A 41,633-nucleotide genomic window follows, 5' to 3' on the forward strand; every position below is an offset into this window, starting at 1 on the left:
CAGCCCCGACACGAAGAGCATCGGCAGCAGCGCCACCACCACGGTCAGCGTCGCCACGATGGTCGGGTTGCCGACCTCGGCCACGGCCGAGACGGCGGCACCGAAGCGGCTCTGCCCCTCGCGCTTCATGGCCCAGTGGCGGGCGATGTTCTCGATCACGACAATGGCGTCGTCCACGAGGATGCCGATGGAGAAGATCAGCGCGAAAAGCGAGACGCGGTTCAGCGTGTAGCCCATGATGTAGGCGGCGAAAAGCGTCAGCAGGATCGTCAGCGGGATCACGATGGCCACGACCACCGCCTCCCGCCAGCCGATGGCGAAGAGCACCAGCGCCACGATCGACACGGTCGCCAGCGCGAGGTGGAACAGCAGCTCGTTCGCCTTCTCGTCGGCGGTCTCTCCGTAGTCGCGCGTGATCTCCACGGCGACGCTGTCGGGGATCAGCCCCTCCCGGCCCTGCATTTCCTCGACCCGGTGCAGGATCTCCTCGGCCACCAGCACGGCGTTGGCCCCCGCGCGCTTGGCCAGCGCCAGCGTCACCGCCGGGGCGCGGTGCACCTCGCCGTCCGCGCCCCGGTGCAAGGTGGCGACATGATGCTCGTCGAGGTCGGACACGAAGCCCACCTCGGCCACGTCGCGGACGTAGACCGTGCGCCCGTCGCGGGCGGTCAGCTCGAGGTTGGCAATCTCTTCGGGCGTCGACAACGTCTCGCCGATGACCAGCCCGACCTGCTCGCCGCCGTCGCGCAGGTTGCCCGCCGGCGCCGCGCTGTTGGCGCCCTGCACCTTGCCCGCAAGCTGTTGCAGCGTGATCCCGTAAAGCGCCAGCCGCTCGGGGTCCGGCGCCACGCGCAGCGCCTCGCCGGTGGCGCCGATCAGGTAGGTCAGCCCCACGTTCTCGATCCGGGCCAGCCGAACCTCGACCTCGCGCGCGATGCGGGTGAGGTCGGCGGCGGTGATGCTCGCCTGCCCCGCGACCGGGCTGAAGGTCAGCCCGACGATGGCCACGTCGTTGATGCCGCGCCCCACGACCAGCGGCTCGGGGATGCCCACGGGGATGCGGTCGATGTTGGCGAGGATCCTGTCGCGCACGCGCAGGATCGCGGTGTCGGCATCGGTGCCGACCTCGAAGCGCGCGGTCACCATCACGCGGTCGTCGCGGGTGTCGGAATAGACGTGCTCGACCTGATCGATGCCCTTCACGATGGTCTCGAGCGGTTCGGTCACCAGCTTCACCGCGTCCTCGGCGCGCAGCCCGTCGGCCTGCACGTGAATGTCCACCAGCGGCACCGAGATCTGCGGCTCCTCCTCGCGCGGGAGGCTGACCAGCGCGATCAGGCCCAGCGCCAGCGAGGCCAGCAGCAGCAGCGGCGTGAGCGGCGAGGCGATGAAGGCGCGCGTCAGGTGTCCGGCGAGGCCCAGCGCGCCGGTGGGGCCGTGGTGTCCGTCACTCATCGCCGGTCACCACCACGTCGCCGGGCCGCAGCCCGGTCAGGATCTCGCGCCATTCCGTGCCGTCGCGGGTCACGCCCGCCCCGGGCACCACGGTGCGCCGCAACGGGCCGTCCGGCGTCTCGACCGTCACGAAGTCGAGCCCGCCCGCGCGCGAAAGCGCCGCCTCGGGCACCAGCACGGCCTCGCGCGTGCCCACCGGCAGGCGCACCGGCACGCGGCGCCCGACAAAGGCGTCGTCCAGCCCCTCGACCTCGACATCGGCCTGCACCCGGCCGCCCGCGATCTGCGGGTAGAGCTTGGCCAGCCGGCCGCGCCGCGTTTTGCCCTCGCCGCCGATCTCGATCTCGTCGCCCTCGGCAAGATCGCCGGCGTGGCGCTCGGGCACCGCCAGCCGCAGGAAGACCCCGCCGCCGCCGACCGTCGCCGCCGCCTCGCCCGGGACCACGACCGAACCCACCGAGAGCGGCACCGTCAGCACGATCCCCGCCTCGGGGGCCAGCACCTCGCCCTCGGCGATCTGCTGCTCGACCGACAGCCGGTCGGCCTCGACGCCGGAAATCTCCCCCCGGATCACGTCGACCTCGGTCTGCAACGTCTCGAGCCGCTGACTGGTGATGACCCCGCGCTCGATCAGCTGCTCGCCGCGCGCCAGCTCGGACTGCGCCGTCTCCAGCCGCGCCCGCAGGGCGCCCAGCCGCGCGTCCAGCGCGTCGATGCGGAAGCCCAGCTTCTGGTCCTCGATCATGGCGATGCGCGCCCCGGACTCGACCCGGTCGCCCTCGGTCACCTCCAGCGCGGCCACGGTGCCGCCGATGCGGGCGCGCGCGGGCACCGTGTCGCGGGTCTCGACCTGGCCGTAGACCGATTTCCACTCGGTCACCGGCTGCGGCGCGATCTCGATCCGCTCGGCCATGGCGGGCTGCGCCAGGCCCGCCAGCAGCAGGAGAAGCAATCGGGGGGGCTGTCGCATGTCGGTCTCCGGGCCAAGATACATCGGTGATTCCGAATATACTTATGCACCGGAGCCCCGGGAAACCTTGATCTGCCGCAAGCTTCGGCGACGGGCCGGTTGGCACGCCCCGGCCCCGCCCGGAGGCGCGCCGTCAGTCCGCGCCCGTCACCGTCAGCCCCAGCAGGCGCCAGACCTGCATGCCGCCCCGATAGTAGGAAATCCGCTCGGCGGGATAGCCCGCCTCGATCATGTTGCGGATCGCCGTCGGAGACTGCCCGCACCAGATGCCGTTGCAGAACAGCGCCACGGGCTTTGCCCCGCTGCAATCCCACCCCTCGAAGTCGGGCTCGCAGCCGAGCTGGCCCAGCTGGTCGACCACGTAGGTATAGGGAATATTGATCGCGCCGGGGATCGAGCCGCCCTCGAACCAGTCCGGGGTGCGGCTGTCGATCACCACCGACTCCGGGTCCTGCAGCATCTCGATCAGCTCCAGCTCGCCGATGGTGGTGACGCCGGGCGCCGGCGTGTTGGGCTGGATGCAGAAAGCCGGACAGGGCCGCGAGGTGCGCGCCCAGTCGCCGGACAGCTCGTGCGAGGTGTCCTGGTTGCGTTCGATCGTCACCGGGCCGCTCTCGGTCTCGACGGTGACGCTGGGCATCGACTTGGTGATGCCGACCTCGGTCTCGGCCAGCGCGGGCATGGCCGCGGCGGCCAGGCCCAGGGCGAGTGTCAGGGTGCGGGGTGTCATGGTCTCTCCTCCTGAACCGATGGTTCCATGCGGGCAGCCTAACCGGGCGCCTGCGCCCCGTCATCCCGCGCCGTCGCGGTGCGGCACCGCGTCCCCCCTGGCACGCGGCGGTGCGGCGGCCGGCCGGAGCTGCGACGCCGCATCGTTTTGATATCCGTACGGAAGCAGGGCATGATCTGTACATGACGGGCGCGAACCCGGCCCAGACGGCCGGACCGCGCGACCCGCCGGAGCGTGGCATGACGACAGACGACCAGACACCTGCGGAAGCCCCGCCTGCGCCGATGCCGCCAGCGGGCCTTGCGCTGCGTCCCCGCGGGGACAGCGCCGTGCTGGAGCTTTCCGGCGCGCTGACGGTGCACGAGGTGACGCAGCTGCAGGCCCGCCTCGAGCGGCTCGAGCATCCCCCCGAAGCCATCGACCTGTCGGGGCTCGAGCGCATCGACACCGCCGGCGCCTGGGCGCTGCTGGCGCTCGAACGCGCCCGCGCGGCCGAGGGCACGACCCTGCGCCTTGAGGGGGCCAGCGCCGAGACCACGCTGCTGCTCGACCACGTCCGCCGCGCCCTGCCCGAGCCCGAGGAACCGCCCCGCCGCGAGCGCGGACTGACGGCCATGCTCGAGCGCACCGGGCGCTCTGTCGCCGCGGGCGCGGCCTTCCTGCTCGACCTGCTGGGCTATTTCGGCCTCTTCCTCGCCCGCCTCGGCCGCACGCTGCGCCACCCGCGCGAGTTCCGCATGACCGCGCTGGTCGCCCATGCCGAGGAGGTCGGCTATCGCGCCGTGCCCATTGTCGGGCTGATGGCCTTCCTGATCGGCGTCGTGCTGGCCTTCCAGGGCTCGGCGCAGCTGCGGCAGTTCGGCGCCGAGGTTTTCGTCGTCGATCTCATCGCGATCTCGGTGCTGCGCGAGCTTGGCATCCTGCTGACCGCCATCATCGTCGCGGGCCGCACCGCCTCGGCCTTCACCGCCGCCATCGGCTCCATGAAGATGCGCGAGGAGATCGACGCCATGCGCACGCTGGGCCTCGACCCCGCGACGGTGCTCTTCGTGCCGCGCATCCTCGCCCTCCTGATCATGTTGCCGATCCTCGGTCTCATCGCCAACGTGATGGGGCTGTTCGGGGGCGCGCTGATGTCGTGGATCGAGCTCGGAATCTCGCCGTCGATGTTCCGCACGCGGCTGCTCGAGGGCACGGATGTCTCGCATGTCGTCGTGGGGCTCGTGAAGGCGCCGGTCTTTGCACTCATCATCGGCGTCGTTGGCTGCCACGCGGGGATGCAGGTGCAGGGCAACGCGGAATCGCTGGGGCGGATGACCTCGCAGGCGGTGGTGACCGCGATCTTCGCGGTGATCGTGGCCGACGCGCTCTTCTCGATCTTCTTCGCGCAGGTGGGCCTGTGAGCGGGCCCGCCGACACCCCCGAGGTCGTGATCCGCGTGCGCGGCCTGCAGAACCGCTTCGGGCGGAACATCGTGCACGAGGGGCTCGACCTCGACGTCTACCGGGGCGAGATCCTCGGCATCGTCGGCGGCTCGGGCACCGGCAAGTCGGTGCTGCTGCGCAGCATCACCGGGCTGCAACGCCCCGACGCCGGCCGGATCGAGGTGCTGGGCGTCGACATCCTGTCGGGCGACGAACGTGCCCGCGCCACACTCGACGAGCGCTGGGGCGTCATGTTCCAGGACGGGGCGCTCTTCTCCTCGCTCACGGTGCGCGAGAACGTCGAGGTCCCCCTGCGCGCCATCGAGGGGCTGGACCCGCGGATCCGCAGCCAGCTGGCCGATCTCAAGATCTCGATGGTCGGCCTGCCCTACCTCGCCGGCGACAGCTACCCCGCCGAGCTTTCGGGCGGCATGCGCAAGCGCGCGGGGCTGGCACGGGCGCTTGCGCTCGACCCCGAGATCGTCTTCCTCGACGAGCCGACGGCGGGCCTCGACCCCATCGGCGCGGCGGCCTTCGACACGCTGATCCGCGGGCTCAGCCGCTCGATGGGGCTGACCGTCTTCCTCGTGACGCATGACCTCGACACGCTGCACGCGATCTGCGACCGCGTCGCGGTGCTTGCCGAACGCCGCGTGCTGGTCGAGGGCGGCCTGCGCGACATGCTTGCCGTCGACCACCCCTGGGTGCACGAGTATTTCCACGGTCCGCGCGCCCGCGCGGTCTTCGATGTCGCCTCCCCGGGCGGCACCGGGACGAAGGAGTAACGATACGGAAACCCGCGCGAACTATGTCCTCATCGGCGCCTTCGCCATCGCGGGGGTGCTCGGCATCCTCGGGTTCTTCCTGTGGTTCGCGCGGATCGAGCTCGACCGCCAGTTCGCCTACTACGACATCGACTTCCGCTCGGTCTCGGGCCTGAGCGATGCCTCCGACGTCCGCTTCGCGGGCCTGCCCGTGGGCCAGGTCGTCGACGTGGGCCTGTCGCCGGCGAACAACGGGCGCGTGCGCGTGCGCGTCGAGGTCGCCGCCGACACCCCGGTGCGCGCCGACAGCATCGCCACCATCGAGGCGCAGGGCGTCACGGGCGTGTCCTTCGTGGGCATCAGCGCGGGCTCGGCCGATGCGCCCCTGCTCTCCGAGACCTCCGACGACCCGGTGCCGCGCATCGAGGCCGGCCAGTCGGTGCTGCAGTCCATCTCGCAGGACGCGCCCGAGATCCTGTCGGAAATGCTGGAGGTCGTGCGCGAGATGCGCCGCCTCGTCAGCCCCGAGAACCGCCAGCGCGTCGAGGCAATCCTCGGCAACGTCGAAAGCGCCTCGGGCGAGTTCACCCGCGCGCTCGACGATTTCTCTGCAGTCAGCAACACGGTCTCGGATTTCGCCGGCGAGATCGGGCGCTTCAACGAAACGCTCGACCGCCTGACCGGCGACGTCTCGGGCGTGCTCGAGACCGCCGACACGGCGCTTGCCTCGGTCGACCGGCTGGCGGGCGATGCGGGGCAGCTGGTGGAACAGGGCTCGCAGACGCTGAGCCGCCTCGAGGCGCCCATCGCCTCGGCCGACCGCTACATCACCGAGGATCTCGGCCCCGCGACCCGGCAGCTGCGCGAGTCGGTGGCCGAGATCGAGGCGCAGCTGAGCGCGCTCGGGGCCCGCGCCGACGCGCTCATGCAGACCTACGCCCGCACCGGAGAGGCCGCGACCGCCCGCCTGACCGAGGCGCGCGAGACGCTGGAGGCGACCGATGCGCTGATCGCCCGCTTCGACGCGACGCTCGCCAGCGTCGACGGCGCGGCGCAGCGCATCGACGCGCTGGTCGCCGGCGACGGGCAGGCGCTGGTCTCGGAGTTGCGCACCGCGACGACCGAGGCCACCGAGGTGATCCGCAGCATCGGCAAGACCGCGCGCGACGACCTGCCGGAGATCGTCGCCGACATCCGCGCCGCCAGCGCCACGGCCTCGGAGACCTTCGAGACGCTGGGCCGCGACCTCGGTGCCGCCTCGGGGCGCGTTGACGCGCTGGTGAGCTCGGCCGACACCACGCTGGACACGGTGCGCGACAGCTTCGAGCGCGCCAACGAGACGCTGGGCGCGATCAACGCGGCGCTCGAGACCGGAGACCGCGCGATGGGGGCCGCCGAGCGCGCCTTCGACGGCGCCGACCGCTTCATGAACGAGGATCTCGACGGCATCACCGAGCGTCTGCAGTCCACGCTGGACGTGCTCGAGGCGGCGGTCGGCGACGTGGCCGAGGACATCCCCGCGGTGACGGAGGAGCTGCGCGCCGCCAGCCGCTCGGCCGAGGCGGCCTTTGCCCAGATCCGCGGCGTCGTGGGCGACAGCGCCCCCGCCGTGCGCGACTTTGCCACGACCGCGCTGCCGCAGTATGGCAGGCTCGCGGTCGAGACCCGCGCGCTGATCGACACCCTCGACGCGCTGTTCCAGCAGATCCGCCGCGACCCGGGCCGCTTTTTGTTGGAGCCCCGCGCCCCGGAATACAGACGATGAGAGCCACGCCATGACACTCAAAGCGCTTTGCCTGACCGCCCTCACGGCCGCGAGCCTTTCGGGCTGCGCCGCGATCACCTCGCTGAGCGAGGCCTCGCGCCCGCTCGAGATCTACGAGCTGCGCACGCCCGAAATCGCCCAGGCCCCGGCGCGCCGCGGCGCGGTGGAGCTGGTGGTCGAGGAGCCCATCGCCAGCGGCAGCCTCGCGACCGAGCGGATCATGATCCGCCCCGGCCCGCTGCAGGCGCAGTACCTGCCGGGCGTGCGCTGGTCCGACACCGCGCCGGTGATGCTGCAGACGCTGCTGGTGCGCACGCTGACGCAGACCGGCGCCTTCGCCTCGGTCGGGCGGCGGCCGCTGGGCAGCCACGGCGACTACGCGCTGCTGGGCGAGCTGACCGATTTCCAGGCCGAGGCGCCCGCCGATGCCGAGACGGCAACCGTACGGTTGCGGGTTGTCTTCCGTCTGGTTCGCGAGGACGACGCCTCGGTCGCCGCGACGCGCAGCTTCGAGGTCACCGAGCCCGCCGCCAGCCCGGAGCCCGAGGATGTCGTCGCCGCCTTCGACCGCGCCACGCAGCACCTGCTGTCCGAGATCACCGACTGGGTCGTCACCCGTCGCGGTCTGGGCTGAGGCCCCCGGGGCAAAGCGGCTGGACGCCGACCGCCGCGCCGGTTATCCCCCCTGCCAAAGGCCATCCGTGTCCCGCGAGGGCGCGCGCGTGAACTGGTGAGACAATGCCCGACCTGCTGATCGAACTCTTCTCCGAGGAAATCCCCGCACGCATGCAAGGGCGCGCGGCCGAGGATCTGAAGGCGCGCATCACGGACGGTCTCGTGGAGGCCGGCCTCACCTATTCCGGCGCCGCCGCCTTCGCGACGCCCCGCCGCCTGGCGCTGACCGTCGAGGGCCTGCCTGCGCAGAGCCCGGCCACCCGCGAGGAACGCCGCGGCCCGCGTGTCGACGCGCCCGAGAAAGCGATCGAGGGCTTCCTGCGCGGCGCCGGCGTGGCGCGCGAGGACCTCGAGGAGCGGGATGACAAGAAGGGCCGCGTCTTCTACGCCGTGATCGAGAAGCCCGGCCGCCCGGCGCCCGAGATCGTGGCCGAGGTGCTGGAGCGCACGGTGCGCAACTTCCCCTGGCCCAAGTCGATGCGCTGGGGTGCGGGCAGCCTGCGCTGGGTGCGCCCGCTGCACCGCATCCTTTGCATCCTCTCCGACGAGGGCGGCGCAGAGGTCGTGCCGCTCGAGATCGACGGCATCCGCGCGGGCGACGTGACCGAGGGCCACCGCTTCATGGCGCCCGAGCCGTTTTCCGTCACCTCCTTCGAGGATTACGAGGCAAAGCTGAAGCGCGCCAAGGTGATCCTGAACGCGCAGGAACGCGCCGAACACATCTGGCACGACGCCACCAACGGCGCCTTCGCCATCGGCATGGAAGTCGTCGAGGACCGCGGCCTGCTGGCCGAGGTGGGGGGCTCGTCGAGTATCCCGTCGTGCTCATGGGCGAGATCGGCGCCGAGTTCATGGAGCTTCCGCCCGAGGTTCTGCAGACCTCGATGAAGGAGCACCAGAAGTTCTTTTCGGTCAAGAATCCGGCCACCGGGCGCATCGAGAGCTTCGTGACGGTCGCAAATGTGCAAACCGCGGACGATGGCGAGACCATCCTCGCGGGCAACCGCAAGGTGCTGTCGGCCCGCCTGTCGGATGCCAAGTTCTTCTGGGAGAACGACCTGCGCATCGCCAAGACCAAGGGGCTCGAGGCCTGGACCGACCGTCTGGAAAACGTGACCTTCCACAACCGTCTCGGCTCGCAGAAGGACCGGATCGAACGCATCGCGTCGCTTGCGCGCGAGATCGCGCTGGCCGTGGGCGCGGATGCCGGCCTCGCCGAGCAGGCCGCGCGGGTCGCCAAGGCCGATCTTTCGTCCGAGATGGTCTACGAATTCCCCGAGCTGCAGGGGCTTATGGGCCGTTATTACGCCGAGGCCGCAGGCCTTCCGGCCGAGGTCGCGGCGGCCTGCGAAGAGCACTACGCGCCGCTGGGTCCCTCGGACGCGGTGCCCGAGGCGCCGGTCTCGGTCGCCGTGGCGCTGGCCGACAAGCTCGACACGCTGACCGGCTTCTGGGCCATCGACGAGAAGCCCACCGGCTCCAAGGACCCCTTCGCGCTGCGCCGCGCCGCGCTTGGCGTGATCCGGCTGGTGCTGGCCAACGGGCTGCGGCTCTCGCTCGACCGCTATGTCGACGCCCAGATCGTGCGGCACAAGCGCCACCTCAACCACGAGGCCTCGGCCGAGGAACTGGCCGCGCTCGACTCGCTGGTGGACGAGATCGCCGATCACGGCGTCTTCGGCGCCGCCTTCCGCTCGGTGCTGTCGCGTCTCGAGGGGGACGAGGCCGCACCTGCACAGAAGGGGTCGCTCTTCCGTACGGTCGGCAACCTCGTGCCGGACCTCTCGACCGACCTGCTGGCCTTCTTCCACGACCGGCTCAAGGTGCACCTGCGCGACGAGGGCATCCGCCACGACGTGATCGAGGCCTGCCTCGCCATGCCGGGGGCCGACGACATCCGCCTGCTCGTGGCCCGGGCCGAGGCGCTGGCGGCGGTGCTCAAGACCGACGACGGCGAGAACCTCGTGCAGGGCTTCAAGCGCGCCAACAACATCCTGACCCAGGCCGAGGAGAAGGACGGCGTCGAATACAGCTTCGGCGGCGACCCCAAGTTCGCCGAAGCGCGCGAGGAAACGGCGCTGTTCGAGGCGCTGGCGACGGCCGACAAGAAAATCGGCCCGGCCATGAAGGACGAGGACTACGCCACCGCGATGGCGGCCATGGCCGGTCTGCGGGCCCCCATCGACGCCTTTTTCGAGGCGGTGCAGGTCAATTCCGACAACGAGGTCGTGCGCCGCAACCGCCTGAACCTGCTCAATTCCATCCGCACCACCTGCCTGCAGGTGGCCGACCTCACGCGGCTGGAGGGTTGACGCTCGGGCCGGTCCCAGGGGGCCCGGCCGGCGTTGCACATTGGCATTAACCGCGCCTTTGCGGCGAAGGGCGATATTGCCAGACACCGCCAAGGCGTTATGCTGCAGCGCGGAAGAACAGGGGGCGTCATGCCCGACACGCACAGACAGGAGTCCCTTGGGCGCGACCCGGACGTCACGCTGATCACGCCGTCGGCGCCCATTGCCACGCCCACCCACGGCGGCCGCGCCAAGTGCCTGCAGCGGCTCGTGCGGCTCGACCTGCCGGTGCCGCGCACCGTCGCGCTGGGGTTCGAGACGGTGCACGCCATCGCCACCGGCGGAATGCCGGACATCGAGTGGATCCTCGGCGTGTTCAAACCCGACGCGCTGATCTGCGTGCGCCCCTCCTCGGAAGATCCCGACTGGGGCGGACCGGGCTCGGTGCTGAACATCGGCATGAACGAGACGACGCATGCCGCCCTGTCCGAGCGGATCGGGGCCGAGGCGGCCTCGGCGCTCTACATGCGCTTCGTGCAGGCCTACGCGATCCACATCGCGCGGCTCGACCCGGATGTCTTCGAGGATATCGACACCACCGGCTCGGACGGCCTGGCCGAGGCGCTGCGGCTCTACGAGGAAGAGGCCGAGGAGCCCTTTCCGCAGAACCCCGCGCGCCAGCTCTCCGAGGTGCTGAGTTCCATGGCCCGCGCCTGGGAGGGCACGACCGCCCGCCTGCTGCGGCAGGCCAAGGGCGCGCCGGTCGACGCGGGGCTGGGCCTCGTGGTGCAGGAGATGGCGCTGGGGCTGGGCCAGGGCGAATGCGGCTCGGGCGTGCTGCAACTGGTGAACTCGGAAACCGGCGAGCGGCAGATCACCGGGCGCTACCTCAGCCAGAGCCAGGGCCGCGAGGCGCTGCAGCGCGGGCAGGCCTCGCTGTATCTCGAGAGCGATCCGCGCGGGCCATCGCTGCAGGAACTCGCACCCGAGGCCTTCGAGGCGCTCAAGGCGCATGCCGCCTTCATGCGCGAGCGGCTGCGCGCCGAGATGCAGATCGAGTTCACGATCGAGAACGGGCAGGTGCACATCCTCGACGGGGTGCGCGTCAAGCGCACGCCGCGCGCGGCGCTGCGCATCGCCGTGCGGCTGGCCGAGGACGGGATCATCACCCGGCAGGAGGCCGTCATGCGGGTCGAGCCGCGCGGCCTGTCGGAACTGCTGCACCGGCAGGTCGACCCCGAGGCCGAGCGCGACATGATCGGCCGGGGCGTTGCCGCCTCGCCGGGTGCCGCGACGGGGCGGATCGTGTTTTCCTCCTCCGAGGCGCAGGCCAGCGCCGCCCGGGGCGAGCCCTGCATCCTCGTGCGCCGCGAGACCTCGCCCGAGGACGTCCGCGGGATGCACGCTGCCGTGGGCGTGCTGACCGAGCGCGGCGGCATGACCAGCCACGCGGCGGTGATCGGCCGCGGCCTGGGGCTGCCCTGCGTCGTGGGCGCGGCGCGCATGCAGTTCCGGCAGAAGGACCGCGTTCTCGTGGCCGAGGATGGCCGCCGCTTCGCCGAGGGCGACACGATCACCGTCGACGGCACCGCCGGGCAGGTGCTCGCCGGTGCGCCGCGCATGGTGGAGGCCGCGCTGGACGACGCCTTCCAGACCTTCATGTCCTGGGCCGATGCCGAGCGCGACATCGGCGTGCGCGCCAATGCCGACACGCCGGCCGATGCCGCCACCGCGCGCAACTTCGCGGCGCAGGGCATCGGGCTCTGCCGGACCGAGCACATGTTCTTCGAGGCCGACCGCATCACGCCGATGCGCGAGATGATCTTCGCCGACAGCGCCGAGGACCGGCAGACCGCCCTCGCCCGCCTGCTGCCCATGCAGCGCGCCGATTTCACCGAACTGTTCCGCATCATGGAGGGGATGCCGGTCTGCATCCGCCTCTTCGACCCGCCGCTGCACGAGTTCCTGCCCAGCGACCGCGCCGGGCTGCGCGACCTGGCCGAGGCCCTGGACCTGCCGGTCTCGGATGTGACGCGCCGGGTGGAAAGCATGGGCGAATACAACCCCATGCTGGGCATGCGCGGCGTGCGGCTGGGCATCGCGGTGCCCGAAATCTACGACATGCAGGCGCGCGCCATCTTCGAGGCGACTCTAGTCGCCAGCCGCGAGGGCGCGCCGGTGGTGCCGGAAATCATGCTGCCGCTGGTCTCGGCCTGCCGCGAGGTCGAGCTGGTGCGCACCCGCATCGACGCCGTGGCCGCCGCCGTGCGCAACGAGAGCGGGCGCGACTTCGACTACTCGCTCGGGGTCATGGTCGAGACGCCCCGCGCCTGCCTGCGCGCGGACGAGATCGCGCAGCACGCGCATTTCCTGTCCTTCGGCACCAACGACCTGACGCAGATGACCTACGGCCTGTCGCGCGATGACGCGGGGCGCTTCATGTCGGACTACGTGCAGCAGGGCGTCTTCGCGGAGGACCCGTTCCACCGGCTCGACTCCGAGGGCGTGGGCGAGTTGGTGGCCATCGGCGTGGAACGCGGGCGGCAGGGAAACGGCGGCATCATGCTGTCGATCTGCGGCGAACACGGCGGCGACCCCGATTCGATTGCCTTCTGCCGCGATGCCGGAATGGACTATGTCAGCTGCTCGCCCTTCCGGGTTCCGGTGGCCCGACTGGCCGCCGCGCAGCTCGCCATTCGGGACAAAATCGGGTAGACGTCACGTAAACCACCGCAATATATGCTGTTTCTCGGATGCGAATGCGCGCCTATCCGCCGGTATGGCGCGCCTATGCTGGACCACTAGGCACAATTTTACTAAACGGCCCGGGATTTCGGCAGTTCCTGCTCGCTGCCTCATCAACCCGTGAGAGACCAATGATCCGTACCATCGTGTTTGCCGTGGCCACTCTGGCCGCGACCGTTCCTGCTCATGCCGACATGTCCCAGACTGCCATCGGGCGTCTCGTGAAGCTCGAACAGCGTGCCCTGCGCGACGCCGGTGCCGCCCACATCAACCGGATGATCACCCCCGCGTCTGCCGGCGGGGTGCAGGGCCTCAGCTACGACACCGCCTGGCTCTCGAGCCAGCCCAAGGCGACCGGCGGCACGCAATGGCAGTGCCTGGCCGAGGCGCTTTATTTCGAGGCGCGCGGCGAGTCGCTCGAGGGCCAGTTCGCGGTGGCCGAGGTGATCCTCAACCGCGTGGACTCGAGCCGGTACCCCGACAGCGTCTGCGGCGTCGTGAAACAGGGCACCGGGCGCAAGAACGCCTGCCAGTTCAGCTACAGCTGCGACGGCCACCCCGAGAACATCTCGGAGCCCGCCGCCTGGAACCGCGTGGCCAAGGTCGCCAAGGCCATGCTCTCGGGCGCCCCGCGCGCCCTGACCGAGGGCGCGACCCACTACCACACGACGGCCGTGAGCCCCGGCTGGTCGCGCAAGCTGACCCGCACCGCGCGGATCGGCGCGCACTATTTCTACCGCGCAGGCTTCGGCAAGTAAGCCGTCGCCCCCGGGCCGCGATCCGTCGCGCCACCGCCTCGCATCCCGGACGCGATGGCGCTATAGGAGGCGAGACCCGGCCAAGCGTGGCATCCGGGAGACCCCTGGGTCTTCCGCAAATCCCCTGAAACGGGATTTGGCCCGGCCGACAGATCAGGACTCTGCCCATGGCCGATGAAATCCGCCTTGCCTTCGCCCACCCCTCGGAACGCGCCATCGCGACCGAGGGCGAGGCGCCGCGCGACCGCATCTCGCTGCGCGGCCACGTCGTCGAGGTCGAGATCGGTGCCTTTCAGGCCGAGCGCGGACACACGCAGCGCGTGCGCTTCGACGTGGTGGTCGAGGTGGTGCCGGCGGGCGGGCCGCTGGACGACGACGTCGACCGCATCCTGAGCTACGACCGGGTGACCGAGGCAATCTCGACCGAACTGGCCGCCGAGCGCGTGAACCTGCTCGAGACGCTGGCCGAGCGTATCGCCGAGCGCATCCTGCTCGAACCGCAGGCCATGCGCGCCTTCGTGCGCATCGAGAAGCTCGACCGAGGCCCCGGCGCGCTGGGGGTCGAGATCGTGCGCACCCGCCGCGATTTCGGCAACCACCTGCAGGAGGTGGCGCAGGTCCGGCCCCATCCGCGCGTGATCTACCTGTCGAACGAGGCCATCGCCAGCGACGCGCTGACCGGCTGGCTCGACGCGGCCGAGGCGGAAGGCGCGCCGCTCATCCTCTGCGTCGGCCTGCCCGAGGGTCCGCGCCCGCAGGCCGATCACCCGCTCGCGCAGCGCCGCATCGACCTGCTCGCCATCGAGCAGAACGGCTGGGTGCTGGCCGCGCGCGATCCCCGCGCCAAGGTCGTCGCGACCCGGACCGAGCTCGACTGGGCCATGAAGAACGGACAGGTCTGCATCTGGGCGCCCTCGAAGATCGTGCTGGACGCGACGCAGGGGCCGCAGGGCCGGCTGCGCGACTCCGTGGCGCTGGCGGGCTGGTTCGCGGGCCTCATGGAGGCCTGCGAGCTGGTGGTGATCGGCGAAACCCCGCCCGCCGACGCGAGCGTGCCGCTGCGGTCTGTAACAGTCGGCAACACCTAGAGCGCCGCCCGGCTTGCCAAGACGCGGGCCTTGCGGCACAGACGGCCCATGCGCGACTACTACCGCCCGCTTCCGCGGCACGAATACCCCGACCCTTCCGGAGCCCTGCCGCTGGCCGGCGGACCGCTTTGGTTCACGGAATGCGCCCTGCACCGCCGCGACGGCAGCGTCTCCCGCGTGCCCGCGCGCGACGTGCCGCCCGGCTTGCTTGCCCGCCTGACGGCACCGCGCGCGCCCCTGGCCGGGGTCGCGATGGATCGCGCGCGACTCATGGGCATCCTGAACGTGACGCCCGACAGCTTCTCGGACGGCGGGCTGGACGGCTCGGTGACCGAGGCGGCCGCCCGCGCCCGCGCGCTGGCCGAGGCCGGGGCCGAGATCCTCGACGTCGGCGGAGAGAGCACGCGACCGGGATCTCTGGAAGTGCCCGCCGAGGACGAGATCGCCCGCACCGCGCCGGTGATCGAGGCGCTGGACGGCACCACGCCGGTCTCCATCGACACGCGCAAGGCCAGCGTCGCCCGCGCCGCCGTCACGGCAGGGGCGGCGCTCGTCAACGATGTTTCGGGCCTGACCTTTGATCCCGCGCTGGCGGATTACGTCATCGAGGCGGGCCTGCCGGTCTGCATCATGCACGCGCAGGGCGACCCGCAGACCATGCAGGACGCGCCGCGCTACGACGACGTGCTGCTCGACGTCTACGACTGGCTCGAGGAGCGGGTCGAGGCGCTGGTGGCGCGCGGCCACCCGCGCGAGCTGATCGTGGTCGACCCGGGCATCGGTTTCGGCAAGACGCAGGATCACAACCTCGCGCTGCTGCGCGGGCTGTCGATCTTCCACGGGCTGGGCTGCCCGGTGCTGCTGGGCGCTTCGCGCAAGGGGTTCATCGGGCGCATCGGGAACGAGCCCGAGGCCAGCCGCCGCGCGCCGGGCTCCATCGCCGTGGCGCTGGCCGGGGCCGCGCAGGGCGTGCAGATTCTTCGGGTGCACGACGTTGCCGAAACGCGGCGGGCGCTGGCACTCTGGGAAGCGGTCACGCGAGGGCCGGCAGGGGACAAGGACGAGGACCAGGGATGACACGCAAGCTCTTCGGCACCGACGGGGTGCGCGGCATGGCCAACAGCTTTCCGATGACCGCCGAGATGGCGCTGATGATCGGCGCCGCCGCGGGGCGGCATTTCCGGCGCGAGCACAGCGGCGTGCACCGTGTGGTGATCGGCAAGGACACGCGGCTCTCGGGCTACATGTTCGAGAACGCGCTGACCGCGGGGCTGACCTCGACCGGGATGAACGTGCTGCTGCTGGGCCCGGTCCCGACGCCGGCAGTGGGACTGCTGACGCCCTCGATGCGGGCCGACCTCGGGATCATGATCTCGGCCAGCCACAACCCGGCCGACGACAACGGCATCAAGTTCTTCGGCCCCGACGGCTTCAAGCTGTCGGACGAGGTCGAGACCGAGATCGAGGCGCTGGTCGAGAGCGGCGTCACCCCGGCCGAGGCCGGCAGCATCGGCCGCGCGCGGCGGATCGACGACGGGCGTTTCCGCTACCAGGAACGGGTGAAGTCGACCTTTCCGCAAGGGATGCGGCTCGACGGAATGAAGATCGTGGTGGACTGCGCCAACGGCGCCGCCTACCGCACCGCGCCCGAGGTCCTGTGGGAGCTGGGCGCCGAGGTCATCCCCGTGGGCACCGATCCGGACGGGGTGAACATCAACGCCAACTGCGGCTCGACCAAGCCGCAGGCCGCCGCCGAGACGGTGGTGGCGCATGGTGCCGACGTGGGCATCTGCCTTGACGGCGACGCCGACCGGATCGTGCTGATCGACGAGACGGGCACGGTGGCCGACGGCGACCAGATCATGGCCCTGATGGCCGCCCGCTGGGCCGAGGAAGGCCGGCTGCGGGATGGGACGCTGGTGGCGACCGTGATGTCGAACCTCGGGCTCGAGCGGTTCCTGGACGCGCGCGGGCTGACGCTGCAGCGCACCAAGGTCGGCGACCGCTACGTCGTCGAGGCGATGCGCCGCGGCGGCTGGAACCTGGGCGGCGAACAGTCCGGCCACATCGTGATGACCGACTACGCGACCACGGGCGACGGGCTCATGGCGGGCCTGCAGTTCCTGGCCGAGATGGTGCGGACGGGGCAGCCCGCAAGCCGGCTCGCGCGGAACTTCACGCCCGTGCCGCAGCTGCTGAAGAACGTGCGCTTTGCCTCGGGCCAGGCGCCACTGGAGATGAAAGCGGTGCGCAGCGCGATCACCGACGCCGAGGCGACGCTGAGCGGCAAGGGCCGGCTGCTGATCCGAAAGTCCGGCACCGAGCCGCTGATCCGCGTGATGGCGGAATGCGAGGACGAGACTCTGCTGACCGAGGTCGTCGAGGGCATCGTGGCCGAGGTGAAGGCGGCGACCTGACGCCTGAGGCGGCCCGGCCGGGGAGGACGAGATGCGCCGTTTCCTGATCCTTCAGCTGCGCCCCGAGACCGAGGCCAGCGACGACGAATTCGCCGCCTTCCTGCGCAAGGGCGGGCTGGCGCCCGAGGACGTGCACCGCATCCGGCTTGATCGCGAGGCGCTGCCCGAGGGCCTGAACCCGCGCGACTATGCCGGCGTCATCGTCGGCGGCGGGCCGGGCTGCGTCTCGGACCCGCCGACGAAGAAATCGGCGGTGGAGGCGCGGATCGAGGCCGCCTGCCTGTCTCTCATGCCGGCGATCACGAAGGACGACGTGCCCTTCCTGGGCTGCTGCTACGGCATCGGGATCCTGGCGCATCACCTTGGCGCCGAGGTGAGCAAGGCGCGCTATGGCGAGCCTGTCGGCCACGTGCCCTGTGTCCGCACCGAGGCGGGGCGCGATGATCCGTTGCTGGCCGACCTGCCCGAGAGTTTCGACGCCTTCGTCGGCCACAAGGAAGCGGTGCAGGACCTGCCCGAGGGCGCGGCACCTGCTGCGCTCGGGCCCCTGCCCCTTCCAGATGATCCGGCACGGGCAGAACGTCTATGCGACGCAGTTCCACCCAGAGGCCGACGCAGCAGGCTTCGAGACGCGGATTCGCATCTACCGCCACCGTGGTTACTTCGAGCCTTCGGAAGCCGATGCCCTGATCGCCATGTGCCGCGCGGCCGAGGTCACGCAGCCCGAGCGCATCCTGCGGAATTTCGTCCGGCGCTACGGCTGAGGCGGCAAGATTTTCGTCCGAAAATTTTTGGGCCCAAGATGTCAGAGTGGCCAGATCAGCGGGATCAGCAGCGCCGATAGCACGCCGACGCTCAGGTTCAGCGGCACGCCGACCTTGAGGAAATCCGAGAACCGGTAGCCCCCGGGGCCGTAGACCAGCGTGTTGGTCTGGTAGCCGATGGGCGTTGCGAAGGAGCAGGAGGCGGCGACCATCACCGCCACCACGAGCGGGCGCGGATCGACGCCCACCGCGTCGGCGAGGCCGATGGCGACCGGCGTAACCACCACGGCGACGGCGTTGTTGCTGACCGTCTCGGTCAGCACCGAGGTCAGCAGGAACACCGACCAGATCAAGACCGGTGCTGGCATCACCTGCATCACCGGCGCCACTGCCGATACGATGAGGTCCACCGCGCCAGAATGGTCGAGCGCCGCGCCGATGGCCAGCATCGCGAAGATCAGGGCCAGCAGCTGGCCCTCGACAAAGGAAAAGGCCTCGTCCGCGTCGATGCACCGCGTGAGCAGCACCACCGCGACCGCCACGACCGCCAGGGCGAGGATTGGCGCCACGCCCAGCGCCGCGAGCGCCACGATCCCCAGCATCGCGCCGATGGCGACCGGGGCGTGCCCGCGCCGGAATGCCCGCGCCGAGGGATGCGAGACATCGACGAGCGCCATGTCGTCGGCAAGCCGTTTCACGTCCTCCGGCGCGCCCTCGAGCAGCAATGTGTCGCCCACGCGCACCACCAGCTCATCCAGCTTGCGGCCGATGTTCTGGTTCCGCCGATGCACCGCCAGCGGGTAGACGCCGTAGCGGCGCCGCAGACGCAGCGCGCCCAGGCTGCGGCCGACCATCTTGCAGCCCGGCGTGATGAGCACCTCGACCGTCGTGGTCTCCTTGGCCGAGATCTGGTCGACGCGCTTGAGTTCCTTGTTGCGCTGCAGGCTCAGCAGCTCGGTCATCTGGGTGCGCAGCACGACGCGGTCGCCGACCTCCAGCGTCACGCCCTCGAGGTTGCGCCGCAGCGATTCGTCGCCGCGGATGACATCGACCAGCCGGACGCCCTCGCGCTTGAAGAGCTGCACGCCCAGCACCTCGCGGCCCAGGAGGTTGGAATCCGGCGGGATCACCGCCTCGGTGAAGAATTTCATGCGACTGCGGTCCGAGAGCATCCCGGCCATGGAATGCCGCTCGGGCAGCAGGAACCGGCCCGCGAAGAAGAGGTAGAGCATCCCCCAGGCGACGATGACGATGCCCAGCGGCGTGACCTCGAAGATCGAAAAGGGTTCGAGCCCGCGCGAGCGGGCCACGCCGTCGACCAGCAGGTTCGTCGAAGTCCCGATGAGCGTGGTCGTGCCCCCGAGGATCGCCGCGTAGCTGAGCGGGATCAGCAGCTTGGAGGGCTGGATGCCCATGGTCTTGGCGATCTGCACGAAGACCGGCAGCATGAGCACGACAACCGGCGTGTTGTTCATGAAGGCCGAGGCCGCGATGACCACCACCATGATGACCGCGATGGCCCGGCGTGGCTGTTTCTGGACCTGCACCTGCGCGTAGCTCGCGAAGGTGTCGAGCGCGCCGGTGCGGACCAGCGCCCCCATGACGACGAAGAGCGCCGCGATGGTCCAGGGCGCGGGGTTGGACAGCACCTCGAGCGCCGCGTCGTAGGGCAGTACGCCCAGCACCAGCAGCACCGCGACCCCGCCGATGGCCACCACCTCGGTCGGGTAGGCCTCGCGCACGAAGAGCAGGAACATGCCCACCACCGTCGCGATGGTCGCATAGGCCTGCGCAGTCTGGCTCAATTCTATGAACAGCATGGAAAAGCGTGATGTCCCCGGCTCGGCCCGCCGCATACTGTCGGTCGGGCGGCATGGTGGCAAGCGCGACAGTTGCGCGCGTCTTTGTCCCGCGCGGCGCCGCTCAAGGACCGCACGTCGACAACCGCCCGCCCTGCCGGACCATGGTCACCGAGAGAGCCTTGCCGGTGCGGTCGTCGGTCTGCACGAGCACGCCGCAGAGCGTCGCCTCGCCGAGGGCGGGCTGAAAGCGGGTCTTGCCCATGCCGGTCACGAAGCGGCGCATCGGCTCGGTCTTTTCCATGCCGATGACGGAATCGTAGTCGCCGCACATGCCGGCGTCGGTCAGGTAGGCGGTGCCGCCGGGCAGGAGCTGCGCGTCGCCGGTGGGCACATGGGTATGCGTGCCGGCCACAAGGCTCGCCCGGCCGTCGCAGAAATGGCCCATGGCCATCTTCTCGGAGGTGGCCTCGCAGTGCATGTCCACCATGATGGCCTGCGCCTGGCCGCCCAGCGGATGGCGCCTGAGCGCCGCGTCCATGGCGGAGAAGGGATCGTCAAAGGCCCGTTTCATGAAGACCTGCCCGAGAACCTGCGCGACCAGCACCTTGCGGCCGCGCCGGTCGGAAAAGAGCGCGGCCCCGCGGCCGGGCGCCTGCTTGGCATAGTTCAGCGGGCGGATCACGCGTGGCTCTGTCTCGATGAACTGGAGCATGTCCTTCTGGTCGAAGGCGTGGTCGCCGAGCGTGACGACGTCGGCGCCCGAGTCGAGCAGGAGCTTGGCGTGCGCGGCGGTCAGGCCGGCCCCGTTCGATGCGTTCTCGCCGTTCACCACGACGAAATCGAGGGACCAGTCTTCGCGCAGGCGGGGAAGCGTTTCGGCGATGGCGGTGCGCCCGGCACGGCCCATCACATCTCCGAGAAAGAGCAGTTTCATGGCTCAAGGGTTAAGCCCCGCGGATCGGAAAGCAAAGAGCGGATTTGCTGGCCGATGGCCGATGCAGGGCGTGCCGAAAATTTTCGACGAAAATTTTGGTGCCAAGATTTTTCGTACGAGAAATCTTGGCAAGCTGGTCTTTAACTGTGGCCTGTGGCCCATGGCCACCCGCCATCCGTCTCGTCGCCGGGGCGTGACAGGCCACGGCGGGCCCGCGCCGCCGCCATCGGCCAAAGATACGACGCGAGACGCGCGCCGCACCGGGCTCAGATCTGCTTTTCGGGCATCTGGACGACCAGCCCGTCCAGCGCATCGCTCACCTTGAGCTGACAGGTCAGCCGCGAGCGTTCGGGGTCGGGCTCGAAGGCGAAGTCGAGCATGTCCTCTTCCATGTCGTCACGCTCGGGGAGCTTGCCGATCCAGTCGGGATGGACGTAGACGTGGCAGGTGGAACAGGCACAGGCGCCGCCGCAATCGGCCTCGATCCCGGGGATGTTGTTGTCGCGCGCGCCCTCCATCACGGTCAGCCCGTTGGGTACGTCGACAGTGTGCTCGGTGCCGTTGTGCTCGATGTAGGTGATCTTTGCCATGGCCGTGATCGTCTCCGTCGTCTCGCCTTTCAACCTACCTAGTCGCAGCCCGCCACGGACGCCAGCCCCCTTGGCTGAGCGCCCTGAATGTTCTACTTGTGTTCCATGCCGACCGATGCTTCCTTCCCCGCCCCCCGCAGCTGGCCGCGCCCGCCGTCCTGCCTGCCCGCCGACCGGCTGCAGGAACCGCCCGAGGGCGCGCGCGTCACCGTGGCGGGGCTGGTGATCCTGCGCCAGCGGCCCGGCACCGCCCGCGGCGTGATCTTCATCACGATCGAGGACGAGACAGGGGTCGTCAACGTGATCGTCTGGCGCAAGCTCTACGAGCGGTTCCGCCGCGCGGTGATCGCGGGGCGCATGCTCCGCGTCACCGGGCGGGTGCAACGCGACAGCGGCGTCACGCACGTCATCTCGGAGCAGATCGAGGACATCTCGCCCATGCTCGACCGCCTGCTGACCGAGGCTTCCACGCCCGGCTGAAAGCCGCTAGTCTGCGCCGCAACGGCCCGAAGCATCGCAGAACAGAGGCGCCCGAGCAGACCGAGATGCGTTTTCCCATCGCCCTCCTCGCGGCGGCCTCCGTGCTGGCCGCCTGTTCCCCGTCCGCGCCCGGCCCCGAGGCCACCGCGACCGGCCCCGTGGGCCCGGCCCCGGTCCCCGAGGTCCGCGCCGACGGCACCTGCTGGGCGCGCGAGGTGACGCCGGCGGTCTACGAGCAGGTCATGGGCGAAGTGCAGGTCGTGCAGGCCGAGATCGCCGAGGACGGCACCGTGATCCGCCCGCCGATCTATCGCCGCGCCCCGGTGCCCCGGGTGGTCGAGCCGCGCGACGAGCTGACCTTCCGGGCCCCCTGTCCCGACACCGTGACGCCCGAGTTCATCGCCTCGCTCCAGCGGGCGCTGGCGGCGCGGGGGTATTTCCGCGGCGATGTCACAGGCCGGATCGACGCGCCCACGACCGCCGCGATCCGCCGCTACCAGGCCGAGCGCGGGCTGCGCAGCGGACAGCTTTCGCTCGAGACGGCGCGGGCGCTCGGGATCGCGGCGGTCGATCTGTCGGAACTCGAGAGCTGAGCCCGCGATTGCCGCGCCACGCCGCTTGCCGCTAGGCTCGGGACAGGCGCTGGCGGAGGGCACGGCATGCAGAGCGAGTTGGGACGGATCGGGCTTCTGGGCGGCACCGGGATGCTGGGCAGCGCCATCGCGACCGGGCTGATCGAGAGCGGCTTCGCGGCGCCCGGCGACCTCGCGATCTGTTCGCGCAGCGGCCGGGCGGAGGCCCTCGCATGCTATCCCGGGCTTCGGATCATGACGGAAACCGCCCGCTTCTGCGACAGCTGCGACACCGTGCTGTTGTGCCTGCCGCCCGCCGCGACCGCCGGCCTGCGCCTGCCGCTGGAGAACCGCCTGGTGCTGTCGGTCATGGCGGGAGTAACGCTTGACGGGCTCAGCCGGATCAGCGGCAGCGCGCGGCTGGTGCGGGCCATGTCCAGCCCCGCGGCCGCGCGGCGGTTGGCCTACACGCCCTGGGTCGCATCCCCGGGCACCACCGAGGCCGACCGGCGCGGCACCGCGCAGCTCTTTTCCGCCATCGGCGCCACGGACCGGCTGGAGGACGAGGGGCTGCTCGATCATTTCACGGCGATGACGGGCCCGGTGCCCGGCTTTGTCGCCTTCTTCGCCGATGCCATGATCCGCCACGCTGAAGCGCAGGGCGTGCCGCCGCAGGTGGCCGACCGGGCGATCCGGCAGCTCTTTTTCGCCGCCGGCCAGATGATGGCCGAGGACGCAACGCCGCCGGGCGGGCATGTCACGCAGATGATCGACTACGCCGGGACCACGGCGGCCGGCTTGCAGGCCATGCAGGACGGACCGATCCGCGAGGCCGTCTCCGAGGGGCTGGCCGCGGCGGCGGCACGGGCGCGCGGGATCGCCTGACAAGGAAAGCCCGCGCGCAACGAAAAAGGGCGCCCCGCCGGGGCGCCCTTTCGTCTGTCTCAGTCGCGGCCGACGGGTCAGCCGTCCTCTTCGAGGCTCAGCGCGACGAAGCGCGGATCGCCACCGCGGCGGATCAGCAGCAGGATCGACTTGCGGCCCGCGTCGCGCGCCTCGGCGATGCGGTCCTCGAGATCGCCCAGGCTGAGCACCTGGCTCTGGCCCGCCTCGGTGATCACGTCACCCGTGCGCAGGCCCTTCTCGTAGGCCTCTGAGGTCTGGTCGACGTCCATCACCGCGAGGCCCTTGGCGCTTTCCGACAGCTGCAGTTCCTCGCGCAGCTCTGTCGTCAGCGGCGAGAGCGTCAGGCCGAGCAGGTCCATGCTCGACGGCTCGTCCGGCGTGCCGGGCTGGGCCGCGGGGAAGGTCTGCTCGGCTTCGTCCTCGCGGCGGCCGAGAGTGACGCGCAGCGTCTCGGTCTCGCCGTCGCGGTTCACGACCACGCGGACGGTCTTGCCGACCTCGGTGTTGCCGACGATGCGGACGAGCTGACGGGTGTCCTCGACCTCCTGGCCGTCGAAGGAGACGATCACGTCGCCCGCTTCCATGCCGGCGTCGCGGGCCGGGCCGTCCGGCACGTCCGAGACGAGGGCACCGGCGGTATCGGCGAGGCCAAGCGCCTCGGCCAGTTCGTCGGTCACGTCCTGGATGCGCACGCCCAGCCAGCCGCGGCGGGTCTCGCCGAACTGTTGCAGCTGGTCGACCACGCGGGTCACGACGTTCGAGGCCATCGAGAAGCCGATGCCGATCGAGCCGCCGTTGGGCGAGAGAATCGCGGTGTTCACGCCGATGACGTCGCCATCCATGTTGAAGAGCGGACCGCCCGAGTTGCCGCGGTTGATGGCCGCGTCGGTCTGGATGTAGTCGTCATAGGTGCCCGAGAGCGCCCGGTTGCGCGCCGAGACGATGCCGGCGGAGACCGAGAAGCCCTGGCCCAGCGGGTTGCCCATGGCCATGACCCAGTCGCCCACCTCGGCGGCATCGCTGTCGCCGAATTCGACGAAGGGAAGCGCCTCTTCGGCATCGATCTTGAGCAGCGCGATGTCGGTGTTGGGGTCGGTGCCCACCACCTCGGCCGGCAACTCGTCGCCCGAGAAGAACTCGATGGTCACCTCGTCGGCGCCGTCGATGACGTGGTTGTTGGTGACGATGTAACCGTCTTCGGAGATCACGAAGCCGGAGCCGAGCGCCGAGGACCGGCGGGGCCGCTGCTGACCGGGACCCTGGCGGTCCTGGAATTCGCGGAAGAAGTCCTCGAAGGGCGACCCCTCGGGAACGATGCCCTGCGGGCCGCTACGACCGGCGACCGTCGTGGACGTGGTGATGTTGACGACGGACGGGCTGACCTTTTCCGCCAGATCCGAGAAACTGCTCGGCGCGTTCTGCGCACTGGCCATCAGCGCCTGGCTGACGATCAGGAACATGGACAGGGTCGCGAGCCAGAACAGCCGAACTGGCTGCACCCGCTCCCCCGTGGTTGCAAGTGCTTGAGATTTCACCTGGAACTCCTTTTTGTCGCTGGACGGGTGCTGTCAGGTTGCCTCGCAGCCGCCCTGCCTCCTCGTGGATGAGGCTAACATAGGTGCTCTGAGGCCACACCAAAGAAAAGGTTTCAGACCCTCAACGGCATGTGATTGCCAGGTGATGCGGAGGTTACGCGCAAATCCCTTGCAAGGGGATTTGCCGTTGCCCTTGGCCGGGAGATAGCCGCGATCCCCGTGGGCCGGGAGATCCGTGGCTGAGCAGTGCGGCGGGCACGACGCCGCGCCGGTGTCTCGGGCAGTTGCCAGGGAATCGCCAGCATGCGCGTCCCGGGCACCGGCAAGTCTCGGGGAAAGGTCTTTACCCAGGCCCGGCCCGCGGACGGGCCGGTGTCGGGTCAGCCGCGTTCGGCCCGTGCCTTCCGCCGGGACCGGCGAAGAGCCCCCAGCGCGCCGAGACCGGCCAGCGCCAACGGGAAGCTGGCGGGAAGCGGAACGGCGGCGATGGACACGTTGACCGAAATCGAGTCGAAGGTGCTCCCACTGCCCCAGCTCGCGACATCCGAGAAAATCCCCGCGTTCAGACCCAGCGACGCCAGTGTCGCGCCGGCGAAGGTTACGCTGCCGTCGATCTGGCTGCCGTTGGCGTAGGCCTCGGGGACATAGACGTACCCGTATCCGGCCATCGTGTCCGAATGGTCGTGGAAGCCGAAATTGTCACCGGCGATGGCGGAGGCGTCCGTCGTGCTCGAAGTCGTCGTGTCGATGAGGCCGGACGAGGCGAAGGTCATTTCGCCTAGGTAACCGTAGTAATTTCCGCTTTCGGCAGAATCGAAGGAGTAGAAGTGCAGCGGATCGCCGGAAATTTCACCCCGCGTCTGGCTCCAGGTGAAGTCGTGCGCCAGTGCCGAGAGGTCGAGGGAGCCGGAATAGGTGGCAACCACGTCGGATCCGGTCTGAGTGATGTCGATGACGACCGATGCGTCAGCATCTCCGGCGGTCAAACTAAGTGTCGCGATCACGCCAACCAAAACTGCGACCCGCATGGCAATAATACTCCAAAAACAATATCCGCACTGAAACGATATGACGGCCCTCCCCACCGGGCAAGGGATTCCTCGCTCTGGCGGGCCCGCGCGGCGCGGTTGCCCGAAAAACGGTCACAAAAATGCCTAGTTTCGGAAGATCCAGAGCAGGATCAGGCCGGAGGCGAGAGTCGCGAGCCCCAGGGTGCGCCGGGTTTCGAGTGGCATGGCGCGCAGCGCCTCCAACATGCGCTCCACAAGCGAAGGGGCCAGTGCGTACACCAGCCCCTCGATGACGAGGACCATGGCGATCCCCGTTCCTATGTCCGTTCCGCTCATTCCGTCGCTGAGTCGGTCGCGGCGTCTTCAGCCTCCGGCGCGGCATCGGACGTGTCGTCCTGCTGCGTCTCGTCCTGCGTGGACGACGGCGCCGGGGCGGCCTCGGACCCGCTGTCGGATCCATCCGTGGCGGAGGAGGCCTCGGAACCATCGGTCCCGGTCTCGTCCGAACCGCCGGTGGTGTCGCTGCCGATCGCGTCGGGCTGTTCGCCCACGGCCACCGGCATGCCCTGCGGCGCCTCGTTCCGGAAGTAGGCGAAGAACTCGCTGTCGGGCGTCATGACCAGCCGCGAGTTGCCACCCTGAAGCGCGCGCTCGTAGGCCTGCAGCGAGCGATAGAAGGCGAAGAACTCCGGGTCCGAACCGAAGGCCTCGGCAAAGATCGCGTTCCGCTCGGCGTCCGCTTCACCGCGGATCACGTCGGCATCGCGGTTCGCCTCGGATTCGGTTTCGACGACGGTCCGGTCCGCGAGTGCGCGGACGCGCTGCGCCGCCTCGTTACCGCGTGCGATCTCGTCGGCGGCTTCCCGTTCACGCTCGGCGCGCATCCGGGCGAAGGTCGCCTCGAGGTTCTGCGACGGCAGGTTGGTCTGCTTGAGACGCACGTCGACCACGTCGATGCCGAGCGAGAGCGCCTGGCTGCGGGCCTGATCGCGGATCCGCAGCATCAGGTCGCGCCGATCCTCGGACAGGATGCGGTCCGAGGTCACCTGGTCGGCACCAAGCACCTCGCGGATCTGCGCGTTGAGGATGCCCGAGAGGCGATCCTCGGCGGTGCGCACGCCGCCCACGCCGACGGCCTGGCGGAACTGCACCACGTCGGCGATGCGATAGCGCGCGAAGGCGTCGACCACGAGGCGGCGGTCGTCCGAGGGCGTCACCTCGATGGTCTCGGTGTCGAGCGACAGGATGCGGTCGTCGTAGCGCACCACGTCCTGGATCACCGGCACCTTGAAGGCCAGCCCCGGCTCTTCCTTGACCGAACGGATCTGGCCGAACTGCAGGACCAGCGCCTTTTCACGCTCGTCCACCACGAAGATCGAGGAGAGCAGCGCCACCAGCGCGATCACCACGATGGGCAGGATGAAAGTCGTCTTGCGCATGGATCAGTTCCCCCCCGACGTCTGGTTGCTGTCGGTCGTGCGGGTGCGGGTCAGCTCGTTCAGCGGCAGGTACGGCACCACTCCGCCCGAACCGCCCTGGCCGGTCAGGCCCTCGTCGAGGATGGTCTTGTCGACGTCGCCCAGCACGCGCTCCATCGTCTCGAGATAGAGACGGCGGCGGGTCACCTCGGGCGCCTTGGCGTATTCCTCGAGCACGGCGGAGAAGCGGCTGGCCTCACCGACCGCCTCGTTGACGACCCGTGCGCGGTAGCCTTCGGCCACCTCGCGGATCTGGGCCGCCTCGCCTCGGGCCTCGGCCACCACGCGGTTTGCGTAGGCGTCGGCCTGGCGTTCGAGCCGGTCGCGCTCCTGTTCGGCCGCCTGCACCTGGCGGAAGGCGTCGATCACCTCGCGCGGCGGGTCGGCGGTGTCGAGGTTGATCCGGACGATGTTGATGCCGGATTCGTACTCGTTCAGCGTCGACTGGATCTGCTCGCGCGCGGTGTCGGCGATGAGCCCGCGGTCACGGTTGAGGATCGGGGCCAGGTTCGAGGCCGCGATGATCTCGCGCATGACCGCCTCGGAGACCGCCTGCACGGTCAGCTGCGGGTCGCGGATATTGAACAGCAGCCTGGCCGGATCGTTGATGTTCCAGACCACCTGGAAGTCGATGTCGACGATGTTCGCGTCGGTGGTCAGCATCAGGCCGTCGTTGCTGCCACGCCCGGCGCCGATGGTCTCGGTCCGCTCGGAGGTGACGTTCACCACCTCGGCGGTCACGAAGGGCCAGGGCGCGAAGTTCAGGCCCGGCTGTCCGGTGGAACTGTAGTCACCGAGGAAAAGCTCGACCGACTGCTCTTCGGGCCGGACCGTGTAGAAGCTCATGAAGGCCCAGAGGCCCAGTGCCACGAGGCCGCCGAGCACGAGCGTGCCCTTGCCGACCGGGCCGCCGTCGCCGCCACCGCCCGAGGGACGGTTGCCGCCGTTGCCGCCGCGACCGCCCATGAGGACGCGCAGCCGCTCCTGGCCCTTTTTCATCAGCTCGTCGATTTCGGGGATCTGCGGGTCCTCCGGCCGGCGTCCGCCGCCGCGGTTTCCACCGCCGTTGCCGTTGTTGCCACCGCCTCCGTTGCCGGAGGGCGGCCGTCCGCCACCCTGGTTGCCACCGCCGCCCCAGGGGCCGCCGCTGTTGCCTGCCATGAAGTGTCTTCCCCTCTCTAAAACTTGTCCGTGTCCCGGGACACAAACTGTGCATTACCGGACGGTTTTCAACCAGTCCGCACGGGCTTGCGCATGGTCACGATTTCTTCGGACATGGTCGGGTGCACCGCACAGGTGCGGTCGAAATCCTCTTTGGTCGCGCCCATCTTTACGGCAATGCCGGCCAGCTGGATCATCTCGCCGGCATTGGGCGCCACGATGTGGCAGCCCAGCACGCGCCGCGTCTCCTGGCTGACGATGAGCTTCATCATCACCCGGTCCTGGCGCCCGGCAAAGGCCGTCTGCATGGGCCGGAACGAGGTGCAGTAGACCTCGATCGCCTCCTGCTCCGCCGCGGCCTCCTCGGAGAGGCCCACCGTGCCGAACTCGGGCTGCGTGAAGATCGCCGAGGGGATCAGGTCGTGATCCACCGGCGTCGGGTTGCCCTTGAAGACCGTCTCGACGAAGGCCATGCCCTCGCGGATCGCCACGGGCGTGAGGTTCACGCGGTCGGTCACGTCGCCGATGGCGTAGACCGAGGGCGCGCTGCTCTGCGAATACTTGTCGACGACGACCTCGCCCTTGCGGCCCAGGCGCACGCCGGCCTCCTCGAGGCCCATGCCGCCGGTGTTGGGAGCACGGCCGGTCGCGAACATCACCATGTCGAACACGCGGCTATTGCCGTTCGAGCCCTTGACCCAGATCGGGCCGTCGCGGTCGCCGCCGCCGTTGCGCAGCGCCTCGAGCTGGTGCGTCGTCGCGCCCATCGAGATGTCGCTCTCGCGGTGACCGGTGAGGTCCTCCTCCTCGGCGCAGCGCATCTCGACAATATCGGTGCCGGTGTGCAGGTCGATGCCGCGGCTCTGCATCGCCTCGGAGATCAGGCCGCGCGCCTCCTCGTCGAAGCCGCGCAGCACCTGCGCCCCGCGGTAATACTGCGTCACCTCGACGCCCAGCCCGTTCAGGATGCAGGCGAACTCGCAGGCGATGTAGCCGCCGCCGACGATCAGGATCGAGCGCGGCAGTTTCTCGAGGTGGAAGATGTCGTCCGAGACGATCCCGAGGTCCGCATTGGGCAGGTCGGGCCGCAGCGGATGGCCGCCGGCGGCCACGAGGATGTGTTTCGCCGTGATCGTCTCGCCGGTCGAAAGCTCGACGGTATGGGCGTCCTTGAGCACCGCGCGGGCATCGTAGGAGGTCACGCCCGCGTTCTTGAGCAGCGAGCGATACACGCCCTCGAGCCGGTCGAGCTCGGTGTTCATGCGGGCGCGGAAGTTCTCCCAGTCGAAGGGGCCGTGCTGCAGGCTCCAGCCGTAGTTCGACGCATCCTCGACCACCTCGGCGTATTCGCTCGCGAAGACCATGAGCTTCTTGGGCACGCAGCCCCGGATCACGCAGGTTCCGCCGTAGCGGTCGGCCTCGGCAAGGCCCACCTTCGCCTCCGCGTCCATGGCCGCCACGCGGGCGGCGCGCACGCCGCCGGACCCGCCGCCGATGACGAAGAGATCGTAGTCGAATTCGCTCATGAGCCATACTCCGTCCGTTTGCGGGACCGGTATTTCACGGCCCGCCGGGAATGGCCAGTGCGGCGGCCGGCCTCAGTCGCCGAGGTCGCGAAAGAGATTGTCGTCCTCCGCGAAGTCGAGGCGCCCCTCGCTGACCGTGCCGGCGTTGATGTCGCGCACCTCGACGCGGCCATCGCCGTAGCCCACGACGACCTGGTCGCAGATGTCGATGAAGAGCCCGTTCTCGACCACGCCGGGGATCTGGTTCAGCACCATAGCGAGCTGGCGCGCGTTGCCGATCCGGCTGAGGTGCAGGTCCAGGATGTGGTTCCCCTCGTCGGTGACATAGGGGGTGTCACCGTTCATGCGCAGCGTCGTCTGGCGGCCCATGACATCCATCGAGACCAGCGCCTCCTCGATCAGCGCCTGGGAGGCCGTGCGGCCGAAGGGAATGACCTCGACCGGCAGCGGGAAGGCGCCCAGCGTCTCGACCTCCTTGGCGGCGTCGGCGATGACGATCATGCGGTCGCTGGCCGTGGCCACGATCTTTTCCTGCAGCAGCGCGCCGCCGCCGCCCTTGATCAGGTTCAGCTCGGCGTCGAACTCGTCCGCGCCGTCGATGGTCACGTCCAGCCAGCGCGCCTCGTCCAGCGTCACGACCTCGATGCCCACGTCGCGGGCCAGCTCGGCCGTGCGGGTCGAGGTCGGCACGCCGCGGAAGGTCAGCCCCTCCTCGCGCACCCGTTCGCCCAGGCAGCGCACCAGCCAGGCAGCGGTGGAGCCGGTCCCCAGACCGACGCGCATGCCGTTCTCGACGAAGTCCGCGGCGCGTTTGGCGGCCACGAACTTGGCCTTGTCGATGGGCGAAAGCTCTCCGGTCACGGGGCATCTCCTGCGGGTCATGGCGAATTGGCCCGGTGTATAGGCGATGGCGCCCCCTGACGCGAGCGATTTTCGGACGCACCCGGTCGCTAGTGCACCCGCGCCGTGCCCGGCAACAGGCGCAGCCCCCGGGCGCGCCAGCGCCCCGGGCGCAGGAGCCGCCGTGCGGGCGGCCAGAGCACCGACCTGCGACGGACAAGGCCGGGCAACAGCCCCTCGATCTCGGCCCGCGCGGCCGGCGGCAGCGCGCGCAGCGCCTGCGGTCCGGGCAGCATGCTCTCGACGGCGGCGCCCTGCGCGAAGAGCACCTCGTGCCGCTCGCAGAGCAGGTGCCAGTATTCGACCGCGTGGCAGCGCCGAAGGGCGATGCCCGGCTGCCCGGCCAGCGCCTTTGCCGCGACAAGCCGCTCGGTGCCGTTGAGGCGCACCATCACCCTGTGCTGCGGCGAGAGGCGGAGAGACGCCGCGTTGCCGAGGCTTCCGGCCGCCAGCTCGACCGGCGCGGCACGGCCATGCCCCTGCACGACCTGGCGGCCGATCCAGACGATCGGCACGGCGCCGTTGTCGACGCTCGTGATCCGGTCGCCGGGGCGCAGCGTCTCGACCGGGCGGGGGCCGCGCGGTGTCTCGATCAGGGTGCCACGTGCGAAGCACACGGCCAGCTCCGCGTAGGGCACCGTTGGATCGTCGCTCGACGGCGCGGCATTGACGAAACCGTAGGTCGTCTCCGGGCTGAGGCGCGCACTGGTCGCGATGCCCTGCACGTCGCCTTCGAACTCCAGCACGTAGACGGTGATCTGCTCGGCCGGGTCGCTGCTGCCCTGCGGTCGCAGGACGTAGCTGTATTCCGCCTCGACCTCCGTGCCGGCGCCCCAGTTCATTCCGTTGAAGGTGACCGGCTGTGCAAGCTCCTGGTTGCCATCGCCGTCGTGGAGTTGGGACTCGTCGTCGGACAGCACGAGCGTGGCGTAGTCTGCCCCCTCGACCAGCCGCAGCGTCGTGTTTCCGTAGACGTCGGAGTTGCGGGACGCATTGCTCGAAAAAGGATCGGGCCCCGATAGCACGAGCTGGTCGATGCCCAGGGCGCTGAAACTGTAGGTCGGCATGTCGAAGGGTCCTGGCGCGCGCGGGACCGCCGGGGATTCGGCCGTCCGGCGCGAGGATGGCCAGCGGCGGTACATATCCGGTTAATCCCCGCCCCGCGCGGTGCCGGAGCAGCGGTTTCCCCGCAGCAGGCGTCGTTTTCCGGCATGGCGCGCCCCGCCCGGGCATCCTAGGGTCGCGGCAACGACACGCAAACCGGAGCGGTCCCGCGATGTTTCTCTCGGTCTTCGACATGTTCAAGGTGGGCGTCGGCCCCTCGTCCTCGCACACCATGGGGCCGATGGTGGCGGCGGCGCGGTTCCTCGACCGGCTCCGCGCCGCCCCCTTCCACGCGCACGGGCTGCGCGCCTCGCTGCATGGCTCGTTGGCCTTCACCGGCGTGGGACATGCCACCGACCGCGCCACGATCCTCGGCCTCGCGGGCTTCACGCCCGAGGACTACGACCAGGACCGGGCCGACGCGGCGATGGCCGAGATCGCCGAGACGCGCCGCGTGGCGCCCGAGGGGCTGGGCACGCTGGTCTTCGACCCGAAGACCGACCTGCGCTTCGACTACGAGCACGCCCTGCCCGGCCATGCCAACGGCATGCGCCTCATGGCGACCGACCGGCAGGGGGACGTGATCCTGAGCGAGGTTTACTATTCGGTCGGCGGCGGCTTCGTGCTGACCGAGGCCGAGCTGGAGTCTGGCAAGGACACCGACCACGGGCCGGCGGTGCCCTACCCTTTCCACAACGCCGCGCAGATGCTCGAGATGGCGCAGAGCTCGGGGCTCAGCATCGCGGCGATGAAGCGCCGCAACGAGCTGGCGCGCAAGCCGGTGGCCGAGCTCGACGGCGGGCTGAAGCGTATCTGGCAGGTCATGTCGGACTGCATCGACCGCGGGCTCGAGGCCGACGGTCGCCTGCCCGGCGGGCTGAACGTGCCGCGCCGCGCCCGCGCGATCCACGAGGCGCTGCTGGCCGAGCAGGGCCGGAACCTCACCGCGCCGCATGTCATCAACGACTGGATGAGCACCTTTGCCATGGCCGTGAACGAGGAGAACGCCGCCATGGGCCAGGTCGTGACCGCGCCCACAAACGGCGCGGCGGGCGTGGTGCCCGCGGTGATCCGCTACTGGCTCGACTTCGTGCCCGGTGCCACCCGCACGCGCGTGCCCGAGTTCCTTCTGACGGCGGCGGCGATCGGCGGGCTGGTGAAGTACAACGCCTCGATCTCGGGCGCCGAGGCGGGCTGCCAGGCCGAGGTGGGCAGCGCCAGCGCCATGGCGGCGGCCGGCCTCTGCGCGGTGATGGGCGGCAGCCCGGAGCAGATCGAGAACGCCGCCGAGATCGCGCTTGAGCATCACCTCGGCATGACCTGCGACCCGGTGAAGGGCCTCGTGCAGGTGCCTTGCATCGAGCGCAACGGGCTGGGCGCGGTCAAGGCGGTCTCGGCGGCCTCGCTGGCGCTGCGCGGGGACGGCTCGCACCTCGTGCCGCTGGATGCCTGCATCGAGACCATGCGCCAGACCGGCCGCGACATGAGCGAGAAATACAAGGAAACCTCGCTGGGCGGGCTGGCGGTGAACGTGCCGAACTGCTGAGCAATCCAGAGCGCCTGGACTTGGAGTCCCCGGCCCCTCGAAGACGGTGACCCGGCAACCGCCAACCACCGCCTTGCTCGACGGCCAAGGGCATTCTATGTCGCACCCGGACGGACACATCTGCCCGGGAGGCGACGAGATCATGCAGACGCCCTACTACCTTATCGACAAGAGCCGCCTGCTGCCGAACCTCGAGAAGATCGCCTGGCTGCGCGAGCAGTCCGGCGCCAAGGCCCTGCTGGCGCTCAAGTGCTTCGCCACCTGGTCCGTCTTCGACATGATGAGCGAATACATGGACGGCACGACCTCCTCGTCGCTCTTCGAGGTCAAGCTCGGGCGCGAGAAGTTCCCCGGCGAGACCCATGCCTATTCCGTCGCCTGGGCGCCGGAGGAGATCGACGAGGTGCTGGCGAGCTCGGACAAGGTGATCTTCAACACCGCCAACCAGCTGCGCCGCTTCGAGGAGGTCAGCCGCGGCCACACCCGCGGGCTGCGGGTGAACCCCGGCGTCTCGACCTCGGACTTCGACCTTGCCGACCCCTCGCGCCCCTTCTCGCGGCTGGGCGAACATGCCCCCGAGGACATCGAGCCGGTGGCCGACCTGATCTCGGGCTTCATGTTCCACAACAACTGCGAGAACGCCGATTTCGAGCGCTTCGACGCCATGCTCGGCATGATCGAGCAGCGCTTCGGTCACCTCATCCGCCGCATGGACTGGATCAGCCTCGGCGGCGGCATCCACTTCACCGGCGAGGGCTACCCGCTCGACAAGCTGGCCGAGCGCCTGAAACGCTTTGCCGGCCAGAACGAGGTGCAGGTCTACCTCGAGCCCGGCGAGGCGGCGATCACCAACTCGACGACGCTCGAGGTCAGCGTGCTGGACACCATGTTCAACGGCAAGAACCTCGCCATCGTCGACAGCTCGATCGAGGCGCACATGCTCGACCTGCTGATCTACCGCGAGAGCGCGACCATGCAGGAAAGCGGCGAGCAGGAGTGGATGATCTGCGGCAAGTCCTGCCTGGCCGGGGACATCTTCGGCGAGTTCCGCTTCCCCGAGGCGCTCAAGCCCGGCGACCGTCTGAGCATCGACGACGCGGCCGGTTACACGATGGTCAAGAAGAACTGGTTCAACGGCGTGCAGATGCCGTCCATCGCCGTGCGCGAGCTTGACGGAACGGAACGGCTCGTGCGCAGCTTCACCTACGAGGATTTCGCGGCAGCCCTGTCGTGATCGCATCCGCCCCCGCGAGGGGCGTCATACAATCAGCAAGGAGGGTCCTGCCTTGAAGAAGAACGTGCTCATCATCGGTGCAGGCGGCGTGGCGCAGGTCGTCGCGCACAAGTGCGCGCAGAACAACGACGTGCTGGGCGACCTGCACATCGCCAGCCGCACGAAATCGAAATGCGTCGCCATCATCGAGAGCGTCCAGGCCAAGAACGCGATGAAGCAGGAGGGCGTCTTCGAGGCGCACCAGGTCGACGCCACGCAGTCCGACCAGGTGGCCGCGCTGATCCGGGAAACCGGCGCGGAGATCGTCATCAATGTGGGCACCGCCTTCGTGAACATGCACGTGCTGGACGGCTGCATCGAGACCGGCGCCGCCTACATCGACACGGCGATCCACGAGGAGCCGGACAAGATCTGCGAGACGCCGCCGTGGTACGCCAACTACGAGTGGAAGAAGCGCGACCTCTGCGCCGAGAAGGGCGTGACCGCGATCCTCGGCGCGGGCTTCGATCCGGGCGTGGTCAACGCCTTCGCGCGCTTCGCCGTCGACCGGCTGGACGAGGTCAAGAGCATCGACATCGTCGACATCAACGCGGGCAGCCACGGCAAGTATTTCGCGACCAACTTCGACCCCGAGATCAATTTCCGCGAATTCACCGGCGTGGTCTACTACTGGGAAGACCAGCAGTGGAAGGAAACGACCATGTTCGCCTCCGGCCACGAATGGGACCTGCCGGTCGTGGGCAAGCAGATGGCCTACCAGTCGGGCCACGACGAGGTGCACTCGCTGGCGACCAACTACCCGCAGGCCGACGTGCGCTTCTGGATGGGCTTCGGCGAGCACTACATCAACGTCTTCACCGTGCTGAAGAACATCGGCCTGCTTTCCGAGCACCCGGTGACCACCGCCGAGGGCCAGGAGGTCGTGCCGCTCAAGGTGGTCAAGGCCTGCCTGCCCGATCCCGCCTCGCTGGCGCCGGAATACACCGGCAAGACCTGCATCGGCGACCTTGTGAAGGGCACGAAGGACGGCGCGGAGGCCGAGATCTTCGTCTACAACGTGGCCGACCACAAGGACGCCTACGAGGAAGTGGGCTCGCAGGGCATCTCCTACACCGCCGGGGTTCCGCCGGTGGCGGCGGCCATGCTGATCGCGGACGGCACCTGGGACGCGGGCACCATGAAGAACGTCGAGGAGCTGGACCCCAAGCCCTTCTTCACCATCCTCGACCGGATCGGCCTGCCGACGCGGATCAGGGATGCCGAGGGCGACCGGCCGTGGAACGCGTGAGCGCCTGATCACCCGAACGCGAAACGGCGGGCCGAGGCCCGCCGTTTTTCATTCGTGAAGCGTGATGGAGCGCGGCGGGCCTCAGCCCAGCCCGCCCATGTGGAACGCCTTGGTCTCGAGGTATTCCTCGATCCCCTCGCGGGCGCCCTCTCGGCCGAGGCCCGACTGCTTGACCCCGCCGAAGGGCGCCTCGGCATGCGAGACGGCGCCGGTGTTCAGCCCGACCAGCCCGCATTCCAGCGCCTCGCCGAAGCGGAAGGCACGGGCCATGTCGGTGGTGTAGAAATAGGCCGCAAGGCCGTAGGGCGTGCCGTTGGCCAGGGCCAGCGCCTCGTCCTCGGTCTCGAAGCGGAAGATCGGCGCCACCGGGCCGAAGGTCTCCTCGCTCGCAAGGCGCATCCCGGTCGTGGCACCGGTCAGCACCATCGGATCGGCATAGCCCTCGGGCAGCTCGCGCGCGGCGGTGGCGCGCGTGGCACCCTGCGCCAGCGCATCCGCGACATGGGCCGTGATCTTGTCGATGGCGGGCGCGTTGATCATCGGGCCGATCTCCGTGCCCTCGGCCAGCCCGTCGCCCACCGCCAGCGCATCGACCCGCGCCGCCAGCGCGGCGACGAAGCGGTCGTGGATGCCCGACTGCACGAGGATCCGGTTGGCGCAGACACAGGTCTGGCCGCCGTTGCGGAACTTCGAAGCCATGGCCCCCACGACCGCAGCGTCGAGGTCGGCGTCGTCGAAGACGATGAAGGGCGCGTTGCCGCCAAGCTCGAGCGAGAGCTTCTTGAGCGTCGGCGCACATTGCTCGGCCAGAAGCGCCCCGACCCGCGTGGAGCCCGTGAACGACAGCTTGCGCACCGCCGGCGAGGCGGTCAGCGCGCCGCCGATCTCGGCCGGGCGCCCGGTCAGGACATTGACCACGCCCGCCGGGAGGAGCGCTGGCGCGAACTGAACGACGCCGGCCATACGCTTGCCCAGCTCTTCAAGGATGCGCTGGACCCCTCTAGCAAGAAGTTCGACCTTGAGAAGACGCTGCAAAAGCGCGTGTCGGATGTTTCTGCTGCGCGATCCATCGATCTGCTTCCTTCGAGCCTCGATCTGATCGACGTGCAAGATGAGTTGGTGAACACGCCGGTCGGCAAGTACGGCGCGATCAGGCCCTTCGATATCTTGTGGCGTGCCGTGAAGGACATCGTGGAGCAGTATGACGTCGTCATTGTCGATTGCCCACCGAACCTTGGCAAGATCACGCAGAACGGCCTGCGGATGTCACAGGGTTTCATCATCCCGACGATCCCTGACATCCTGTCTACATACGGCATCCCACAGATCGTCAAACGCGTGCGTGACTTTGCCGAAGAGATCGCCGAGCCAATTGAGCCGCTCGGCATCGTCATTCAGAAGTACCAGGCCAATTCAAACGTTCATGGAAATATGATCAAGCAGCTCAAGCAAAACCATGATGCTGAGCCGAGGAACTGGCCACCGGTATTCGAGACGCGGATTCCACAAGCGAATCAGATCGCAGCCGCTGGCGAACATGCGAACCATTCCACACTCAAGCAGAAGTGGGGGAGCGGGAGGCTCTATGAAAGCTTCTCGAATCTGACCAAAGAAATCTTGGCCAAGTTGGGTGCGTAAAGATTAAGCTCAAAAAGATACTCCAAGACTTGCTGAAGGTAGTCATCGAGGAGGCCAACCGGAACCCAGAATTCGCCAAGCAGCTCGAAGCCGCGCTAGGGCTCGAGCCCAAGCCTGAGAAGGAAGATACAGGTCGCGGCGCGCACCGACGCGCAGCGGCCGTCCTCGACCCCATTTCGCTTGCCCGTGAAGGAGAGGACGTTTTGCGTTCGAAGCTCGAACCGCTGACGCTCGAACAACTGAAGGATATCGTTGCCGAGTACGGCATGGATCCCGGCAAGCTGGTTATGAAGTGGAAGACGGCGGATCGGGTCATTGACCGTATCGTCGAGTACTCGGTGGCTAGAGCAAAGAAGGGCAAAGCCTTTCTGCGCTAATCACTTGCGCGGGCATGCTCCCCCTCAGCGTAGATCGTGTCGGTGATGCGCTTCAACAGCGCGGCGTGGTCGGCGAGGGCCGTGACATGGCCCCAGTGTACATCCTCGGGGCTGGCGAAGAAGTGGTCCTCGCTTGCGGCGCGGATGCGGTCGAGGGCTGCGTCGATGTCGGCCTTGCGCGCGATGAAGGCGGCGAGCGCGTCGTCGTTGGTCTTCGGCATGGAGTAGTCTCCCGTAGTGGTGTCGGGGACCATCAGGCTCGCGGGCGCGCCTCGATCAAGCGGAGAGTGCGACGCGAGTCGGCGCCATTCGTCGACACGCGGCGTCGGAGCTTTGTTGACACAGTGTTGACACGGGCGGGGAACGCAAAAGGCCTCCCGGCTGGGAGGCGCCTAAGCAACTGTATTCTTTGGGGATTTTGGTTGCGGGAGCAGGATTTGAACCTGCGACCTTCAGGTTATGAGCCTGACGAGCTACCGGACTGCTCCATCCCGCGGCAATTTGTGAGCTGCGTTTCGGGTTTCGAGGCCTTTTTTGCAGCGTGTGTTTGTTTCATCGCAGAGAGATACGTGTGGTTTTTTCTAGGTTTGGCGGCGACCTACTCTCCCACGTCTTGAGACGCAGTACCATCGGCGCGACGGCACTTAACGGCCGGGTTCGGAATGGAGCCGGGTGTTTTGCTCGCGCTATGACCACCAAACCGAGGAAAAACCACTACGTCGCGCCCTGCACGAGGCGGGACACGACGAGGATCAACTGTTGTCCATGTCATGCACACTGCGGTGTGTATGCTCTTGACCAGTTCAGGCGGTTTGCCTGCCTGTTACTGGATCAAATCAAGCCTGTCGGGCCATTAGTACCGGTCAGCTGAACGTGTCGCCACGCTTACACCTCCGGCCTATCGACGTGGTGGTCTACCACGGCCCTCAGGGATACCTTGTTTCGAGGGGGGCTTCCCGCTTAGATGCCTTCAGCGGTTATCCTGTCCGATCATAGCTACCCTGCACTGCTGCTGGCGCAACAACAGGTCCACCAGTGGATCGTTCACCCCGGTCCTCTCGTACTAGGGGCAACTCCTCTCAAGTATCCTACACCCACGGCAGATAGGGACCGAACTGTCTCACGACGTTCTAAACCCAGCTCACGTACCTCTTTAAACGGCGAACAGCCGTACCCTTGGGACCTGCTCCAGCCCCAGGATGAGATGAGCCGACATCGAGGTGCCAAACACTGCCGTCGATATGGACTCTTGGGCAGTATCAGCCTGTTATCCCCGGCGTACCTTTTATCCGTTGAGCGATGGCCCTTCCACTCGGGACCACCGGATCACTATGGCCGTCTTTCGACTCTGCTCGACTTGTCAGTCTCGCAGTCAGGCTGGCTTCTGCCATTGCACTCAACGAGCGATTTCCGACCGCTCTGAGCCAACCTTCGCGCGCCTCCGTTACGATTTAGGAGGCGACCGCCCCAGTCAAACTACCCGCCACACAGGGTCCCGGATCCCGATGAGGGACCGCGGTTAGACATCAAGCAGGCGAAGGGTGGTATCTCAAGGATGGCTCCACAAGGACTGGCGTCCCTGCTTCGAAGCCTACCACCTATCCTGCACATCACATGCCTGATGCCAGTGTGAAGCTGTAGTAAAGGTGCACGGGGTCTTTCCGTCTAACCGCGGGAAGCCTGCATCTTGACAGGCAATTCAATTTCGCTGAGTCGATGTTGGAGACAGCGGGGAAGTCGTTACGCCATTCGTGCAGGTCGGAACTTACCCGACAAGGAATTTCGCTACCTTAGGACCGTTATAGTTACGGCCGCCGTTTACCTGGGCTTCAATTCAAGGCTCTCACCTCTCCTTTTAACCTTCAGGCACCGGGCAGGCGTCAGACCCTATACGTCGTCTTGCGACTTCGCAGAGCCCTGTGTTTTTAGTAAACAGTCGCCACCCCCTGGTTTGTGCCCCCGGATCCAAGTTGCCTTGAACCCGGGCCTCCTTCTCGCGAACTTACGGAGGTATTTTGCCGAGTTCCTTCAACATCGTTCTCTCAAGCGCCTTGGTATGCTCTACCAGTCCACCTGTGTCGGTTTAGGGTACGGTCTCATGGAGGGCTGTTTCCAGGGACTGCTCAGCGGCCCGACCAATCCGATAAGGTCGAACAACATCCGCAATCCGTCACCATCTCCTGGCCCAGGAATATTGACCTGGTTCCCATCGACTACGCCTTTCGGCCTCGCCTTAGGGGCCGGCTTACCCTGCTCAGATTAGCTTTAAGCAGGAACCCTTGGACTTTCGGCGACAGGGTCTCTCACCCTGTTTGTCGCTACTCATGTCATCATTCTCGCTAGTGATCTCTCCACCGGATGGCTCACGCCCCGGCTTCACAGAAAGGATCTTGTCCTCCATTGCATCCCGAGGGATGCAGAAGAGGATAGATCCTGTGTCACACTACGCTCCGCTACCATGCCTTACGGCATCCTCAGCTTCGGCTCATGGCTTGAGCCCCGTTACATCTTCGCCGCAAGACAGCTTGATTAGACCAGTGAGCTGTTACGCTATCTTTAAAGGATGGCTGCTTCTAAGCCAACCTCCTGGTTGTTTTGGCCGTCTCACCTGCTTTCCCACTTAGCCATGAATTGGGGGCCTTAGCTGGAGGTCAGGGTTGTTTCCCTCTTCACTACGGACGTTAGCATCCGCAGTGTGTCTGCCATCTAGTACTCCCGGGTATTCGGAGTTTGGTTAGGATCAGTAAGCCTGTGGGGCCCCATTACCCATCCAGTGCTCTACCCCCCGGGGTATTCGGATGACGCTCTACCTAAATAGATTTCGCGGAGAACCAGCTATCTCCGAGTTTGATTGGCCTTTCACCCCTAGGCACAACTCATCCCGACCTTTTTCAACAGGTGTGGGTTCGGACCTCCAGTACGTGTTACCGTACCTTCATCCTGGTCATGCCTAGATCACTCGGTTTCGGGTCTGATCCATCCAACTCGACGCCCTATTAAGACTCGCTTTCGCTGCGCCTACACCTATCGGCTTAAGCTTGCTGGATAGACCAAGTCGATGACCCATTATACAAAAGGTACGCCGTCACTTCACGAGGAAGCTCCGACTGATTGTAGGCGCTCGGTTTCAGGTACTGTTTCACTCCCCTCGTCGGGGTGCTTTTCACCTTTCCCTCACGGTACTGGTTCGCTATCGGTCAGCAAGGAGTACTTAGCCTTCGAGGGTGGTCCCCCGATCTTCAGACAGGATTTCACGTGTCCCGCCCTACTTAATACGTCCCATCGAGCTTCATGTACGGGACTGTCACCCGCTGTGGTCGGCCTTTCCAGACCATTCCATTCACTCTCAAGGCTCGGCTGGTCCCCGTTCGCTCGCCGCTACTGGGGGAGTATCAATTGATTTCCTTTCCTCCGGGTACTTAGATGTTTCAGTTCCCCGGGTTTGCTCTTTGAAGCCTATGTATTCAGCCTCAAAGTACCTGGTTCAGCTTGATATAGGCTGCCCGTGGGCAATTATATCGAACTGTCAGGTGGGTTGCCCCATTCGGAGATCTTTGGATCACAGCCTATTCTCGGCTCCCCAAAGCTTATCGCAGAGTATCACGTCCTTCATCGCCTCTTGCTGCCAAGGCATCCACCAAACGCCCTTCTCGCGCTTGATTTGATCCAGTAAGAGACAGGCTCGTTTCGTGCTGCTCGAGCACTC

32 protein-coding genes, 1 tRNA gene, 2 rRNA genes and 3 pseudogenes (1 of these 38 only partly in view) are annotated in these 41,633 nt (G+C 68.2%); 19 read left to right on the forward strand and 19 right to left on the reverse strand.

Features of this window, described 5'->3' with window-relative positions:
* The 3 genes and pseudogenes from SALMUC_RS18355 to SALMUC_RS18365 all read right to left on the reverse strand — a co-directional run.
* Positions 1 to 1,455, reverse strand: a pseudogene (locus SALMUC_RS18355) (efflux RND transporter permease subunit); it reaches 1,771 nt to the left of the window's first position.
* On the reverse strand, positions 1,448 to 2,425 hold the full coding sequence (locus SALMUC_RS18360; RefSeq protein ID WP_051155949.1) for an efflux RND transporter periplasmic adaptor subunit: 978 nt from the start codon (positions 2,423 to 2,425) through the stop codon (positions 1,448 to 1,450). Before SALMUC_RS18360 ends, SALMUC_RS18355 begins: the two are co-directional and overlap by 8 nt.
* Positions 2,426 to 2,558: 133 nt before the next feature.
* Complete coding sequence (locus tag SALMUC_RS18365) at positions 2,559 to 3,155, reverse strand: rhodanese-like domain-containing protein (protein WP_020039043.1); 597 nt, start codon at positions 3,153 to 3,155, stop codon at positions 2,559 to 2,561.
* Positions 3,156 to 3,394: 239 nt separating this feature from the next.
* Between SALMUC_RS18365 and SALMUC_RS18370 the strand changes: the two genes are divergently transcribed.
* From SALMUC_RS18370 to SALMUC_RS18420, 11 genes and pseudogenes are all read left to right on the forward strand, one after another.
* Positions 3,395 to 4,558 carry an ABC transporter permease gene (locus SALMUC_RS18370; protein WP_425414315.1) on the forward strand — a complete coding sequence of 388 codons (1,164 nt, stop codon included), beginning with the start codon at positions 3,395 to 3,397 and terminating at the stop codon, positions 4,556 to 4,558.
* The gene (locus tag SALMUC_RS18375) at positions 4,555 to 5,364 is read left to right on the forward strand and encodes an ABC transporter ATP-binding protein (RefSeq protein ID WP_020039041.1); all 810 of its coding nucleotides are present in this window, start codon (positions 4,555 to 4,557) and stop codon (positions 5,362 to 5,364) included. The genes SALMUC_RS18370 and SALMUC_RS18375 overlap by 4 nt, the downstream gene beginning before the upstream one ends.
* Positions 5,327 to 7,108, forward strand: a complete 1,782-nt coding sequence (locus SALMUC_RS18380) for an MlaD family protein (RefSeq protein WP_021120608.1) — start codon at positions 5,327 to 5,329, stop codon at positions 7,106 to 7,108. Before SALMUC_RS18375 ends, SALMUC_RS18380 begins: the two co-directional genes overlap by 38 nt.
* Positions 7,109 to 7,118: 10 nt before the next feature.
* The gene (locus SALMUC_RS18385; protein ID WP_020039039.1) at positions 7,119 to 7,742 is read left to right on the forward strand and encodes an ABC-type transport auxiliary lipoprotein family protein; all 624 of its coding nucleotides are present in this window, start codon (positions 7,119 to 7,121) and stop codon (positions 7,740 to 7,742) included.
* Positions 7,743 to 7,846: 104 nt separating this feature from the next.
* Positions 7,847 to 10,095 (forward strand): annotated as a pseudogene (gene glyS, locus SALMUC_RS18390) (glycine--tRNA ligase subunit beta).
* 129 nt (positions 10,096 to 10,224) lie between these two features.
* A complete protein-coding gene (locus tag SALMUC_RS18395) occupies positions 10,225 to 12,789 on the forward strand; it encodes a putative PEP-binding protein (RefSeq protein WP_020039037.1) in 2,565 nt (854 codons plus the stop codon).
* A 161-nt stretch (positions 12,790 to 12,950) separates the two neighbouring features.
* Positions 12,951 to 13,577, forward strand: coding sequence for a cell wall hydrolase (locus SALMUC_RS18400; protein ID WP_020039036.1), 627 nt, complete (start codon positions 12,951 to 12,953; stop codon positions 13,575 to 13,577).
* Between the two features lie 167 nt (positions 13,578 to 13,744).
* Entirely contained in the window at positions 13,745 to 14,665 is a 921-nt protein-coding gene (locus SALMUC_RS18405) for a dihydroneopterin aldolase (RefSeq protein WP_020039035.1), read from the forward strand.
* Positions 14,666 to 14,713: 48 nt separating this feature from the next.
* Positions 14,714 to 15,742, forward strand: coding sequence for a dihydropteroate synthase (folP, locus tag SALMUC_RS18410; protein WP_021120612.1), 1,029 nt, complete (start codon positions 14,714 to 14,716; stop codon positions 15,740 to 15,742).
* Positions 15,739 to 17,082 carry a phosphoglucosamine mutase gene (gene glmM / locus SALMUC_RS18415; protein ID WP_020039033.1) on the forward strand — a complete coding sequence of 448 codons (1,344 nt, stop codon included), beginning with the start codon at positions 15,739 to 15,741 and terminating at the stop codon, positions 17,080 to 17,082. The genes folP and glmM overlap by 4 nt, the downstream gene beginning before the upstream one ends.
* 31 nt (positions 17,083 to 17,113) lie before the next feature.
* A pseudogene (locus SALMUC_RS18420) lies at positions 17,114 to 17,846 on the forward strand (glutamine amidotransferase).
* A 41-nt stretch (positions 17,847 to 17,887) separates the two neighbouring features.
* On the opposite strand, the gene SALMUC_RS18425 reads toward SALMUC_RS18420, so the two are convergent.
* The 3 genes from SALMUC_RS18425 to SALMUC_RS18435 all read right to left on the reverse strand — a co-directional run bounded on the left by SALMUC_RS18425 (position 17,888) and on the right by SALMUC_RS18435 (position 21,172).
* The gene (locus tag SALMUC_RS18425) at positions 17,888 to 19,666 is read right to left on the reverse strand and encodes an SLC13 family permease (protein ID WP_020039030.1); all 1,779 of its coding nucleotides are present in this window, start codon (positions 19,664 to 19,666) and stop codon (positions 17,888 to 17,890) included.
* A 103-nt stretch (positions 19,667 to 19,769) separates the two neighbouring features.
* A complete protein-coding gene (locus SALMUC_RS18430; RefSeq protein WP_020039029.1) occupies positions 19,770 to 20,582 on the reverse strand; it encodes a TIGR00282 family metallophosphoesterase in 813 nt (270 codons plus the stop codon).
* A gap of 266 nt (positions 20,583 to 20,848) precedes the next feature.
* On the reverse strand, positions 20,849 to 21,172 hold the full coding sequence (locus SALMUC_RS18435) for a 2Fe-2S iron-sulfur cluster-binding protein (RefSeq protein WP_020039028.1): 324 nt from the start codon (positions 21,170 to 21,172) through the stop codon (positions 20,849 to 20,851).
* An 87-nt stretch (positions 21,173 to 21,259) separates the two neighbouring features.
* Here SALMUC_RS18435 and SALMUC_RS18440 point away from each other — a divergent pair, with 87 nt between their 5' ends.
* The 3 genes from SALMUC_RS18440 (at position 21,260) to SALMUC_RS18450 (ending at position 23,109) form a co-directional block, all read left to right on the forward strand.
* Positions 21,260 to 21,652: an OB-fold nucleic acid binding domain-containing protein gene (locus SALMUC_RS18440; protein WP_020039027.1), complete on the forward strand. Its 393-nt coding sequence runs from the start codon at positions 21,260 to 21,262 to the stop codon at positions 21,650 to 21,652.
* Between the two features lie 65 nt (positions 21,653 to 21,717).
* Positions 21,718 to 22,245, forward strand: coding sequence for a peptidoglycan-binding domain-containing protein (locus SALMUC_RS18445; protein ID WP_020039026.1), 528 nt, complete (start codon positions 21,718 to 21,720; stop codon positions 22,243 to 22,245).
* A gap of 66 nt (positions 22,246 to 22,311) precedes the next feature.
* Positions 22,312 to 23,109, forward strand: a complete 798-nt coding sequence (locus SALMUC_RS18450) for a pyrroline-5-carboxylate reductase family protein (protein WP_020039025.1) — start codon at positions 22,312 to 22,314, stop codon at positions 23,107 to 23,109.
* Between the two features lie 77 nt (positions 23,110 to 23,186).
* Here the strand turns inward: SALMUC_RS18450 and SALMUC_RS18455 are convergent, their stop codons facing one another.
* The 8 genes from SALMUC_RS18455 to SALMUC_RS28340 form a co-directional block, all read right to left on the reverse strand.
* Positions 23,187 to 24,590, reverse strand: coding sequence for a DegQ family serine endoprotease (locus SALMUC_RS18455; RefSeq protein ID WP_020039024.1), 1,404 nt, complete (start codon positions 24,588 to 24,590; stop codon positions 23,187 to 23,189).
* A gap of 455 nt (positions 24,591 to 25,045) precedes the next feature.
* Positions 25,046 to 25,693: a VPLPA-CTERM sorting domain-containing protein gene (locus SALMUC_RS18460; protein ID WP_021120617.1), complete on the reverse strand. Its 648-nt coding sequence runs from the start codon at positions 25,691 to 25,693 to the stop codon at positions 25,046 to 25,048.
* A gap of 126 nt (positions 25,694 to 25,819) precedes the next feature.
* Positions 25,820 to 26,011 carry a DUF2065 domain-containing protein gene (locus SALMUC_RS18465; protein ID WP_020039022.1) on the reverse strand — a complete coding sequence of 64 codons (192 nt, stop codon included), beginning with the start codon at positions 26,009 to 26,011 and terminating at the stop codon, positions 25,820 to 25,822.
* Positions 26,008 to 27,114: a protease modulator HflC gene (gene hflC / locus SALMUC_RS18470; RefSeq protein ID WP_020039021.1), complete on the reverse strand. Its 1,107-nt coding sequence runs from the start codon at positions 27,112 to 27,114 to the stop codon at positions 26,008 to 26,010. The genes SALMUC_RS18465 and hflC overlap by 4 nt, the downstream gene beginning before the upstream one ends.
* Before the next feature lie 3 nt (positions 27,115 to 27,117).
* Complete coding sequence (gene hflK / locus SALMUC_RS18475) at positions 27,118 to 28,314, reverse strand: FtsH protease activity modulator HflK (RefSeq protein ID WP_020039020.1); 1,197 nt, start codon at positions 28,312 to 28,314, stop codon at positions 27,118 to 27,120.
* Positions 28,315 to 28,382: 68 nt separating this feature from the next.
* Positions 28,383 to 29,840: an FAD-dependent oxidoreductase gene (locus SALMUC_RS18480; protein WP_020039019.1), complete on the reverse strand. Its 1,458-nt coding sequence runs from the start codon at positions 29,838 to 29,840 to the stop codon at positions 28,383 to 28,385.
* Positions 29,841 to 29,912: 72 nt separating this feature from the next.
* Complete coding sequence (gene rpiA / locus SALMUC_RS18485; RefSeq protein WP_020039018.1) at positions 29,913 to 30,701, reverse strand: ribose-5-phosphate isomerase RpiA; 789 nt, start codon at positions 30,699 to 30,701, stop codon at positions 29,913 to 29,915.
* Positions 30,702 to 30,790: 89 nt separating this feature from the next.
* The gene (locus SALMUC_RS28340) at positions 30,791 to 31,807 is read right to left on the reverse strand and encodes a Hint domain-containing protein (RefSeq protein WP_020039017.1); all 1,017 of its coding nucleotides are present in this window, start codon (positions 31,805 to 31,807) and stop codon (positions 30,791 to 30,793) included.
* 209 nt (positions 31,808 to 32,016) lie between these two features.
* Here SALMUC_RS28340 and SALMUC_RS18495 point away from each other — a divergent pair, with 209 nt between their 5' ends.
* From SALMUC_RS18495 to SALMUC_RS18505, 3 genes are all read left to right on the forward strand, one after another.
* Entirely contained in the window at positions 32,017 to 33,390 is a 1,374-nt protein-coding gene (locus tag SALMUC_RS18495) for an L-serine ammonia-lyase (protein ID WP_020039016.1), read from the forward strand.
* 142 nt (positions 33,391 to 33,532) lie between these two features.
* The gene (locus tag SALMUC_RS18500) at positions 33,533 to 34,624 is read left to right on the forward strand and encodes a carboxynorspermidine decarboxylase (RefSeq protein ID WP_037372284.1); all 1,092 of its coding nucleotides are present in this window, start codon (positions 33,533 to 33,535) and stop codon (positions 34,622 to 34,624) included.
* Positions 34,625 to 34,676: 52 nt separating this feature from the next.
* Complete coding sequence (locus SALMUC_RS18505) at positions 34,677 to 35,912, forward strand: saccharopine dehydrogenase family protein (RefSeq protein WP_020039014.1); 1,236 nt, start codon at positions 34,677 to 34,679, stop codon at positions 35,910 to 35,912.
* 81 nt (positions 35,913 to 35,993) lie between these two features.
* Here the strand turns inward: SALMUC_RS18505 and SALMUC_RS18510 are convergent, their stop codons facing one another.
* On the reverse strand, positions 35,994 to 36,875 hold the full coding sequence (locus SALMUC_RS18510) for an aldehyde dehydrogenase family protein (protein ID WP_020039013.1): 882 nt from the start codon (positions 36,873 to 36,875) through the stop codon (positions 35,994 to 35,996).
* A gap of 66 nt (positions 36,876 to 36,941) precedes the next feature.
* On the opposite strand from SALMUC_RS18510, the gene SALMUC_RS18515 reads away from it, so the two are divergent.
* Both SALMUC_RS18515 and SALMUC_RS18520 read left to right on the forward strand, forming a co-directional pair.
* Entirely contained in the window at positions 36,942 to 37,550 is a 609-nt protein-coding gene (locus SALMUC_RS18515; RefSeq protein ID WP_483826390.1) for a ParA family protein, read from the forward strand.
* A gap of 29 nt (positions 37,551 to 37,579) precedes the next feature.
* On the forward strand, positions 37,580 to 37,927 hold the full coding sequence (locus tag SALMUC_RS18520) for a hypothetical protein (RefSeq protein ID WP_020039011.1): 348 nt from the start codon (positions 37,580 to 37,582) through the stop codon (positions 37,925 to 37,927).
* Here the strand turns inward: SALMUC_RS18520 and SALMUC_RS18525 are convergent.
* The 4 genes from SALMUC_RS18525 to SALMUC_RS18540 all read right to left on the reverse strand — a co-directional run bounded on the left by SALMUC_RS18525 (position 37,924) and on the right by SALMUC_RS18540 (position 41,589).
* Complete coding sequence (locus tag SALMUC_RS18525) at positions 37,924 to 38,148, reverse strand: hypothetical protein (RefSeq protein ID WP_020039010.1); 225 nt, start codon at positions 38,146 to 38,148, stop codon at positions 37,924 to 37,926. The two genes, SALMUC_RS18520 and SALMUC_RS18525, sit on opposite strands and share 4 nt — an antisense overlap.
* A gap of 198 nt (positions 38,149 to 38,346) precedes the next feature.
* A tRNA-Met gene (locus SALMUC_RS18530) sits at positions 38,347 to 38,423 on the reverse strand.
* Positions 38,424 to 38,512: 89 nt separating this feature from the next.
* Positions 38,513 to 38,627: ribosomal RNA gene (gene rrf, locus SALMUC_RS18535) — 5S ribosomal RNA — on the reverse strand.
* Positions 38,628 to 38,759: 132 nt separating this feature from the next.
* Positions 38,760 to 41,589, reverse strand: a 23S ribosomal RNA gene (locus tag SALMUC_RS18540).
* Positions 41,590 to 41,633 lie beyond the last annotated feature (44 nt).

Source organism: Salipiger mucosus DSM 16094 (assembly GCF_000442255.1).
Taxonomy (GTDB): Bacteria; Pseudomonadota; Alphaproteobacteria; order Rhodobacterales; family Rhodobacteraceae; genus Salipiger; species Salipiger mucosus.

What these genes read in the sequence shown, in the direction of transcription:
- SALMUC_RS18360 (WP_051155949.1), bottom strand. Translation starts at nt 2,425, where the DNA reads ATGCGACAGCCCCCCCGATTGCTTCTCCTGCTGCTGGCGGGCCTGGCG.
- SALMUC_RS18365 (WP_020039043.1), bottom strand. Translation starts at nt 3,155, where the DNA reads ATGACACCCCGCACCCTGACACTCGCCCTGGGCCTGGCCGCCGCGGCC.
- SALMUC_RS18370 (WP_425414315.1), top strand. Translation starts at nt 3,395, where the DNA reads ATGACGACAGACGACCAGACACCTGCGGAAGCCCCGCCTGCGCCGATG.
- SALMUC_RS18380 (WP_021120608.1), top strand. Translation starts at nt 5,327, where the DNA reads ATGTCGCCTCCCCGGGCGGCACCGGGACGAAGGAGTAACGATACGGAA.
- SALMUC_RS18385 (WP_020039039.1), top strand. Translation starts at nt 7,119, where the DNA reads ATGACACTCAAAGCGCTTTGCCTGACCGCCCTCACGGCCGCGAGCCTT.
- SALMUC_RS18395 (WP_020039037.1), top strand. Translation starts at nt 10,225, where the DNA reads ATGCCCGACACGCACAGACAGGAGTCCCTTGGGCGCGACCCGGACGTC.
- SALMUC_RS18400 (WP_020039036.1), top strand. Translation starts at nt 12,951, where the DNA reads ATGATCCGTACCATCGTGTTTGCCGTGGCCACTCTGGCCGCGACCGTT.
- SALMUC_RS18405 (WP_020039035.1), top strand. Translation starts at nt 13,745, where the DNA reads ATGGCCGATGAAATCCGCCTTGCCTTCGCCCACCCCTCGGAACGCGCC.
- folP (WP_021120612.1), top strand. Translation starts at nt 14,714, where the DNA reads ATGCGCGACTACTACCGCCCGCTTCCGCGGCACGAATACCCCGACCCT.
- glmM (WP_020039033.1), top strand. Translation starts at nt 15,739, where the DNA reads ATGACACGCAAGCTCTTCGGCACCGACGGGGTGCGCGGCATGGCCAAC.
- SALMUC_RS18425 (WP_020039030.1), bottom strand. Translation starts at nt 19,666, where the DNA reads ATGCTGTTCATAGAATTGAGCCAGACTGCGCAGGCCTATGCGACCATC.
- SALMUC_RS18430 (WP_020039029.1), bottom strand. Translation starts at nt 20,582, where the DNA reads ATGAAACTGCTCTTTCTCGGAGATGTGATGGGCCGTGCCGGGCGCACC.
- SALMUC_RS18435 (WP_020039028.1), bottom strand. Translation starts at nt 21,172, where the DNA reads ATGGCAAAGATCACCTACATCGAGCACAACGGCACCGAGCACACTGTC.
- SALMUC_RS18440 (WP_020039027.1), top strand. Translation starts at nt 21,260, where the DNA reads ATGTTCTACTTGTGTTCCATGCCGACCGATGCTTCCTTCCCCGCCCCC.
- SALMUC_RS18445 (WP_020039026.1), top strand. Translation starts at nt 21,718, where the DNA reads ATGCGTTTTCCCATCGCCCTCCTCGCGGCGGCCTCCGTGCTGGCCGCC.
- SALMUC_RS18450 (WP_020039025.1), top strand. Translation starts at nt 22,312, where the DNA reads ATGCAGAGCGAGTTGGGACGGATCGGGCTTCTGGGCGGCACCGGGATG.
- SALMUC_RS18455 (WP_020039024.1), bottom strand. Translation starts at nt 24,590, where the DNA reads ATGTTCCTGATCGTCAGCCAGGCGCTGATGGCCAGTGCGCAGAACGCG.
- SALMUC_RS18460 (WP_021120617.1), bottom strand. Translation starts at nt 25,693, where the DNA reads ATGCGGGTCGCAGTTTTGGTTGGCGTGATCGCGACACTTAGTTTGACC.
- SALMUC_RS18465 (WP_020039022.1), bottom strand. Translation starts at nt 26,011, where the DNA reads ATGAGCGGAACGGACATAGGAACGGGGATCGCCATGGTCCTCGTCATC.
- hflC (WP_020039021.1), bottom strand. Translation starts at nt 27,114, where the DNA reads ATGCGCAAGACGACTTTCATCCTGCCCATCGTGGTGATCGCGCTGGTG.
- hflK (WP_020039020.1), bottom strand. Translation starts at nt 28,314, where the DNA reads ATGGCAGGCAACAGCGGCGGCCCCTGGGGCGGCGGTGGCAACCAGGGT.
- SALMUC_RS18480 (WP_020039019.1), bottom strand. Translation starts at nt 29,840, where the DNA reads ATGAGCGAATTCGACTACGATCTCTTCGTCATCGGCGGCGGGTCCGGC.
- SALMUC_RS28340 (WP_020039017.1), bottom strand. Translation starts at nt 31,807, where the DNA reads ATGCCGACCTACAGTTTCAGCGCCCTGGGCATCGACCAGCTCGTGCTA.
- SALMUC_RS18495 (WP_020039016.1), top strand. Translation starts at nt 32,017, where the DNA reads ATGTTTCTCTCGGTCTTCGACATGTTCAAGGTGGGCGTCGGCCCCTCG.
- SALMUC_RS18500 (WP_037372284.1), top strand. Translation starts at nt 33,533, where the DNA reads ATGCAGACGCCCTACTACCTTATCGACAAGAGCCGCCTGCTGCCGAAC.
- SALMUC_RS18510 (WP_020039013.1), bottom strand. Translation starts at nt 36,875, where the DNA reads ATGGCCGGCGTCGTTCAGTTCGCGCCAGCGCTCCTCCCGGCGGGCGTG.
- SALMUC_RS18525 (WP_020039010.1), bottom strand. Translation starts at nt 38,148, where the DNA reads ATGCCGAAGACCAACGACGACGCGCTCGCCGCCTTCATCGCGCGCAAG.